58 protein-coding genes and 1 tRNA gene (1 of these 59 running past the window's edge) are annotated in these 56615 nt (G+C 67.7%); 39 read left to right on the top strand and 20 right to left on the bottom strand.

Annotated features, from left to right (window positions below; translation table 11 throughout):
- The 3 genes in view from AOM45_RS27985 to AOM45_RS27975 are tightly spaced (at most 57 nt apart) and all read left to right on the top strand, a layout consistent with a single transcriptional unit that may run on beyond the window.
- Positions 1-177 carry the final stretch of a DUF4240 domain-containing protein gene (locus AOM45_RS27985; protein ID WP_051782888.1) on the top strand. The gene continues 405 nt to the left of window position 1, outside the view, so only the last 177 of its 582 coding nucleotides appear in the window; its start codon lies off the left edge, out of view; the stop codon is at positions 175-177.
- A 57-nt stretch (positions 178-234) separates the two neighbouring features.
- Positions 235-795, top strand: coding sequence for a DUF4240 domain-containing protein (locus AOM45_RS27980; protein WP_030465954.1), 561 nt, complete (start codon positions 235-237; stop codon positions 793-795).
- A complete protein-coding gene (locus AOM45_RS27975; protein ID WP_030465953.1) occupies positions 795-1121 on the top strand; it encodes a type 1 periplasmic-binding domain-containing protein in 327 nt (108 codons plus the stop codon). The genes AOM45_RS27980 and AOM45_RS27975 overlap by 1 nt, the downstream gene beginning before the upstream one ends.
- A gap of 477 nt (positions 1122-1598) precedes the next feature.
- On the opposite strand, the gene add is transcribed toward AOM45_RS27975, so the two are convergent.
- Positions 1599-2573, bottom strand: a complete 975-nt coding sequence (gene add / locus AOM45_RS27970) for an adenosine deaminase (protein ID WP_030465952.1) — start codon at positions 2571-2573, stop codon at positions 1599-1601.
- Between the two features lie 512 nt (positions 2574-3085).
- Positions 3086-3841 carry a dienelactone hydrolase family protein gene (locus AOM45_RS27965; protein WP_030465951.1) on the bottom strand — a complete coding sequence of 252 codons (756 nt, stop codon included), beginning with the start codon at positions 3839-3841 and terminating at the stop codon, positions 3086-3088.
- Between the two features lie 796 nt (positions 3842-4637).
- On the opposite strand from AOM45_RS27965, the gene AOM45_RS27960 reads away from it, so the two are divergent.
- The 6 genes from AOM45_RS27960 (at position 4638) to AOM45_RS27940 (ending at position 9579) form a co-directional block, all read left to right on the top strand.
- Positions 4638-5009: a DUF4180 domain-containing protein gene (locus tag AOM45_RS27960; RefSeq protein WP_030465950.1), complete on the top strand. Its 372-nt coding sequence runs from the start codon at positions 4638-4640 to the stop codon at positions 5007-5009.
- Positions 5010-5069: 60 nt separating this feature from the next.
- Complete coding sequence (locus AOM45_RS53055; RefSeq protein ID WP_169792645.1) at positions 5070-5273, top strand: hypothetical protein; 204 nt, start codon at positions 5070-5072, stop codon at positions 5271-5273.
- Positions 5252-6115, top strand: coding sequence for a threonine aldolase family protein (locus AOM45_RS52455; RefSeq protein ID WP_236703856.1), 864 nt, complete (start codon positions 5252-5254; stop codon positions 6113-6115). The genes AOM45_RS53055 and AOM45_RS52455 overlap by 22 nt, the downstream gene beginning before the upstream one ends.
- Entirely contained in the window at positions 6112-7230 is a 1119-nt protein-coding gene (locus AOM45_RS27950) for a site-specific integrase (RefSeq protein ID WP_236703855.1), read from the top strand. The genes AOM45_RS52455 and AOM45_RS27950 overlap by 4 nt, the downstream gene beginning before the upstream one ends.
- Positions 7231-7594: 364 nt before the next feature.
- On the top strand, positions 7595-9112 hold the full coding sequence (locus tag AOM45_RS27945; RefSeq protein WP_030465948.1) for a M4 family metallopeptidase: 1518 nt from the start codon (positions 7595-7597) through the stop codon (positions 9110-9112).
- Positions 9113-9216: 104 nt separating this feature from the next.
- Positions 9217-9579 (top strand): hypothetical protein, encoded by a 363-nt coding sequence (locus tag AOM45_RS27940; protein WP_030465947.1) that lies wholly within the window; start codon positions 9217-9219, stop codon positions 9577-9579.
- 1 nt (position 9580) lies between these two features.
- On the opposite strand, the gene AOM45_RS27935 is transcribed toward AOM45_RS27940, so the two are convergent.
- Positions 9581-10030 (bottom strand): YybH family protein, encoded by a 450-nt coding sequence (locus AOM45_RS27935; protein WP_030465946.1) that lies wholly within the window; start codon positions 10028-10030, stop codon positions 9581-9583.
- A gap of 107 nt (positions 10031-10137) precedes the next feature.
- On the opposite strand from AOM45_RS27935, the gene AOM45_RS27930 reads away from it, so the two are divergent.
- Both AOM45_RS27930 and AOM45_RS27925 read left to right on the top strand, forming a co-directional pair.
- Complete coding sequence (locus AOM45_RS27930) at positions 10138-10512, top strand: YciI family protein (RefSeq protein ID WP_030465945.1); 375 nt, start codon at positions 10138-10140, stop codon at positions 10510-10512.
- Entirely contained in the window at positions 10509-11687 is a 1179-nt protein-coding gene (locus AOM45_RS27925) for an RNA polymerase sigma factor (protein ID WP_030465944.1), read from the top strand. Before AOM45_RS27930 ends, AOM45_RS27925 begins: the two co-directional genes overlap by 4 nt.
- Here AOM45_RS27925 and AOM45_RS27920 read toward each other — a convergent pair.
- Genes AOM45_RS27920 through AOM45_RS27910 form a run of 3 tightly spaced genes read right to left on the bottom strand, consistent with a single transcriptional unit; the run spans position 11659 to position 14235 of the window.
- Positions 11659-12351, bottom strand: a complete 693-nt coding sequence (locus tag AOM45_RS27920) for a histidine phosphatase family protein (RefSeq protein ID WP_030465943.1) — start codon at positions 12349-12351, stop codon at positions 11659-11661. The two genes, AOM45_RS27925 and AOM45_RS27920, sit on opposite strands and share 29 nt — an antisense overlap.
- A gap of 10 nt (positions 12352-12361) precedes the next feature.
- Positions 12362-13189, bottom strand: coding sequence for an undecaprenyl-diphosphate phosphatase (locus AOM45_RS27915; protein ID WP_030465942.1), 828 nt, complete (start codon positions 13187-13189; stop codon positions 12362-12364).
- A complete protein-coding gene (locus AOM45_RS27910; RefSeq protein ID WP_030465941.1) occupies positions 13186-14235 on the bottom strand; it encodes an LLM class F420-dependent oxidoreductase in 1050 nt (349 codons plus the stop codon). The genes AOM45_RS27915 and AOM45_RS27910 overlap by 4 nt, the downstream gene beginning before the upstream one ends.
- Positions 14236-14307: 72 nt before the next feature.
- Here AOM45_RS27910 and AOM45_RS27905 point away from each other — a divergent pair, with 72 nt between their 5' ends.
- The 3 genes from AOM45_RS27905 to AOM45_RS27895 all read left to right on the top strand — a co-directional run bounded on the left by AOM45_RS27905 (position 14308) and on the right by AOM45_RS27895 (position 16378).
- The gene (locus AOM45_RS27905; protein ID WP_030465940.1) at positions 14308-15273 is read left to right on the top strand and encodes an aldo/keto reductase; all 966 of its coding nucleotides are present in this window, start codon (positions 14308-14310) and stop codon (positions 15271-15273) included.
- Between the two features lie 176 nt (positions 15274-15449).
- Positions 15450-16169, top strand: coding sequence for a YncE family protein (locus AOM45_RS54035; protein WP_372497448.1), 720 nt, complete (start codon positions 15450-15452; stop codon positions 16167-16169).
- A complete protein-coding gene (locus AOM45_RS27895) occupies positions 16166-16378 on the top strand; it encodes a DUF5703 family protein (protein WP_030465938.1) in 213 nt (70 codons plus the stop codon). The genes AOM45_RS54035 and AOM45_RS27895 overlap by 4 nt, the downstream gene beginning before the upstream one ends.
- Here AOM45_RS27895 and AOM45_RS27890 read toward each other — a convergent pair.
- Positions 16371-16589 (bottom strand): hypothetical protein, encoded by a 219-nt coding sequence (locus AOM45_RS27890; protein ID WP_030465937.1) that lies wholly within the window; start codon positions 16587-16589, stop codon positions 16371-16373. The genes AOM45_RS27895 and AOM45_RS27890 overlap by 8 nt on opposite strands.
- Before the next feature lie 76 nt (positions 16590-16665).
- Here AOM45_RS27890 and AOM45_RS27885 point away from each other — a divergent pair, with 76 nt between their 5' ends.
- Positions 16666-20295 (top strand): nSTAND1 domain-containing NTPase, encoded by a 3630-nt coding sequence (locus AOM45_RS27885; RefSeq protein WP_030465936.1) that lies wholly within the window; start codon positions 16666-16668, stop codon positions 20293-20295.
- Positions 20296-20481: 186 nt separating this feature from the next.
- Positions 20482-20925, top strand: coding sequence for a hypothetical protein (locus tag AOM45_RS27880; protein ID WP_156093634.1), 444 nt, complete (start codon positions 20482-20484; stop codon positions 20923-20925).
- A gap of 41 nt (positions 20926-20966) precedes the next feature.
- Here the strand turns inward: AOM45_RS27880 and AOM45_RS27875 are convergent, their stop codons facing one another.
- The 7 genes from AOM45_RS27875 to AOM45_RS27845 form a co-directional block, all read right to left on the bottom strand.
- Positions 20967-21800, bottom strand: coding sequence for an alpha/beta fold hydrolase (locus tag AOM45_RS27875; protein WP_030465934.1), 834 nt, complete (start codon positions 21798-21800; stop codon positions 20967-20969).
- 62 nt (positions 21801-21862) lie between these two features.
- Entirely contained in the window at positions 21863-22648 is a 786-nt protein-coding gene (locus AOM45_RS27870; protein ID WP_030465933.1) for an SDR family oxidoreductase, read from the bottom strand.
- Positions 22649-22658: 10 nt separating this feature from the next.
- Positions 22659-23984, bottom strand: a complete 1326-nt coding sequence (locus tag AOM45_RS27865; RefSeq protein WP_030465932.1) for a M20/M25/M40 family metallo-hydrolase — start codon at positions 23982-23984, stop codon at positions 22659-22661.
- A gap of 19 nt (positions 23985-24003) precedes the next feature.
- Entirely contained in the window at positions 24004-24894 is an 891-nt protein-coding gene (locus tag AOM45_RS27860) for a glutaminase (RefSeq protein ID WP_030465931.1), read from the bottom strand.
- 26 nt (positions 24895-24920) lie between these two features.
- The gene (locus AOM45_RS27855) at positions 24921-25514 is read right to left on the bottom strand and encodes a DUF6801 domain-containing protein (protein ID WP_051782885.1); all 594 of its coding nucleotides are present in this window, start codon (positions 25512-25514) and stop codon (positions 24921-24923) included.
- 144 nt (positions 25515-25658) lie between these two features.
- Positions 25659-26816 (bottom strand): PucR family transcriptional regulator, encoded by a 1158-nt coding sequence (locus AOM45_RS27850; protein ID WP_035909337.1) that lies wholly within the window; start codon positions 26814-26816, stop codon positions 25659-25661.
- A 58-nt stretch (positions 26817-26874) separates the two neighbouring features.
- Positions 26875-27543 carry a GAP family protein gene (locus AOM45_RS27845; protein WP_030465928.1) on the bottom strand — a complete coding sequence of 223 codons (669 nt, stop codon included), beginning with the start codon at positions 27541-27543 and terminating at the stop codon, positions 26875-26877.
- Positions 27544-27647: 104 nt separating this feature from the next.
- Here AOM45_RS27845 and AOM45_RS27840 point away from each other — a divergent pair, with 104 nt between their 5' ends.
- The 5 genes from AOM45_RS27840 to AOM45_RS27820 all read left to right on the top strand — a co-directional run bounded on the left by AOM45_RS27840 (position 27648) and on the right by AOM45_RS27820 (position 31460).
- A complete protein-coding gene (locus AOM45_RS27840) occupies positions 27648-28049 on the top strand; it encodes a hypothetical protein (RefSeq protein ID WP_156093633.1) in 402 nt (133 codons plus the stop codon).
- Positions 28050-28130: 81 nt separating this feature from the next.
- Complete coding sequence (locus AOM45_RS27835; protein ID WP_030465926.1) at positions 28131-29015, top strand: ABC transporter ATP-binding protein; 885 nt, start codon at positions 28131-28133, stop codon at positions 29013-29015.
- Entirely contained in the window at positions 29012-29719 is a 708-nt protein-coding gene (locus AOM45_RS27830; protein WP_030465925.1) for an ABC transporter permease, read from the top strand. The genes AOM45_RS27835 and AOM45_RS27830 overlap by 4 nt, the downstream gene beginning before the upstream one ends.
- A complete protein-coding gene (locus AOM45_RS27825) occupies positions 29716-30858 on the top strand; it encodes a sensor histidine kinase (RefSeq protein ID WP_063756980.1) in 1143 nt (380 codons plus the stop codon). The genes AOM45_RS27830 and AOM45_RS27825 overlap by 4 nt, the downstream gene beginning before the upstream one ends.
- Positions 30855-31460, top strand: a complete 606-nt coding sequence (locus tag AOM45_RS27820; RefSeq protein ID WP_030465923.1) for a response regulator transcription factor — start codon at positions 30855-30857, stop codon at positions 31458-31460. The genes AOM45_RS27825 and AOM45_RS27820 overlap by 4 nt, the downstream gene beginning before the upstream one ends.
- On the opposite strand, the gene AOM45_RS27815 is transcribed toward AOM45_RS27820, so the two are convergent.
- Positions 31457-32386: a squalene cyclase gene (locus AOM45_RS27815; RefSeq protein ID WP_372497449.1), complete on the bottom strand. Its 930-nt coding sequence runs from the start codon at positions 32384-32386 to the stop codon at positions 31457-31459. The genes AOM45_RS27820 and AOM45_RS27815 overlap by 4 nt on opposite strands.
- Positions 32387-32561: 175 nt before the next feature.
- On the opposite strand from AOM45_RS27815, the gene AOM45_RS27810 reads away from it, so the two are divergent.
- The 5 genes from AOM45_RS27810 (at position 32562) to AOM45_RS27790 (ending at position 35412) form a co-directional block, all read left to right on the top strand.
- Positions 32562-32647: transfer RNA gene (locus tag AOM45_RS27810), tRNA-Leu, on the top strand.
- 113 nt (positions 32648-32760) lie between these two features.
- The gene (locus AOM45_RS27805) at positions 32761-33240 is read left to right on the top strand and encodes a hypothetical protein (RefSeq protein ID WP_030465921.1); all 480 of its coding nucleotides are present in this window, start codon (positions 32761-32763) and stop codon (positions 33238-33240) included.
- On the top strand, positions 33237-34271 hold the full coding sequence (locus AOM45_RS27800; RefSeq protein WP_030465920.1) for a tyrosine-type recombinase/integrase: 1035 nt from the start codon (positions 33237-33239) through the stop codon (positions 34269-34271). Before AOM45_RS27805 ends, AOM45_RS27800 begins: the two co-directional genes overlap by 4 nt.
- A 245-nt stretch (positions 34272-34516) precedes the next feature.
- Positions 34517-34870 carry a histone-like nucleoid-structuring protein Lsr2 gene (locus AOM45_RS27795; protein WP_030465919.1) on the top strand — a complete coding sequence of 118 codons (354 nt, stop codon included), beginning with the start codon at positions 34517-34519 and terminating at the stop codon, positions 34868-34870.
- Between the two features lie 92 nt (positions 34871-34962).
- Positions 34963-35412 (top strand): hypothetical protein, encoded by a 450-nt coding sequence (locus tag AOM45_RS27790; protein WP_030465918.1) that lies wholly within the window; start codon positions 34963-34965, stop codon positions 35410-35412.
- 122 nt (positions 35413-35534) lie between these two features.
- Here AOM45_RS27790 and AOM45_RS27785 read toward each other — a convergent pair whose 3' ends face one another.
- Positions 35535-36215, bottom strand: coding sequence for an ATP synthase subunit B family protein (locus tag AOM45_RS27785; protein WP_030465917.1), 681 nt, complete (start codon positions 36213-36215; stop codon positions 35535-35537).
- Positions 36216-36474: 259 nt separating this feature from the next.
- Here AOM45_RS27785 and AOM45_RS27780 point away from each other — a divergent pair, with 259 nt between their 5' ends.
- Positions 36475-40524, top strand: a complete 4050-nt coding sequence (locus tag AOM45_RS27780; RefSeq protein ID WP_156093632.1) for a hypothetical protein — start codon at positions 36475-36477, stop codon at positions 40522-40524.
- 82 nt (positions 40525-40606) lie between these two features.
- On the opposite strand, the gene AOM45_RS27775 is transcribed toward AOM45_RS27780, so the two are convergent.
- Positions 40607-41335: a glutaminyl-peptide cyclotransferase gene (locus AOM45_RS27775; protein WP_051782882.1), complete on the bottom strand. Its 729-nt coding sequence runs from the start codon at positions 41333-41335 to the stop codon at positions 40607-40609.
- A 648-nt stretch (positions 41336-41983) separates the two neighbouring features.
- Between AOM45_RS27775 and AOM45_RS49895 the strand changes: the two genes are divergently transcribed.
- From AOM45_RS49895 to AOM45_RS27760, 3 genes are all read left to right on the top strand, one after another.
- Positions 41984-42871, top strand: coding sequence for an inositol monophosphatase family protein (locus AOM45_RS49895; protein ID WP_162185614.1), 888 nt, complete (start codon positions 41984-41986; stop codon positions 42869-42871).
- A 19-nt stretch (positions 42872-42890) separates the two neighbouring features.
- Positions 42891-43448 carry a helix-turn-helix domain-containing protein gene (locus AOM45_RS49890; protein ID WP_081901897.1) on the top strand — a complete coding sequence of 186 codons (558 nt, stop codon included), beginning with the start codon at positions 42891-42893 and terminating at the stop codon, positions 43446-43448.
- Positions 43449-43696: 248 nt separating this feature from the next.
- Complete coding sequence (locus AOM45_RS27760; protein WP_156093631.1) at positions 43697-44047, top strand: hypothetical protein; 351 nt, start codon at positions 43697-43699, stop codon at positions 44045-44047.
- A 206-nt stretch (positions 44048-44253) separates the two neighbouring features.
- On the opposite strand, the gene AOM45_RS27755 is transcribed toward AOM45_RS27760, so the two are convergent.
- From AOM45_RS27755 to AOM45_RS51905, 3 genes are all read right to left on the bottom strand, one after another.
- Complete coding sequence (locus tag AOM45_RS27755) at positions 44254-44520, bottom strand: helix-turn-helix domain-containing protein (protein ID WP_030465911.1); 267 nt, start codon at positions 44518-44520, stop codon at positions 44254-44256.
- Positions 44521-44950: 430 nt separating this feature from the next.
- Positions 44951-45790, bottom strand: coding sequence for an SDR family NAD(P)-dependent oxidoreductase (locus AOM45_RS27750; protein WP_030465910.1), 840 nt, complete (start codon positions 45788-45790; stop codon positions 44951-44953).
- A 29-nt stretch (positions 45791-45819) separates the two neighbouring features.
- On the bottom strand, positions 45820-46851 hold the full coding sequence (locus AOM45_RS51905) for a GAF domain-containing protein (protein WP_030465909.1): 1032 nt from the start codon (positions 46849-46851) through the stop codon (positions 45820-45822).
- 414 nt (positions 46852-47265) lie between these two features.
- Here AOM45_RS51905 and AOM45_RS51135 point away from each other — a divergent pair, with 414 nt between their 5' ends.
- The 9 genes from AOM45_RS51135 to AOM45_RS27700 all read left to right on the top strand — a co-directional run.
- Entirely contained in the window at positions 47266-48156 is an 891-nt protein-coding gene (locus tag AOM45_RS51135) for a hypothetical protein (RefSeq protein WP_156093630.1), read from the top strand.
- A gap of 125 nt (positions 48157-48281) precedes the next feature.
- Positions 48282-49097: a DUF7178 family protein gene (locus AOM45_RS27735; protein WP_156093629.1), complete on the top strand. Its 816-nt coding sequence runs from the start codon at positions 48282-48284 to the stop codon at positions 49095-49097.
- A gap of 293 nt (positions 49098-49390) precedes the next feature.
- Complete coding sequence (locus AOM45_RS27730; protein WP_156093628.1) at positions 49391-50041, top strand: hypothetical protein; 651 nt, start codon at positions 49391-49393, stop codon at positions 50039-50041.
- 73 nt (positions 50042-50114) lie between these two features.
- Positions 50115-50930: a hypothetical protein gene (locus AOM45_RS27725; RefSeq protein ID WP_051782880.1), complete on the top strand. Its 816-nt coding sequence runs from the start codon at positions 50115-50117 to the stop codon at positions 50928-50930.
- Between the two features lie 667 nt (positions 50931-51597).
- Entirely contained in the window at positions 51598-52476 is an 879-nt protein-coding gene (locus AOM45_RS27720; RefSeq protein ID WP_081901894.1) for a DNA-processing protein DprA, read from the top strand.
- Positions 52473-53270 (top strand): YgjP-like metallopeptidase domain-containing protein, encoded by a 798-nt coding sequence (locus AOM45_RS27715; protein ID WP_030465903.1) that lies wholly within the window; start codon positions 52473-52475, stop codon positions 53268-53270. Before AOM45_RS27720 ends, AOM45_RS27715 begins: the two co-directional genes overlap by 4 nt.
- A gap of 57 nt (positions 53271-53327) precedes the next feature.
- Entirely contained in the window at positions 53328-54170 is an 843-nt protein-coding gene (locus AOM45_RS27710; protein WP_428829532.1) for a deazapurine DNA modification protein DpdA family protein, read from the top strand.
- A gap of 104 nt (positions 54171-54274) precedes the next feature.
- Complete coding sequence (locus AOM45_RS27705) at positions 54275-56197, top strand: ParB/RepB/Spo0J family partition protein (RefSeq protein WP_030465901.1); 1923 nt, start codon at positions 54275-54277, stop codon at positions 56195-56197.
- A gap of 86 nt (positions 56198-56283) precedes the next feature.
- Positions 56284-56615 (top strand): hypothetical protein (locus AOM45_RS27700; protein ID WP_156249743.1); only part of this gene is annotated, 332 nt, incomplete at its 3' end.

The raw sequence follows: 56615 nt of genomic DNA, 5'->3' as shown, positions 1-56615 counted from the left end.
TTCTTCACGGCGACCGGGCAGTCGCTTCGCGAGGCCCTGACGGCCCTGGGGCACGTGCCGGTGACGGACGCGGGCCCGTTCACGGGTCCGGTGTGGGAGCTGGACTCCCCGCTGGAGGCCGCGGTGCGGTTACCGAGGCTGTGGGAGCTCGCGACCGGCCTGTCAGAGGCGGCCTGACCAGCGCGGATCCGGAGGCACCAAAAATTGTCAGACCCCCTCGCTAGCGTGCTCGGCATGGACCTGAACGCGTTCTGGGCCCTGGTGGAGTCCTCCGCGGTGGAGGCTCGCGACCAGGACGATCGGCTGGAGCGGCTGACGGCCGCGCTGGCCGCGCTGCCTCGTGCCGAGGTGGTGGAGTTCGCGGTGCGGCTCGACGAGGTGCGACGTCGGGTCGACACGTGGGCGCACTGGCAGGCGGCGTACGTGATCTGCGGCGGCCTGTGCTCGGACGACGGGTTCTTCTACTTCCAGGCGTGGCTGGTCGGCCAGGGCCGGGAGGTGTTCGAGGCGGTGGCGGCCTCGCCGGACGAGCTGGCGTCGCTGCCCCGCGTGCGGCTGCTGGCCTCACGCGGCGGCGTCCACGCGTGGGCGGACGACGACTGGCCGGACTGGGAGGGCCTCGACCACGTGGCGGCCGAGGCGTTCGACGGCGACCTGGACGCGGAGCTGGCCTCACGCGGCCTGGAGTTGCTCGCGTCACCGGAGCCGCCGGGCGAGCAGTGGGACTTCGCGGATCCGGCGGAGATCTCGGCGCGGATTCCGCGGTTGGGCACGTTGTTCGGAAAGGTGGCGTGATGGACGTCGGTGTCGACGTGGTGGTGTGGCGGGCGCCCGGCCCGGCGTCGTCGGCGGAAGCGGCAGCCCGCTACGCCGAGCTGCGCGCGTCCCCGCTGGGCGCCTTCGAGCCGGCGGTGGCGGCGTTCGTGCGGGAACTGCGGCAGACCTCGCCGGACCCGTCGTCGCCGGTGTCGTGGGACGAAGCCCTGACGGTGGGGATCGACGCGGTGATCGTGCACGTGGTGTGGCCGGCCCGTCGCCAGGTGCTGGACCTGGTGGCGCTGCTGGCCGAGCGACACGGCCTCGTGTGCTACGAGCCGTCGCGGGAGGTGGCGATGTCCTGACCCGCCAGCGCCGCCGCATCGCCGGACCCCGGAACCCATGGCTGCGTTCACGCACCCGCAGCATGCCGGTAGTGGCACACACGAGCGGCAGACACCGGCCAGAAGGCCTCGCAGACGTTGTCTCACATGGCATCCGTGTTCGGGCGGTCCGTGATCGGGCGGTCCCGTGGTGAGGAGCAGGTGCGCCTCGTCGACGTCCCGCCGCAAGGCCGTCGTGGAACACGCCACGTCAGCGGCGGTCGTGTCCACCCAGGCGGTCCGGAGTCATTCGTCGATCTTCCTGGTCACGGATGCCTCCACGCGGAGCGATCAAGCCGGCACCCCGAGGCCTCGGCCCGCCCAGGTTGCGGTAGCGCCTGGATCGGCTCCCGCCACCGAGCGAGGCGGTCTGTGACTACGGGCGTACGAGACCGTGGCGCCTCAACACGGCACGGTCTTCGTGTGTGAAGACCGCGTTCGAGGCACCGCGATCCCGGCTCACGAACCGGCGCGCCAGGCAGCGATGTCCTGACGCAGCGAGGTCTTCGTGTCCACGGGCGCGAAGGAGGCGTCGACGGCGTTGGTGGCGATGCGCGCGAGAGCGTCGTCGTCGAAGCCGAGGACGTCGCGCAGGAGCCGGTACTCGCTGGTGAGCGTGGCGCCGGTCGAAGAGGGGATGTCGGTGCTGAGTGTCACGATCAGCCCGGCGTCGACGAGCAGTGGCAGCGGATGAGAGGAGACGGATTCGACCAGTCCCAGCGCGACGTTGGACGAAGGGCACACCTCGAGCGGTATGGCGCGGTCCCGCAGCAGCTTCAGGACTTCCGGATCCTCAAGCGCGCGGAACCCGTGCCCGATCCGATCAGCGAGCCCGACGGTAACGGCCTCGGCGACACTCGCCGCCCCGCAGGACTCCCCCGCGTGGTGCACGAGCCCGACCCCGGCCTCCCGCGCGGCCCGGAACACACCGGCAAAGGGAGCCAGCGAATGATCCTCAGCACCGGCCATCCCGATGGCCACGACCTGAGGGTGCGCCAGCGCAAGCCGGAGCGAGGCCTCGAACCGTTCAACCGACCGCTTCCTGGGGTGGTCCACGATCACACGGCATTCAATGCCGTGGGCGGCCTGCCCTGCGGCGAGCCCGGACAACACCGCCTCGAGCGGCATGTCCGGATCCCCGAGCCGTTCCCCGTGCGCTGCCGCGGTGAACGTGACCTCGGCATAGCGAGTCCCCTGCGCTGCTTCCTCGGCGCAGAACTCGTAAGCGATCCGGCTGAAGTCCTCGGCTCGCCGCAGGCAGTCCCGCACGGCCCCGTTGTGCGCGGCAAACGGCGCAAACCCTGCAAACCCCCCGTCGTGCACCGGCACATCAACACCATGCTCGGCAGCAAGCTCGGCAAGCGTGCCGGCCAACACAGTGCTCTCCAGGTGCACGTGCAGGTGGGCCTTGGGCAACGCAACAAGATCACGCATGGCGCCCGACGCTACCCAGCCCCAAACCCCACCGCCCGCGATTTTCCCCAGCCCCCGCCACCACCCGGATGAGTGAATCCCGTCCGAATCCACGCCTGAGCCCGTCTAGTAGATGTCCGGAATTCTTGATCAACTCACCTCCGCAAGGAAGGAGGAGCGCGGGGCTGCGGGCAAGGAGGGCCGGGCGTGGGATCCCGACGGCGTACTACCGGGCACGCCCATCAGCGATGCACGAACCCGACCAACTCCAGCCACTAACGCAGACCGGTGCCGGCAGCCAAACCGGCACCGACAGCCAGAAACGGCACCCGCACGTAGCACGGCTCCCAGGCGGGCAGCCCGGACCCGACAGGCAGACCAGACTCAGGCGGGCAGCCCAGACCAGGCATGTAAAACGGACCCGGCGTGTAAACGACACCGGCCCAGCTGCCCGCTCACAACTCGAGCAGCCCTGCCCCGAGCCGCCCGCTCACAACCCGAGCCGCCCTACCCCGAGCCGCTCTACCTCGGAGTCACTCGGTGCCAAGCCGCCCAACACCGAGTCGCTCGGCGAGAAAGGCCACCGCACTGCCGATCTCGCCTTCAGGCACATCCCCGTGCCCACCAGGGCTGGCGTGCAACGTCTTCTCCCGCGACGCGAACGCGTCGAACATCGCCAGCCCGGCCTCACGCGCGATCAGCTGGTCGTCCCACTGCAGGAGAAACCGCATCGGCACAGTCACGCCCGCCGCAGCCCGTGCCAGCTGTTCGGTCCTGCCCACCAGCCCGAACACCGCGGCCAGCACCCTGGGCTCGGCCGCGACCAGCTCGATCCCGATCGCGCTGCCCATGGACATCCCCCAGAACCCGACCCCGCCCCCGCTGCTGATCTCGGGCAGCTCCAGCACCTCGTCGAGCACGGACCGCCACTCGGGAACGGCTCGGCGCGCCAGACTCGCGTTGTACTCGGCGACCAGCTCGCCGACGTCCTGTCCCGCGGCGACCCGCGCCCTGATCTCGGCGACCGCCCGCTCGTCCTCCGCGGTCCGCGGCCGCTCGCCGTGCGCAGGCGCGTCGAGCGTCACGACAGCCATGCCCGCCGCCGCGCACCGCGCCGCGTGATCGACTGACCGGGGTGCTCGCTTGTGCTGGCCACCGCCGTGCGCGCCCAGCACGAGTGGCGAGGGGGCGTCGGTGCCTGATGGGGTCCAGAGGACGCCGGGGACGCCGTCGTGGATGAAGTCGCGTCCGGTGACGCCGTTCGTGGTCGTTTCGGAGAGAAAGCGCATGATCGATCGCCTTTCGGGTGGCTGCTGTGAGCGCTCCCGCGGCGACGCGCGACTGAAGGCGTCAGGCCGGAAGTGTGGAGGAGCGCCCATCTGGGTTGACCGCGTTGATGGGACTCACCTCCTCGGGTTGATCGCGTGGAGCGACCCTATCAAGCGGTGCCCGGTCCGGTCGCCGGAATTCGGCAGGACGACATCTGCGGCCGACAGGGCATTCGCGACAGGACAACCGCCTTGGCAGGGCAACACCCGCAGCAGGGCAACACCCGCGGCGGAACATCACCTGCGGCAGGGCGGCGGTTACGACCGTGCGACGTTATCGGCCAGGGCAACGGTTGCAGCCGAGGGATGTCCGCGGCCAGGGCACCGGCTGCGGCGGGCGATGTTCGCGGCACGGCGACGCAGAGACCAAGAGCGACCGTGACCGGAAAACGGCCTCGCCAGCAGGACCCAATGACGCGACCACGCATCGAGCCCACCGCCCAACTCCGCACCAACTCCGCCCGCCGGCATCGCCTCACCACTCCGCCTCACCACTCCGCCCACCACTATGCCCACCACTATGGCCACCGCTTCGCCACGTTCGCCTCGTCGCCACCATCTCGCGGCCGTCACCACCGCATTCCCGCCCCACCACCGCTTCACCACGACAGCTTCACCGCCACGATCTCGCCGCCACCACCACGTTCCCGCCACCACATGGCCTCACCGCGACTACCCCGGCGTTCCGCGCCCCTCCCCGCCCACCGCCCGAATTCCGAGCGACACCGCTCCCACCCCGCCACTAGGTTCCGGTGCCATGTCTGATGTTGTGCAAACGCGCCACGGCGCGACGGTCCTCATGTGCGCACCCGACGGTCCGCCCATCCACGACGAGCAGTCCGCTGTGGACTTGATCGGCACGTTGTGGGGGCAGGACGTGCAGTGGTTGGTGTTGCCGACGCAGCGGCTGACCGAGGACTTCTTCGTCTTGCGCACGCGCGTGGCGGGCGCGGTGGTGCAGAAGCTGCAGCAGTACGGGTTCCGGGTGGCGGTGGTCGGGGACATCGCCGCACACGTGCGGGCGAGCACGGCGTTGCGGGACTTCGTGTACGAGTCGAACAAGGGGCGGCAGCTGTGGTTCGTGGCGGACGAGGAGGAGTTGGACGCGCGACTGAGCGCGGCCGCCTGACCACCAACAAGGCACCCCAACCCACTATTGCACCATAGTTGCAATAGCTAGGCTCCATGTATGGAGATTCGCCGTTCTCTGACGAGCCACGCCGGCCCGCGCCGATCACCTCACGAGGTCCTGCGGCGCCTCACTGAACGCGTCGGCCCGGAAGTCGCGCCCGAGGATCCGGTGCGGGAGTTGGAACAACGGGTCGCGGACCTGCTGGGCAAGCAGAAGGCGTTGTTTTCCCGTCAGGGACGATGGCCCAGCAGGTGGCGTTGAGGGTGCATGCCGAGCGGCGCGGCAGGTTCGCGTTCGCCGGGCATCCGCAGACGCATCTGCAGGTGTGGGAGAACCAGGGGTACAGCGCCGTGCACGGCCTGAGGTTCCACGCGGTGGGCGACTACAACGCGCTGCTCACGCTCAAAGACCTCGAGGCCGTGCATGAGCCGCTCGCTGCCGTGGTGATCGAGCTGCCGCAGCGTGACATCGGCGGGCAGCTGCCGACGTTGGAGGAGCTCCAAGCGCAAACCGGATGGGTGAAGCGAGCTGGGGCGGCGGCGCATTGCGACGGTGCGCGGTTGTGGGAGGCGCAGACCGGGTACGACGCGCCACTGCACGAGATCGCGGGGCTGTTCGACACCGTGTACGTGTCGCTCTACAAAGGACTCGAAGGTGTCCGGGGCGCGGTGCTGGCCGGGGACGTGGAGACGATCGGGCACGCGGCGGTGTGGCGGCAGCGGCTGGGTGGTGCGATCGCGGACGCGTGGCCGTTGGCGGCGATCGCGTTGATGGGCATGGACGAGAACCTGCCGCGGATGGCGGAGTTCGCGGCTCACGCGCGGGCGCTGGCGGAGGCGATCAACGAGGACGGGTTCGCGCACACGACGCCTGCCGAACCGGCCACTCCCCTGTTCCACGTGCACGTTCCTCTGTCGAAGCTCGAGGCGGAACGGGCTGCGCGGAACCTGCTGGAGGAGACGGGGATCAAGTTGTTCCTGTACGCGCGGTCCAGCCCGGATCCGGGCCGGTGCCGCTTCGAGATCAGCGTGGGGATCGATGCGCTGGAGTTCGCGCCGCGCGAGGTCGCGGAGTTGATCAGAGGTCTACGATCGCGGGTGTGAGCCTGCCTGAACCCGTCGCGCACGCGCTGGTGCGGGTGTCGCACTCGGTGCTGATCGACGGTGATGCGCTCGCGCGGGTGCGGGAGCGGTTCGACGACGAGCAGGCGGCGTCGTTGAGCGGATATCTGCGCAGTGCGCAGTCGCCGAACACCGTGCGCGCGTACCGGTCGGACTGGATCGCGTGGGCGGGCTGGTGTCAGGCCGAGGGGCGGCAGGCGCTGCCGGCGGATCCGCTGGACGTGGCGGTGTACCTGGCGGCCGCGGCGGACACGGTCAAGGAGGACGGGTCGCCGGCGTTCGGGGCTTCGACGTTGGAACGCAAGTCGGCGGCGATCTCGGCGGTGCACGCGGCGAACGGGTTGCCGAGCCCGACGCGCAGTGACGTGGTGCGGCTGACGCTCAGAGGTATCCGGCGCACGCGCAAGTCGCAGCCCAGGCGCAAACGGCCGGTGTTGCTCGACACGCTCGAAGCTCTGCTCAACGAACGTCCGGCGGAAGGGCCCGCACGCGCGAGGGATGCGTTGCTGCTGCTCGTGGGTTTCGCGGGGGCGTTGCGGCGCAGTGAGCTCGCGCAGATCGAGTTCGAGGACGTGAGCGTGGACGTGGATCCGCGCACGCACGAGCCGTTGTTGTTGATTCGGCTGGGGACGACGAAGACCGATCAGACGGGCCGCCATCAGCAGTCGGTGGTGTTGCCGCGCGGGAGTCGTCGCCCGACGTGCCCGGTGTGCGCGTTCGCGGACTGGGCGGACGTGCTCGACGGCAAGGACGTCACCGAGACAGGCCTGCACCGCTGCCACTCCTATGCCCAGCCACCTCGTCAGGGCGCGGTGTTCCCGGTGATCAACCGGCACGGCGGCGTCGGGTCGAAGGCGATGTCGGGGCGTGCGGTGGCGGAGCTGGTGAAGCGGTACGCGCTCAAGGCGGGACTGGATCCGGCGTTGTTCGGCGGGCATTCGCTGCGGGCGGGGTTCGCGACGCAGGCGGCGCTGGGCGGGGCGAGCGACCGGGAGATCATGCGGCAGGGCCGGTGGACCAACCCGCGCACCGTGCACCGCTACATCCGGACGGCGAACCCTCTCGAGGACAACGCGGTCGCCCGTTTGGGCCTGTGAATTTGTGACTCAGGTCTCAGGGCGTGAGGTTAACTGTAAACAAGATCCCCTCCGGTAGGGCTGCACCAACCGGAGCAGGGGACTGCGCCGTCCGCACGGCCGAACCCGAAAGTTTCCGCCGTGTTTCCACACTGGTTGAGCTGCTCTTTTGTTCCACCATCCGGACAAAAGACGGTCTCCTGACCAGCACTGCTGCCCAATTTGTGAAGCAATCTCGCATCTTGGGAGTGGCTGGATCCATGCACTGAGCGCAATACGATCACCACGCCCGGTCATCGACGATGGTCGGGATGTTCCACGGTGATCGACCCGGCACCCCTGTAACGCCGGGCGATCACTCCCTGCACCGGAACAAGGAGCGTTCATGAAACGCACGACCCTGGGCATCACCACCGCCCTGGCGTTGGTCACCACGGGCACGCTGGGGGCCAACGCGGCACCGCAGCCGGTGAACCCGTTGCTCGCCAAGGCTGACGCTCTGCACGCGGCGGCCGAGCAGGCGGGGACGATCTCCTCCGCTCTCGGCCTGTCCGGCGGCGAGCAGCTCGTGCCACGTGACGTCGTGCGCGACGCCGACGGCACCCACCACCTCCGCTTCGACCGGACCCTCAACGGCCTCAAGGTCATCGGCGGCGACCTCGTCGTCACGCAGAAGGCAGGCCGGCTCACCGGCGTCACCAAGGCGTCCGAGGCCGCCCTCGCCGGCCTCGACACCACCGCACCCGCCACCGCGGCGGCCGCCGGAGCCACGCTCGTCGTGTTCGCGCTCGACCACGCCCCCGTGCTGGCGTGGGAAACCGTCCAGCACAGCGTCAAGGACGACCAGACGCCCAGCGAGCTGCACACCTTCACCGACGCGAAGACCGGTCAGACGCTGCTGTCCTACGACGACGTGCACAACGTCGAGGGCACCGGCCAGTCCACCTACACCGGCACCGTCGCGCTCAACACCACCCAGTCGGGCAGCACGTTCCAGCTCAAGGACCCGGCACGCGGCAACCAGGCCGTCAACAACCTCAACAACGGCTCCGGCACGGGCACCCTGTTCACCGACGCCGACAACAAGTGGGGCAACGGCACCTACACCGACAAGGCCACCGCGGGCGTCGACGCCGCCTTCGGTGCCGCGCAGACGTGGGACTACTACAAGAACGTCCACGGCCGCAGTGGCATCAAGAACAACGGCGTGGGCGCGCTGAGCAAGGTCCACTACGGCAACAACTACGTCAACGCCTTCTGGTCGGACTCCTGCTCCTGCATGACCTACGGCGACGGCGCGCAGAACCGCAACCCGCTGACCTCGATCGACGTCGCAGCGCACGAGATGTCGCACGGCGTCACCTCGGCCACCGCCGGCCTGGTGTACTCGGGTGAGTCCGGCGGCCTCAACGAGGCCACCAGCGACATCTTCGGCTCCACCACCGAGTTCTTCGCCGCGAACGCCTCCGACGCCGGCGACTACCTGATCGGTGAGAAGATCAACATCCGTGGCGACGGCAAGCCGTTGCGCTACATGGACAAGCCCTCCAAGGACGGCCGCAGCCTCGACTACTGGACCTCCAGCGCGGGCAACGTCGACGTGCACTACTCCTCCGGCATCGCCAACCACTTCTTCTACCTGCTGTCCGAAGGCAGCGGCCAGAAGACCATCAACGGCGTCGCCTACGACTCCCCCACCTACGACAACCAGCCCGTCACCGGCATCGGCCGCGCCAAGGCCGAGAAGATCTGGTACCGCGCGCTGACCACCAAGTTCACCTCCAGCACCAAGTACGCCGCCGCCCGCACCGGCACCCTCGCCGCCACGGCCGACCTCTACGGCGCGAGCAGCGCCGAGTACGCGGCGGTCGACCGGGCCTGGGCCGCGGTGAACGTCAAGTAGCAGGCCCGCCACAAAGACGCCGAGGTCCGGACCGACCCCCTGCACGGTCCGGGCCTCGGCACATCTCTGTCGCGAACACGCCGCTCACCTGGTTCCCTCTGCCCATGGGCATGTGGAGCCAGGTCACGGTGCGCGGCCTGGAGTGCCCGCGCTGCCGTCACGTCGGCGACAACCAGGTGCAGATCCACTTCGGCGGCTGCAACCTTCAGGAGTTCGAGATCGGCGACTCCCTGGAGTGGGGCGTCTACAACCGGGGCGAGCGAGGCCACCGCCTGGTCGTCACCGAAGGCTACGGCGAGGACTGCCCCGGCTGCGGCTCCTACCTCTACGACGTCTACATCGAGAACGACGTCATCACCTGCGTGACCTGGAACGACGGAACGTTCACCTACACGGACCTGCCCGGCCGCAAGGACGGCAGCCGCTTCTACGTGCTCGACGACTACCCACCCCACGTCCAGCGCTGACTCACGGCTCCAGGTCGGTCGCCGCCAGGAACGACCCGTCCATGTAGAACGGCACCGACTGGTGCTCGTGCGTCACCAGCCACCGCCCATCACGCCGTCGCAGCCCCACGGTCATGCGCGTCCACATGGAGAACCCCTCCGGATAGCCCACCGGCACCGCCGCAAGCCGCTGCAGACCGTGCACGAACGCCACGTCACCGGACACCGCGACCTCCAGGTCGCGGTGCTCGACCGTGATCGGCCCGTCGAACCCCGCCATCCACCCCGCGAGAGCCTCCGGATCCCGCGCGTCCAGGCCGGTGTTGCGCAGCGGAGGTGCCAGCGTGAACGTCACCGCGTCCTCGGCGTACCGCCCGACGACACGCGACGGCGAACGGTCCCGCATGCCCTCCACGAGCGCCGTGAACAACGCCCGGATCTCCACCTCGTCCTGCACCAGCGTGTGAGTCATCCCGAAACCTCCATCGCAACCGACTGACACACCGATGTCGAAGCACGGCCCGCGGTCTCGACATGGCGGTGAGAAGATTTTTCGACGCCCAGCAGCGGAGGCCGGAAGTGAAGTACCTGATCCTCATCTACAGCAACCCCAAGTCGCGGGCCGCGTGGGAGAAGCTGACCGACGAGCAGCAGATGCAGTTCGGCCAGGCCCACTACGACCTCAGCGACAAGCTGCGCGCGTCCGGGGAGCTGATCGCGAGCGAAGGCCTCCCCGGACCCGAGACCGGTAAAGGCGTGAGCATCCGCAACGGCGAGGTGGTGATCACCGACGGGCCGTTCGCCGAGGCCAAGGAGTACCTGGCCGGGTTCTACCTCGTCGAGGCCGACACGATCGACCAGGTCATCGCCCACGCGGCGACACTGCCCGACGCGCACAACGACGGCATCGAGGTCCGGCCGGTGTGGGACATGTCGATGCTGGACGACATGTGACGGACGCACCGCGGATCGAGGGCCTGCTGCGCGACCTGGCGCCGCAGGTCCTCGGCGTGCTCGTGCGCCGGCACGGCCAGTTCGACGTCTGCGAGGACGCCGTGCAGGAAGCCCTCCTCGGCGCCGCCCAGCAGTGGCCGGCGCAAGGAGTGCCCGACAACCCCAAGGGCTGGCTCATCACGGCAGCCAGCCGCAGGTGGATCGAGCAGTACCGGTCCGACGTGGCACGCCGTCAGCGCGAGGACAAGGTCGTCGCACTGACCCCTCCGCCCGCGGACCCGGTGCCCGCGCAGGACGACACGCTCACCATCCTCGCCCTGTGCTGCCACGAGTCGCTCACCACCGCCTCGCAGATCGCCCTCACCCTGCGCGCGGTCGGCGGCCTCACCACCGCGGAGATCGCACGCGCGTTCCTCGTGCCCGAAGCCACCGTGGCGCAACGCATCAGCCGCGCCAAGCAGAAGATCAAAGGCACGAAGTTCAGAGCACCCAAGGACCTCACGGCCGTCCTGCACGTGCTGTACCTGATCTTCACCGAGGGCTCCACCGCGAGCTCCGGCGACGACCTGGTCCGCGTCGACCTCACCGCCGAGGCCATCCGTCTCACCCGCCAGCTGCACAAACGCAGGCCCGACGACGGCGAACTGGCGGGACTGCTCGCGTTGATGCTGCTCACCGACGCCCGCCGGCCCGCCCGCACCGACCCCCACGGCGCCCTCATCCCGCTCGCCGAGCAGGACCGGGAGAAGTGGGACACCACCGCCATCGCCGAAGGCACCGAACTCGTCCAGAAAGCCCTGCAGACCGCCCAGATCGGCCCCTACCAGCTCCAAGCCGCCATCGCGGCCGTCCACGCCGACGCCAAAACCGCCGACGACACCGACTGGCACGAGATCCTCGGCCTCTACGAACTCCTCACGGCCATCGCACCCGGCCCCATGGTCTCGCTCAACCGGATCGTCGCCGTCGCCATGGTCCACGGCCCGCAGCAGGCGCTGGACGAACTGTCCACACTGGACCTCGACCACCACCGCGTCCACGCCGTCAAAGCACACCTCCTCGACCTGCGAGGAGACCACGACGCAGCCAGAGAAGAATACGAGAAGGCCGCGAAACGGACACTGAGCGTGCCCGAACAGCGCTACCTCAGGTCCCGGTCGCGCCGCCCACGGTAGCGTCCGACGACGGCTCCTCCTGCGGCGGCGCCTTCGGCACCACGCCCGTCAGATCACCACCGTTGTCGTTGACGCGCAACACGAACGGCCGCGTCTGCGTGTACTGCACCACCGAGATCGAACACGGGTCGACGACGATCCGCTGAAACCCGTCCAGGTGCACACCCAAAGCATCCGCCAGAACCGACTTGATCACATCACCGTGCGAGCACAACACCCACACCGCACCCGGCCCGTGCTCCTCCGTGATCCGCGCGTCGTGCGCCCGCACCGCCGCAACAGCACGAGCCTGCACAAAAGCCAGCCCCTCACCGTCGGGGAAGATCGCCGCCGACGGGTGCTGCTGAACGACCGCCCACAACGGCTCGTTCAGCAGATCCTTCAACGCCTTGCCGGTCCACGCCCCGTAGTCCACTTCGGACACGTCCGGCTCCGCGACCGCCTCGAGAGCACGATCCGCCAGCAACGGCGCCAACGTCTCCTCACAGCGCTGCAACGGAGACGACACCACCGCACTGATCGGGATGTCCCGCAACCGGCCGACGAGCGCCGCGGCCTGAGCCTGCCCCCGCTCGTCCAACCCCACACCCAACGACCTCCCGGCGAGCACACCGGAACCGTTGGCGGTCGAACGCGCATGTCGAAGCAGGATCACCGTGGCCACAACGTCCACCTTAGATCGGCTGCAGCAAACCCATCGACAGCAGCCCCATCAGCACCAGACCCAGCATCAGCCGGTACCACACGAAAGCCGAGTACGAGTGCTTCGAGACGTACTTCAACAACCACGCGATCGTGGCATACCCCACCACGAACGAGATCAGCGTCGCCACGATCATCTGCGGAATCGACGCCTGCACACCCTCACCCGAGCGCTCCAGCACGTCCGGAATGGAGAACAACCCCGCACCGAACACCGCCGGAATCGCCAGCAGGAACGAGTACCGCGCCGCCGCCTCACGCGTCAGCCCCAGGAACAAACCGGCCGTCAGCGTGCCACCCGACCGCGACACGCCCGGGATGAGCGCCAGCGCCTGCGCCAGTCCCATCCCGATCGCGTCCTTCATCCGCAGCTCGTCACGCTCGTGCTTCGCCAGGTGATCGGCCAGACCGAGCAGCAGACCGAACACCACCAGCATCGTCGCCGTGATCCACAGGTTCCGCGCCGACGTCCGGATCTCGTCCTTGAGCAGGTAACCCAGAACCGAGATCGGCACGGAACCGATGATCACGTACCACGCCAGCCGGTAGTCCTTCTCCTGACGCGCCGCGGCACTGAACAACCCGCGGAACCAGGCGGCCACGAACCGCCCGATGTCCTTCGCGAAGTAGATCAGCACCGCCACCTCGGTCCCCAGCTGGATGACCGCGGTGAACGACGCACCCGCATCGTTGCCGAAGAACAGCGTCGACGTGATGCGAAGATGCGCCGAGGAAGAAATGGGCAGGAATTCCGTCAGTCCTTGGACGAGTCCGAGAACCAGAGCCTGCAACCAGCTCAACTACCCACTCCTGCCAGATCCAGAGCTTCGGCCGCGGTCCGAAGACCCGCGATCCCCTGCTCCAGATCTTGCAGCATCGGCGAAACGGACAGCGTGGTGACCCCCGCGGCAGCGAGCGCCTTCATCTTGTCTGCTATGCGCTCCTTCGGCCCCAGCAGCGACGTCGCGTCCAGGAACTCCAGCGGGATCGCCGCCATCGCACCGGCGTAGTCACGCGCCAGGTACTTCTCCTGGATCTCCTCCGCCTGAGCCGGGAAACCCATGCGCACCATCAGGTTGTTGTAGAAGTTCTGCTTCCGGCTGCCCATGCCGCCCACGTACAGAGCCGTGTACGCACGCACCGGGTCCGCGCAGGCCTTCCAGTCGTCACCGACGATCAACGGCACCGTCGGAACGACGTCGAACCCGTCCATCGTCTTGCCGGCCTTCTCCCGACCGGCCTTCACGCTGGCAAGGGACTCCTCCGAGTACTCCGGCGAGAAGAAGATCGCCAGCCACCCGTCCGCGATCTCACCCGTGAGCTCGAGGTTCTTCGGACCGACCGACGCCAGGTAGATCGGAATCCGCTCCCGCACCGGGTGCACCGTCAGCTGCAACGCCTTGCCCGGACCATCCGGCAACGGCAGCGTGTAGTGCTCACCCTCGTACCGCAGCTTCTCCCGCGACAACGCCTTCCGCACGACCTCCACGTACTCACGCGTGCGTCCCAGCGGCTTGTCGAACCGCACACCGTGCCAGCCCTCCGACACCTGCGGACCCGACACACCCAGACCCATGCGGAACCGCCCGCCGGACAGGGTGTCGAGCGTCGCCGCCGTCATCGCGGCCATCGCCGGCGTCCGCGCCGGAATCTGGAAGATCGCGCTGCCGACGTCGATGCGTTCGGTCTGCGCGGCCACCCACGCGAGCACCGTCGGCGCGTCGGAACCGTAGGCCTCCGCGGCCCACACCACCGAAAAGCCGAGCCGGTCGGCCTCTTTGGCCAGCTCAAGGTTCGCGGCGTCGTTGCCGGCGCCCCAGTATCCGAGGTTCAATCCGAGCTTCACGAGCCGAGACCCTACCGGTCAGTAACACCGATTGCCAGGCTCAGCCGATGATCACCCCTTAGCATCGCGCACGTGGAACAGCGATACCTCGGCCGCAGCGGCCTCCGCGTCTCCAGGACCGCACTGGGCACGATGACGTGGGGCCGCGACACCGACGCGGACGAGGCCGCCACCCAACTCATGGCCTTCGCCGACGCCGGCGGCACCCTCATCGACACCGCCGACGTCTACACCGACGGCGAAGCCGAACGCATCCTCGGCGGCCTCCTCGGCGAAATCGTCCCCCGCGAAGAACTCGTCATCGCCACCAAAGCCGTCGCCCGCCGCACCGAAGGCCCCTTCGGCGGCGGCGCCTCCCGAGGCGCACTCCTGCACGCCCTCGACGGATCACTGCGCCGCATCGGCGTCGACCACATCGACCTCTGGCAACTCCACGCCTGGGACGCCGCGGTCCCCGTCGAGGAAACCCTCTCCGCCCTCGACCACGCCATCTCCTCCGGCAAGGTCCGCTACGCCGGCGTCTCCAACTACAGCGGCTGGCAGCTCGCCACCGCCGCCCTGACGCCCTCCGCGTTCCCCCTCATCTCCACCCAGGTCGAATACTCACTGCTCGAACGCGGCATCGAACGCGAAGTCGCCCCCGCCGCCCTGCACCACGGCCTCGGCCTGCTGCCCTGGGCACCACTCGGCCGCGGCGTCCTCACCGGCAAGTACCGCAACGGCACCCCACCCGACTCCCGCGGCGCATCGCCGCACTTCGCGGGCTACGTCGAACAGCACCGCAACGAACGCGCCGCCCGGATCGTCCAGGCCGTCGCGACCGCGGCCGACGGGCTCGGGACCTCACCGTTGTGCGTGGCGCTGGCGTGGGTGCGGGACCGGCCCGGAGTCGTCGCACCCGTCGTCGGTGCGCGGGACACGAACCAGCTCATCGCGTCGCTGGAAGCCGAACAGCTCACGTTGCCGCCCGCGATCAGGGCGGCGTTGGACGACGTCAGCGCCATCGAGCTCGGCTATCCCGAACGCCCCATGCCGTAGGCCACCCCGCAAGCCCGCTGTCATCTGCACTGCGGGAGCCTCTGGTGTCGTTGCCAGTTTTTGTGACTTGGGGTTTGGCAGTGTCGTGTGTCCAGGTGGGGATTGTTTTTAGTCTACACTGAAGCGATAGAGATAACTGCACAGGACCGCCGAACGGGTTTCACCCCACCCCTTGCGTGACCTCCGGGCGAACGTCGTGGATGCTGGAAGACCACGACGTGTCTCAGGAGGACCCGATCTTGCGCCGGCTCGCTGCTCTGATCTTGACCACCGCCACGCTGACGGCGTGCGGCCAGAGCGAGGGGTCGAACGACCCGCTGCAGATCGCGGAAACCCTCGAAGCCGCCACACCGGCCCACTCCCCCGCCCAGAACGGCACCGTGCCCGGCGAAGTCACGCCCGGCGGCGAATTCAAGCAGGGCGACACCACGCTGAAGTTCCAGGTCAACGGCCGCAACGTCGAGCTCGACCGGCTGCGCAGCGCGGTGTTCGAGATGACCACCGACGACAAGGGCGCCGAAACCCGCGGCGCCGGCCTCAGGGCCGGTGACGGCGCCACCAACGCCGTGCCCGACCGCTTCGGCCGGCTGCTCGTCGTCGACACCCGCGGCGGCGAGTTCATCGCGTTCTCGGTCAACCCGCTGATCATGCGCCAGCGCTACCCCGTGCCGGGCTCCCCCTACGGCATCGCCTACGACGCCAAGCGCGACATCGCGTGGATCACGCTGACCGAGCGCAACGAGGTCGTCGGACTCAACGTCGCCGGTGGCGAACCGGCCGAGAAGTTCCGGTTCGCCACCGTGCGTCAACCCAACACCGTCAGCGTCGACCAGGAGACCGGACGTGTCACGGTCACGTCCGGCGACAACGGAGGGATACAGGTGATCTCGCCATGAACGAAGGGGTGATCGACGGGGACTGGGAGTACCGGCCGCTGCGTCTGCCGCCGGGCATCTCCCGCCGCACCGCGACCACGCAGCTGGCCATCCACGCCGAGTTCGCGGGCTGGGAACTGTCCCGCACGCTGCTCTACGGCGACGGCTCCCGGAAGGTCTGGCTCCGCCGCAAGCGCCAGCCAGCGCTGTTGCCAGGCCTCATCACCTGACCACAGCCTCACCGAAGTCCGCCGGAAAGCCCCGCTCGGGGCCGCCGCAGTACAGGCGCGCGACCGCTTCCGGCGGCAGTACCACCTCGCCCAGGCAGTCCACGGCCTGCTCCAGAGGCACGGCGTCGCACGTTCCTCCCGTCCCGTCGGCCGGCTCATCTTTCACCTCGTGGCATTGCAGACGTTTCCTTCGCTTGTAGAACGTCGCCACCGCATGAGGATTCACTTCATTCAACACTGAAGCTATAGAGCATGACGAACCAAGAGCCGATGAAAGAATCACTGTCATGCCTCGCCCGGAGAAGCCGCTCGACCCGTTCGCCGGGCCCGTGGAACAGTTCGCCTTCGACCTGCGCAAGCTCCGCGAGAAGGCCGGCTCCCCCGGCTACCGCGAGCTCGGCAGGCTCAGCCACTACTCCGCCAGCACCCTCGCCGACGCCGCCCGCGGCCAGCGGCTGCCGAGCCTCGCGGTCACCCTCGCGTTCGTCCGGGCCTGCGGCGGCGACGAGGAGCTGTGGGAACGGCGCTGGCGCGAGATCGGCGAGACCGCGCCCGACCAGCGGATCGACTCCCCCTACGTCGGCCTCAAAGCCTTCACCGAGCACGACGCCGACCGCTTCTTCGGCCGCGAGCGGCTCGTCGGCAAGCTCCTGGCCAAGCTCGAGCAGCACGACACCGTGCTGGTCGTCGGCGCGTCGGGGTCGGGCAAGTCCTCGCTGCTGCGCGCGGGTCTGCTGGCCCGCAGCAGCGGCGAGCTGATCACCCCGAGCACGCACCCCGCGCTCCCCCGCACCGAGGGCCTGCTCGTCGTCGACCAGTTCGAGGAGATCTTCGCCCTCCCCCACCGCGACGAGTTCATCGCCGCGCTGACCGGCCGCGGCCACAAGACCGTCATCGGCATCCGCGCCGACTTCTACGGTCACTGCGCCCGCTACCCCGGTCTGGCCACGGCCGTCGAGGACGCGCAGGTGCTCGTCGGTCCGATGACCACCGACGAGCTGCGCAAGGCCATCACCCAGCCCGCCGTCGAGGTCGGCTGCGCGCTCGAGACCGGACTCGTCGCCAGGCTCATCGCCGACGCGACAGGCGAACCCGGAGTGCTCCCACACGTCAGCCACGCGCTGCTCGAGACGTGGCAACGCAAGCGCGGCAACACCCTCACGCTCACCAGCTACCACGAGAGCGGCGGCATCGCCCGTGCCATCGCCAACACCGCCGAGAACGCCTACAGCAGCCTCGACGAGCGCCAGCGGACCCAGGCGCGTCAGGTGTTCCTGCGCCTGGTCAACCCCGGCGAGGGCACCGAGGACACCAAACGCCGCGTCAAACGTTCCGAGCTCGCGGCCGACGAGGTAGTTGAACACCTCGCCAACGCGCGCATCCTCACCGTCGACGACGACAGCGTCGAGATCAGCCACGAAGCCGTCATCCGGGGCTGGCCGCGGCTCAAGGACTGGCTCGCCGAGGCACGCGACGACCTCCGCGTGCACCGCAGGCTCACCGCCGCAGCCGCCGACTGGGAGGCCCACGGCCGCGACCCCGGCTCGCTCTACCGGGGCGTGCCGCTCACCCAGGCGACGGACTGGGCCCTGCGCGACCCCGCCGCCCTCAACGCCGAGGAGAAGGCGTTCCTCGACGCCAGCAGGGCCGCCGCCGAACACGAACTGGCCACCGAGAAACGCCGCACCACCAACCTGCGCCGCGTCGTCGCGTTGCTCGCCGCCCTCCTGCTCGTGGCCACCACAGCGACCGTGTTCGCCGTACGCGCGCAACAACAGACCACCGAGCAACGCACCATCGCGCTCGCCCAGAAGGCCATCGCCGAAGCCAACGGACTGCAGGACCGCGATCCCGGCCTCGCGAGCCAGCTGCGCCTGGCCGCCTACCGGCTCACCGGTCTTCCCGCCGCGCGCGACAGCCTGCTGAGCACGTTCGCCGCACCCCAGGTCACCCTCGTCAAAGGCCACCAGGACGCGACCTCGTACGCGTTGTTCAGCCCCGACAACAGGCTCATGGCCACCGCGGCCGACGACAAGGCGCTGATCATCTGGGACTTCGCCGACCCCCACCACCCCACCGAGCTCGGCCGCGTCCACGCCGGCGAGAACGCCACCCACAACATGGCCTTCAGCCCGGACAGCAGGACGCTCGCCACCGCGAACTGGGACGGTCACATCCGCCTGTTCGACCTCACCGACCCGCGCAAGCCCGCCGAGAAGGCGCGCATCAGCGGCCACGACGGCCAGGTGCAGGCCGTGCAGTTCACGCCGAACGGCCGCACGCTCGTCAGCAGCGGCAAGGACAAGACGATCCGCGTCTGGGACGTCTCAGGAGCCCTCGTGCGGACGATCCAGGCGCACGACCAGCTCGTGCACGGCCTCTCGCTCAACCGCGAGGGCACCACGATCGCGTCGGCGTCCTGGGACGGCACGGTCAAGCTCTGGGACCTCGCGACCGGCACGCAGCTCTCCACGATCGACCCGGCTCCCGGCAACTTCGCCTCCGACGCCGCCGTCTTCTCCTCCGCCGGCCTGCTCGCCACGGGCGCCGACAACGGCGACGTGCGGCTCTGGGACGTCACCGACCCGCGCAACCCCGTGCAGCTCAGCCTCCTCACCGGGCACATGTTCTCGATCCACACCCTGGCGTTCTCCCCCGACGGGAAGTTCCTCGCCAGCGGCGGCGGCGACAAGACCACCCGCGTGTGGGACGTGACCGATCCGCGCAAGGTCCGGCTCGCGACCGCGCTGGCCGGCCACACCGACACGCTCTGGTCGGTCAACTTCAGCCCCGACTCGCGCCGGATGGTCACCGCCACGACCGACGCCGAGGCCCGCGTGCTCGACCTCGCCAACCTCAACTACGCGCACCACACGTGGACCATCTGGAAGCTCGACTACGACCAGCGCGGCCGGTACCTCGCCACCGTCTCCTCCGACGGCACCATCAAGCTGTGGCGCCCCGACGACCGGCACGCGGAGGAGATCGCCACCCTGCCGAAGCTCGCCCCGGACGACGAGGCGTACACCGTCGACGTCCACCCCGGCGGGAACGTCCTGTTCGAGGCGACTGCGGCCGGCAACGCCCTGTGGGACGTCACCGATCCCGCGAAGCCCCGCGAGCTCAACCGCGCGATCACCAGGAACGTCCCGATCGTCGCCGCCGACTTCAGCCACGACGGCAGGACGCTCGCCGTCGGCGAGGAGGACGGCGTGATCAGCCTCTGGAACGTCACCGACCCCGCCCACCCGGTGAAGTCGGGCAGCTTCAAGATCCCCGAGACCGACACCGTGTGGCAGCTCGAGTTCTCCCAGGACGACCGCACGCTCGTCATCGCGAACGGCAGCAGGGAGCTCCAACTCTGGGACGTCGGCAACCCCGCCTCTCCCCGCGCCCACCCCTCCCTGCGCACCGACGACAACCCCGACCCCATCCGCCGCGGCGGGCAGGCGGGCCGCGAGGAGGTCATGACCGTCGTCGTCCACGGCAACCTCATGGCGTTCGCGAACATGGGCAGCAGCGGCGCCCTGTACGACATCAGCGACCCGGCTCAGCCGCGCAAGGTCAGTTCCCTGCCCAACGACGGCGGACCGCTGCAACGCCTCGCCTTCTCCCCCGACGGCACCCTCCTCGCCGCCGGGACGACCGACGACGTGATCCGCGTGTGGGACGTGCGCGATCCCCGCAACCCCCAGGTGCGGGCAGTGCTGCACGGACACACGGAACGGGTGTGGGGCGTGGCCTTCGCTCCGGACAACCGCACTCTGGTGACGACCGGCGCGGACCGCACCGTCCGCGTGTGGGACATCGACGTCGAAGCGACCGCGGCCCGCGTCTGCGCCACTACGACGCCGCACCTGTCCACTCGTCATTGGGAGCAGTACTTCCCCGGAGTCGAGCCGAGGCCTCTCTGCTGAGCAACACCCTCACCTTTCCTCTCGACCGCCTTTGTAGTGCGAAAACGTTGTGCGGTGTCGATGTCCGGGTGTTGTACAACAACGTTCGTCCAACGCGGCGGGCGACCGGCGGAAGGTGACTCTTCAGTCAACACTGAAGCAATAAAATTCGCCGGAGTAGTTGCAGATGTGATCAGATTCGGTGTCATGGAGCTCGTGCCGCAAGAAGTCGGGGTCGCGCACAGCGCACTGCCGCACGACGAAACGTCCGCCCGAGCCCTGCTCGCCGAAGCCGCGTCGCAGGGCCTGCACACAGTCGTCGTCACCGCCGAGGAAGGTGACGAACGCGCCATCGCCGTACTGCGTGAACTGCGCGCGGAATGGCACACGGAGGGCGGCAAGATCACCGCCCAGCTCGACACGGACGCCCAGGGCCAGCTGGCTCACCTGTGGGGCCTGTCAGCGGAGGAACGGGCCGCGTGGCTCGCGGCGTTCCCCCGCCACGACGACCCGAACTGGTGGATGCACCGGCTGCTGGTGCTCAACCACCACCCGGAGTGGGCACCGCTCAAGGACTGGCTGGTCGACGAGCACGTGCGGCTCTTCGGCCGGCCGCCGGGAAGGCGCCGGTCCAGCGCGGCCGGCCGCTGAGTGGACTGAACCCAGCCGGACCGGGCCCTCCCCGGTCCGGCTCAAGCCTTGGCGGCCACCTCGCGGATGAGGTTCGCGAGCTCGACCGGCCGTTCCAGCGGCAGCATGTGCCCGGCGTCGGCCAGCACGACGGACGTTCCACCGAACTTCACCGCGTCGGCCTCGGGCACCAGCCGGTCCTCGTCCCCCACGACGGCGACCACGGCCTTCTCCTTCACCACGGTCAGCCCCGCCTCCCGGTCGTAGCGGTCCACCGCGGGCCGGAAGAGCGCGACGGTCTCGGGCCACTGCCCCCACACCATGTCCGCGGTGAGCTCGACGTCGGCCTCCTCGGGCTCGTCACCGAACAGCCACCACCGCAGCCCGGCGGTCTTGGTCGGCTCGATCTTCTCCCGCACCGCCCGCACGATCGGCCCGAACGCCCGTTCCAGCTCTCGCACGAGCTTCCCGACCGCCTTCGGCCACGCGAGCGACGTCTCGGACAGCCCGCTCGCCGCCATGGACACGAACACGTTGCCCAGCACCCGCTGCCGGAACAGCCGCGGCCTGCGCTCGGCCATCGCCAGCGCCGCCATGCCGCCCATCGAGTGCCCGGCGATCACCACCTGGCCCTGCGGCACGGCCCGTTCGATCAGCTCCCCCAGGTCGTCACCGAGCTGCTCGATCGTCGCGGTCTCCTTGGTGGCGCCCGCCGACTTGCCGTGGCCGCGGTGGTCGTAGGCGATGACCTGGAAGTCCCCGCTCAGCTGCTCGACGACCTTGTGCCAGCTGCGGTGGTCGAGCGCGTAGCCGTGCGCCAGCACGACCGTCACCGGTGCCTCGGGGTCGCCCGTGCGCACCACGTTGAGCTCGGTCCCGTCTTCCAGCCGCACCATGCGGATTCCTTTCGCCGTGTCGTCTGTTCGTCCTAACGAGACAACACGGCGAAAGGACACGGTCAGACGCGACCAAGAACCACATCCGGCGGCAGCTGGCCGCCACCGACGCCGGGCACGCCGCAGAACCGGTAGGCCGAGGCCTGCCCGCCGGGCTGGATGATCCAGGCCTCCCCCGGCTCGCCCTGCGCGAGCACGGCCTGCAACGCGTCGGCGATGTCCGACGGCGTCAGCAACGGGAACTCGACGGCGTCGAACTCCTCCTTGGCGGCGCCCAGCAGCAACGTGTCGACGAATCCAGGGCACAGCGCGGCGACCACGATCCCGTCCGCCGCCAGGGCCTTCCCCGCCGCACGCACGTAGCCGACCACCGCGTGCTTGGTCAGCGTGTACAGCGGATCCGCCGGCATCGCCGCCAGCCCGGCCAGCGACGACGTGATCACGATCTTCCCGCCGCCCTGCCGCCGCAGCGCCGGAACCGCCGCGCACAGCCCGTAGACGACGTGGTCGACGTTGACCCCGACCAGCTTGCGGTACCGCTGCACGTCCAGCGCGTCGACCCCGGCCTGGCCGCCGCCGATCCCGGCGTTGAGGTGCACGATGTCGAGCCGCCCGAGCTCGCGTTCGACCTGCTCCACCGCGGCGGGCATGGTCTCGGGATCGGTGACGTCACCGGCGATCGCGATCCCGCCCGTCGCGGAGGCGATCCGCTGCGCCCCCGCGGCGTTCAGGTCGAGCACGGCGACCTGGGCACCGAGCTTCGCGAGCCGGCGCACCACGGCGGTGCCGATCCCGCCCGCGCCGCCCGTCACGAGCGCGACCTGACCCGTCAAGTCCACAGTGGACACGGCACTCTCCTCAGCTGTTGCGCAGGAACCGGTCGAGCACGCGCACACCGAACTTGAGGGCGTCGACGGGCACGCGCTCGTCCACGCCGTGGAAGAGCCCGGAGAAGTCGAGGTCCGCCGGCAGCTTCAGCGGCGCGAAGCCGAAGTTGCGGATGCCGAGCTGCTGGAACGACTTGGCGTCCGTGCCACCGGAGAGCATGTACGGCAGCACGCGGGCGCCGGGGTCCTCGGCGGTGATCGACGCCGTCATCGCGTCCACCAGGGCGCCGTCGAACGTCGTCTCCACCGGCGGCAGGCCGATCCACTCGCGTTCCACGTCCGGGCCGAGGATCTCCGCGAGCTCGCGGTCGAACGCCTCCTCGCGACCCGGCAGGATGCGGCAGTCCACAGTGGCCTCCGCCGTCGACGGGATCACGTTCGCCTTGTAGCCCGCGGACAGCATGGTCGGGTTCGCGGTGTCGCGCAGCGTCGCGCCGATCATCCGCGACAACGCGCCGAGCTTGCCGATCGAGCCCTCGACGTCGTCGTCGGGGAAGTCGATGCCGGTGATCTCGGTGACGCCGTCGAGGAACTCGCGCACGGACGGCCGGATGATCAGCGGCCACTGGTGCTGGTCCAGCCGCGTCACGGCGGCGGCGAGCTTCGCGACGGCGTTGTCGCGGTGGATCATGCTGCCGTGGCCCGCGGTGCCCTTGACCCGCAGCTTGAGCCAGCGGATGCCCTTCTCCGCGGTCTCGACGAGGTAGGCGCGCACGTCGTCCTTGAGCGTGATCGAGAACCCTCCGACCTCGCTGATCGCCTCGGTGACGCCCTCGAACAGCTCGGGACGGTTCTCCACCAGCCACTTCGCGCCGAACAGGCCGCCCGCCTCCTCGTCGGCGAGGAACGCGAACACGATGTCGCGCGGCGGCACGATCCCCTCACGCTTGAAATGGCGGGCCAGCGCGAGCGTCATGCCGACCATGTCCTTCATGTCGACCGCGCCGCGACCCCACACGTACCCGTCCTGCACCGCGCCCGAGAACGGGTGCACCGACCACTCGGAGGCGTCGGCGGGCACGACGTCGAGGTGGCCGTGCACCAGCAGCGCGCCCCGGCTGGGATCCGCGCCCGCCAGCCTCGCGATCACGTTGCCACGGCCTTTGGCGCCCGACTCGACGTAGGTCGTCTCGTAGCCGACCTCGGACAGCTTCTCCGCCACCCACTCGGCGGCGGCGCGCTCCCCCACCACCGTCGCGGGGTCACCCGTGTTGGTGGTGTCGATCCTGATCAGCTCGCTGACCAGCGTGACGGCCTCGTCCTCGGCCAGTGCCAGTGCGTTCCCCGTTGTGCTCACACAGTCTTCCTACCACCAGTCAGAACACGGACCAGCCCGTGAGAGTGGTGAAACGGTCCAGCGCGTCGACACCCGCGACGGAGTTGCCCCGCGCGTCCAGCGCCGGGCTCCAGACGCAGATCGCGCACTTGCCGGGGACGACCGCGATGATGCCGCCGCCGACGCCGCTCTTGCAGGGCAGGCCGACGCGGTAGGCGAACTGGCCGGCGGCGTCGTAGGTGCCGCAGGTGAGCATGACGGCGTTGACCCGCTTGGCACCGCTGACGCCGAGGAGCCGCGTGCCGTCGTTGCGGACGCCGTGGCGTGCCAGGAAGAGCGTCGACCGGGCGAGGTCCGCGCAGCTCATCGCGATCGAGCACTGCCGGACGTACTCGTGCAGCACGACGTCGACGGAGTTGCGCATGTTGCCGTAGGAGGCCATGAAGTGCGCCAGGGCGCGGTTGCGGTCGGCGTGGTCGAGCTCGGACTTGGCGACCTCGGCGTCCACGTCCAGCGCGGGGTTGCCGCTCTCCTGCCGCAGGAACTCCAGGAGCCGGTCCGAGGCGCCGAAGCCGAGGTGGTCGGTGACGACGAGCGCGCCGGCGTTGATGAACGGGTTGCGCGGGATGCCCTGCTCGGTCTCCAGCTGGACCAGCGAGTTGAACGGCGACCCGGACGGCTCGCGGCCGACGCGCGTCCAGACGTCGTCGTTGTCGGCGAGCGCCAGAGCGAGGGTGAACGCTTTGGAGATGCTCTGGATGGAGAACGGTGTGCGGTGGTTCCCCGCGCCGAAGACCTCGCCGTCCAGTGTGGCGACGGCGAGGCCGAAGGCGTGCGGGTCGATCCTGGCCAGCGCCGGGATGTAGTCGGCGACCGACCCTCCCGGCGTGACCTCGGCGGCGATGCGGTCCACCAGTTGCTGGAGCTGCATGCCGCCAATCCCATCACGGGACGGCGTTACGCCACCGGGAAGGTGTAGAACGAGGTGTTCTGACCGGCCTTGACGGTGCACGGAACGGTGATCGTGCCGAGCCAGGTCGGGTCACCGTTCGCGTAGCGCGGCGTGAGCTTGAGCTCCGCGTTGCCGAGCGAGATCGTCGCCGTGCCGGCGTTGGCGAGCGTCATGGCCGGGAACGTGCCCGTGGCCGTCACGTCGAACGTGCCGCTCGGCGGCACCGCCGTGTTCGGGATGGTCGACACCGACGTCAGCGTCTGGGTGGCGCCGCCGTTGGTGACGGGCACCTTGCTGGTCATCGTGCCGTCCACCGACTTCGCGCCCAGCCAGTTCAGGGTGCCGGTGGCGCTCTCCGAGACAGTGCTCTTCACCGTGGTGTCGGACGCCGCCGTCGGCACACCGACCGCCGCCGAGTCCGGCAGGTTCGCGGAGCTGACCGTGGTCGGCATGTCCTGCGCGCCGATGAGGGTGAAGTTGCAGGAGTAGGTGATGTTCAGCTCGGCGGTCGCGGCCGAGCTGACGCCGGCCGTCGCCACGCTCAGCGCTCCGGCAGCCAGAACGCAGGCAGCGGCGCGTGCGAAAAGTCCGGTCTTCATCTGCAGGGACCTCCATCAGTACGACATTGAACTGCAAGAAGGCGGTGTTGCTTTACTCGCCAGTAAAGTAGTCACCCGGGATTCCGCAATGCAAGAGAAAACCCACTTTTGTCACTTGCGTACGAATTGCTGGAGAGCGATTTATCAGTCGCGATCCAACAAATAGTGCGCCCGCAGCGCCAGTTCGAGGGTGAACCTCTCCCCGGCATCGTGCATTCGGTCGCCGAACAGTTCCTCCAACTGGTTCACGCGGTAGCGCACGGTCTGCGGATGCACCTGCAACCGGGCGGCGACCTCGGGTGCGCCACCGCGTGCGGCCAGCCAGACGAGCAACGTCTCGGCGAGCTTCGTGCGCTGCCGGTCGGTCAGCGGGGCCAGCGGCGCCAGCGCCCGTTCGGCCAGCTGCCGGGCGAGGAACTCGTCCGCGAGCACGGTCAGTTCGACGAGGTGGTCGGCAGCGTCGAGGACCGGGCCGTCCGGCAGCACCTTGTCGCGTGCCAGCGCGAGCACCCGGCGCGCGCAGGCCAGCGACCTGCGCGCGTCCGCGGGGACCACCGGCAGCCCGACCGCGGCCCGCCAGCCGGGCAGAGCTCTGCGCAGCCAGCGCGACACGGCGGCCGGGTTCGGCACGAGCAGGTACGGCGTGGCGTCCTCGAAGTTCACCAGCACGTCCGGCGGCAGGTCGTCGGCCGGTGCGGCGGACGGCTCAAGGGCGACGGCGCACAGCCGGTCCGGCATCGGCCACGCCGCCGCCTCCGCCGCCTGCACGACGCTCTGCCAGTTGCTCGGCGGATCACCGACCAGCAGCTCCATCAGCTTGCGCCGCTTGCGTTCCAGCGTTCCCGCCGCACTCGCCTGCGCGGCCGCGTAGCCCTCGACCGACAGGCTCACGAGCTCGTCGACGTGGGCCATCATCGCCTCACCCAGCGCGGACATCAGGTGCAGCGACAGCTCCCGCTGCTCGGCGAACGCGCACACGTGCCGCCAGGCCACCCGCGCGCCGATCCGGTAGGCCGCCTGCAGGCTGTCGAGGCTCCGGCCGGACTTGAACTCCCACGCGCCGAGCTTGCGGTGGATGTCGTCGTGCGGGTCGGGCTGGGAATCCGGCTGGGCGATCCTGCCGACGAACTTCACCAGCGCCTGTCGAATACCGTCTACTACGTTCTCCCTGAACTGACTGTATTCCGGAATCGATTTCTCGATCGCTTCGAAAATCCGCACCGAGAGTGGAGCCACTTCCGTTCGGAGCAATGGTGCCAGCTCCCGCGGGACAGATCTGCGCGGATCGTCCAGCTGAGTCACGCTCGGGAGTGTAGGAGCAAAACGAAACCGGGTCGTTCAGCCAACTGGACCAAATGGTTCACATGAAGAACAGCCGTGCGACGGCATCCCGTGCGACCAGGAACCCGGCGATGCCGAGAATCCAGCCCGTGGTGCTCGCGCCGTTCTTCGCGAACCACGTGCTGAGCCGGGTGAGCAGCGGCTCGATCCGGCCGCGCAACGCGAGCCGCCCACCGAGCAGCAGGACCGCCGGCACGATCATGACCAGGCAGTATCCGGCCAGCAGCAGCCCGATCTGCGCGGGCCGGAGGTCCGCGGCGCTCATCATCCCGATCGCGCCGAGGTACGGCAGCATCGTCGCGAGCTCCACGACGCCCGCCAGCAACGCGATTCCCGCCAGCGCCGGAACCGACCCGTTGGCGTTGATCCGGTCCTGCCACTTCCCCGTGTCCGACTTCTTCTTGCCGTCGAACCGGAAGCTGACGGCGAACAGGAACACACCGATCACCAGCTGGATCCAGAGCGCGACGTCGTTGTCGAGGTGGTCGATCACCTGCGAAGCGCCGAGCACGATCAGAACGCCGACCACGAAGTAGAAGACCGTGATCGTGCCCAGGTAAACGCCGAACCGCGAGAGCCTCACGCGTCCCGGCGTGAGCATCAGCCAGATCGGGATGAACAGCGTCCCGATGCTCGTCGAGTCGAGCAGCGCCAGTCCGGCCAGCGCAGCGACAAGTCCCAGTGTCATTCGTTCCCCCCACGTTTTAACACAGTCGTGAGATTACCAGCTCCCGCAACCTCTGTTGCGGCCACACGTCGAACACGGTGATCACGAACCGATGGGGGCAGCGGATGAAGCGTTGGATGTGGACGGTCGCGGCGGTGCCGGTGGCCGCGGCCGCGGTGTGGCTGCTCGTGCCGTCACAGGCGGACATCACGGTGATCACCGCGATCCATCCCGACGGCACCGTGGAGTGGGTCGACGCCGAGCTCGTGCCGGCCGAGGAGAACCACTCCTACGTCAAGGAACTGCCGGGTCCACCGCACGTCTCGAAGCTCGCCGCGAACGTGGAGATCCGGACCGCCTTCGGGTGCGCGGGCTCCCACGGCCTCGACCTGACGTGGTACGGGATGGGCGCGGCCGAGTGCAGCCGGGAGGAGTTCCTGGCGCTCGAGCACCCGCCGTACGCCCCGGAGCTCACGTTCAACTGGAGCGGGGAGATCAGCGAGATCCAGGGGCGCTACCACCCCTGATCAGCCGACATGACATCTGTCATGGCTTTCTGGTGTGTCGCGGCACTGCCCAACGGGGGTGTTCGCCGAGATCGTGGGCCTATGACAGTGATCGAGGTGCGCGGGCTGACTCGCCGGTACAGCGGGGGTTTCGAAGCCGTGCGGGGCGTCTCGTTCGACGTGGAGCGGGGCGAGATGTTCGCGTTGCTCGGCACGAACGGCGCGGGGAAGACGTCGACCGTCGAAGTGGTGGAAGGGCTCTCACGTCCTGCGGCCGGCACGGTGTCGGTGCTGGGGCACGACCCGTTCCGGGAGAGGTCCGCCGTCCGGCCTCGCGTGGGCGTGATGCTGCAGGAAGGTGGTTTTCCGCCCGACCTGACCGTCACCGAGGCCACGAAGATGTGGGCGGGGACCCTCACCTCGCCACGTCCGGTTGACGAGGCGTTGTCCCTCGTTGACCTGACACACAGGGCTTCCGTGCGAGTGAAGCAGCTGTCCGGTGGTGAGCGGCGGCGGTTGGACCTCGCGCTGGCGTTACTGGGCAGGCCGGAGGTGTTGTTCCTCGACGAGCCGACGACCGGGCTCGATCCGGAGAGCCGGCGCAACACGTGGGAGCTGATCCGATCCCTACTGCGCGAGGGCGTGACCGTGCTGCTGACGACGCACTACCTGGAGGAAGCGCAGACGTTGGCCGATCGGCTGGCGATCATGCACCGCGGCCGGATCGTGGCGCAGGGAACGGTGTCCGAGGTGGTGGACGCGTACCCGTCTCGCATCTCGTTCGTGCCGCCCGCGGGGGTCGCGCTGCCCGTCGTGGCGTCCGAGGACGGGGACGGGCGGATGACCGTGCGGACGAACAACCTGCAGGAGACGTTGCACGAGCTCCTCGCCTGGGCTCATGCCAACTCGGTGGAACTGTCCGGTTTGGACGCCCGGTCGGCGTCGCTGGAGGAGGCGTTCCTGGCGATCGCGGAGGAGGCGGCATGAGGGCCGTGGCCGTGGGGCAGGCGGAGCTGAAGTTGTTCTGGCGCAACCGGACCGCGTTGTTCAACTCGTTCCTGGGGCCGTTGCTGGTCGTGCCGGTGCTGATCTCGGTGGACGCCGGCGGCGTGCCGCTCGTGATCGGGTTGATGGGGTTCGTGCTGGCGATGGCGGTGTACTACAACCTCGTCACCACGTTCGTCGCGCGGCGCGAGGAACTGGTGTTGAAGCGGCTGCGCGTCGGCGAGCTGACGGACCCGGAGATCCTGGTCGGCGCCGCCCTGCCGTCCGTCGTGGTGGCGTTGGGGCAGATGGTGTTGTTCGCGCTGATCGTCGGCGTGGTGACGGGGGTGGCCGTGCCGGCGCGGCCGTGGTTCCTGGTGCTGGGGGTCGCCGGCGGTGTCGTGGTGTTCACACTGCTGGCGGCCGTGTCGTCCGTGTTCACCCGCACCGTCGAGATGGCGCAGGTGACGGCCCTGCCGGTGCTGATGGCGTGCCTGCTCGGGTCCGGGATGATCATCCCGCTGTCGGACCTGCCGGAGGACGTCGCGTCGGTGCTGCGCCTGCTGCCGCTGACACCGGTGCTCGAGCTTCTGCGCGCGGGCTGGGACGGCGGGCCCGTGCTGCGACCGTTGATCGTCCTGGCGGTGTGGATCTTCCTCGGGACCTACGCTGTACGACGTTGGTTCCGCTGGGATCCTCGGAGGTGAGCTTGCTCGGCTGGTGGCGGTCCCGTGGCAACGCGGCGCGGTTCGACCTGTCCGTGCGAGCGACGTTCTACCTGAACTTCGTGGTCATCCCGCCCCTGCTGATCACGGGCATGGCGAACGAGGTCAGCACCGCCGCCATGATCGCGGTCTCGGTGGCGGCGCTGCTCCACACCGCGTTGAGCGTCCGCCTCGTCCACCTCGGCATCGAGCACTACCTGGACAGAGTGCCGTACCCGCGCCGGCTCGTGGCGATCCTCCTGGCGTTCACCCTCGCCGTGGTCGTGACCGGCGAGCTCACGCTGCCCAGCACCTCGCCCGGTAAACCCGACGGCCCGGCAGACGGCCTCACGTTCCTCTTCCTCGCCCTGACGCTCATGGCGATGTCGACCGTCCTGAAGCCGCGCGCCCTCACCGTGGCAGTGGTGGTCTGCGGCGTGTGCGCGTTCGCGGTCCTCCCACCGGACTCGGCGCTGGCCGCCACCGCGCTGATGGCCATCGTCGGCGCCACGTTCCGCGTGACCTTGTGGATGCTGGGCCTGGTCTGGGAGCTCGACCGCTCCCGCGAGGTCCGCGCCAACCTGGCCGTCGCGGAAGAACGCCTGCGCTTCGCCCGCGACCTGCACGACGTCGTGGGCCGCAACCTCTCCGTAGTGGCACTGAAAGCCGACCTGGCGGCCCAGCTGGCCCGCCGCGACCGCGGGGCGGCCGCGGTCGACGAAATGCTCGAAGTCCGCCGCATCGCCCAGGAGTCGCTGGACGAACTGCGCGCGGTCGTGAGCGGCTACCGCACCGCCGACCTGTCCGTGGAACTGGCAGGCGCCCGCTCCCTGCTGGCCTCTGCGGGCATCGACTGCCGCGTGATCGGCGACCCGACCGTGGACGGCGAACCGGCAGGCGCACTCGGCTGGGCAGTCCGCGAGGGCGTGACGAACATCCTGCGCCACAGCCACGCCCGCACGTGCACGATCACGTTGCGCGGCAAGGTCCTCACCATGTCCAACGACGGCGCCCCGACGTCCGGCTTCCGCTTCGGCAGCGGCCTGACGGGCCTGCGCGAACGAGTGGCAGCCCTCGGCGGCACCGTGACCGCGACCCCAGAAGCTCCCAACCGTTTCGTCCTCACCGTGGAGCTCCCGTGATCCGCATCCTCCTGGCCGACGACGAACACCTGATCCGCGGCGCCATGGCAGCCCTGCTCTCCCTGGAAGAGGACCTGGAAGTAGTCGCCCACGCCGCCACCGGCGCGGAAGCCCTGGCCATGGCCAGATCGTTCCGCCCCGACGTGGCCGTGATCGACCTGCAGATGCCAGACCTCGACGGCGTCTCGGTGGCCCAAACCCTGGCTCTTGAACTCCCGTCGTGCAGCACCATGATCGTCACCAGCCACGGCCGCCCAGGCCACCTGAAACGAGCCCTGGCAGCCGGAGTACGAGGCTTCCTGCCCAAAACAGTCTCATCAGACGTCCTGGCCACAGTCGTCCGCACCGTCCACAAAGGCGGCCGCTACGTGGACCCGGCCCTGGCCGCCGAAGCGATCAGCGCCGGCGACAGCCCACTGACCCCACGCGAGGCAGACGTCCTGGAACTGGCCCTGGAAGGCGCCCCGGTCGACGAAATAGCCCGCCGCGCCTCCCTCTCCCCTGGCACGGTCCGCAACTACCTGTCCTCAGCCGTGGGCAAAACCGGCACGTCGAACCGCCACGAGGCAGCCCGCTGGGCAAGAGCCAAGGGCTGGATCTAACCCCACCACCGAAGCACCCGAGCCCCAACCAACGTCAGCCACTTCGACGGCTCCCCCGGCTCAACGTCGATCTCGAACCACACCCGCCCAGGATGCCGCCCACCCTGCAACCAGGTCCCGTCCGCCTGCCGAGCCCTTCTGATCAACTCGACAGCCTCAGCCATCCGAGGATCCCGGACCCCGGCCTGCCAGAAGTAGTCAGCGGCGTTGAGCACGCTGTACTCCCACCGAAACGGCGACCGAAACCGCGTGGCCCACTCCCCCACAGGCTCCCCAGTGGACAACCGCCGGAACAACCGCCGCTCAAGCAGATACTCCTCCCCCTTCCGCCGAGCGGCCCGCGTCTCCGGCGTACCCCCAGTAGCCAACTCGTGAGCCAACAACCCCTTCAACGAGTTGAGCGTCGAGTGAAACGACGACCTGGCAGCCCCCGCACCCCACTCGCAGTTCCACCCACCGTCCTCGAGCTGATGCGAGACGAACCACTCAGCAATCCCCTCAACAGGCGCCCCGAGCCAAACCCCGTTGGCCAACGTCCACCCGTTGATGCAGCAGTCGACCTCACCACCCCAGTAAGGCAGCCCCTCGTACTCCCACCGACACCCCTCGGCAAGCAACTCGACAGTCCGCCGCGCCTGCAACACCGAGGCATCCAGCCCCCACTCCCGCAACGAGTTCAACGACCAGGTAGTAGCCGTCCAAGGCTGCCCGTCCTCCTTCCCGTCGTACCCGAGCGGAAAGAAGGCCCCACCACCCCACATCCCGTCGACGCCTTGCAGCCCAAGCAACCGAGCCCCAAACCCCTCAACGGCCACCAGGCCCCGCGTAGCCCGCCACACCTCCTCAGGCGCACACAGGAGGTCCCGCTGAACCTGCCACCGCAGCGCCGGGTCGGAGTCGAGCAACCACTCAGTCAGCCCACCCACGCCGCGACCCTAACCCTCACACCGCCACCCACGTACCGACATCCCGATCCCACTTCAACGCCCCGCACCGCCCCTACCAGCACAGATGGCTGCACAGGGACCCGATTTTGGCGTGCAGCGACGATCATGTAATCTATGCACACACCACGGCGCGAGCCGCGGGAGAACTGAATACGTCCGGGTGGCGGAATGGCAGACGCGCTAGCTTGAGGTGCTAGTCCCCGAAAGGGGGTGGGGGTTCAAGTCCCCCCTCGGACACCAGCAGTGGGGAAGTTTCCCCGGTCTCAGCAAGACAGTCGAACCAGGGTTCCAGGCAAACGGAACCCTGGTTTTCGCGCGCTCGCACAGCTCCCCCGCAGGGCGGGGTGAGGCCCGTGTCTGAGCCAATCATCCGCACGCTCGACCTCACCGCGATCGCGGTGCCAGCCCGGCCTGACAACAGCGGTTCCGCGACTGCGGAGATCCAGCCCGTATTCGTCCGGGATCTCGCGCGGACCGCCTCGCCGAGATCTCCGCTCTCCCTCGACTTCGCCACGATCGACGACCATGGCCGTTTCAGCGGCCGGGCCGTCCTGCGCGAGTTGAGGTGGACCGCGGACACCGAGCTCGACTTCGTTCTGCGTGAATCCACCGTCGTCATCCGAGAACGCGCCGGAACCGCGGTGCGGGTCACATCGCGAGGGTTGATTCACGTTCCGCTGGCGATGCGTCGATGGCTGTCGTGGGAAGCAGGACATCGCATCCTGCTCGCTTTCTCTTCTCGAACCAAGGTTCTTGTCCTTGCCGACGCATCCGTTCTTGACGACTTCGCGCACGCCAACTTCGCCGCGCTATTCGAGGTGACTACTCCATGACGATCACCGAACCCGCAGCCGCACCTCCCGCGGACCGACTGGCCGCAGCGCGACTGATGTTGTCGAGCCTCGGCATCAGCGTCGAAGACCTCACCTCGACGCCGACTGAGACCAAAGAGGTGCCGACGTTCAACGTCTACATTCCGATGGTCGAGGCTGCGGTCTCGCCTGGAACTCTCCGGGTCTACGGCTCGTACTGGAAGCGCATCAACGAGAGGTGGGGTGAACGCCGCCTCGACGAGCCCACCGCGACTGAAATCGCCGGCCTCGTCGAGCACACCAAACAGAACCGCGTCCAACGCAAGAACGGCCGCGGCGGCAACTGCGCGGGCGAGCACATGGTCGCGGCCTTCCGTTGCCTCTACAAGTTCGCGGTCATCGACGACTACATCACCGCCGCGAGCAACCCCGCCGCCAAGGTCCCCAAGCCCCGACGACTGCCCTCCAACCGCCGAGGCTTGCCGGCCAATCAGGTCGACGAACTCGTGGACGTGGCCTCCTCGACCGGAAACGATCCCGCCCTCGACGCGCTGATCGTGCGGTTCCACCTCGAAACCGCCGCCCGGCGAGCCGCCGCGCTGAAGCTCCGGCTCCGCGACATCGACGAACAGCAATGCCTGCTGCTTCTCCACGAAAAGGGCGGCGCGGTCCGGTGGCAACCTGCCTCGCCGACACTGATCGCCCATCTGCTGGACCACGCTCGGAGGCGGGGCTGCGTGGATCCGGAAAGTCGCCTGCTGCGCAACCTCAACGGCAATCCCATCACCACAAGGCGATACGACGGGCTTTGGGAACGGTGCCGCAAGCAGATTCCGTGGGCTGACCGGCAGCAGGTCGCCACGCACTGGCTGCGATACACGACGCTTACGTTCGTCGAGCGCAGGTTCGGTCTCGCCGTTGCGCAGGCCTATGCAGGACACGAGACCAAGAACGACGCCGTCACCACCACGACGTACGTACGCGCCGGCATCAACGAGGTCGCCACTGCGCTCGCAGCTCTCACCGGAGAGCCGCATCCACTGGCGATCTGATGACGACCACGTAGCAACGTCAACCCACCGCTCCATCCCTATCCCTATCGACCTGGCACGAGGCCCCCGGGCTTCGGTTCGGGGGCCTCCCCCGTCGTGTCCGCAAACCCGGCGGCGCATGGTCGCCGCATCAATCCGGTGCAAGGCCGATCTTTGGTCGCCAACCGAGTGGCGACACCTGGCGACCTCGGTTGATCTTGCTACTGTTCTCGCGAATCCAGCCCCGCGAGGAAACGGACAAGGTCATGGCGCAGAAGGTGCTCATCCAGCTCATCGACGACCTCGATGGCACCACCGCCGAGGACGTTGAACCCGTGAGCTTCGGCCTGGACGGCGTCACCTACGACATCGACCTCAAGCCGGACAACGCCACCAAACTCCGCGACGCCCTCGCCGACTTCGTCGCCAGCGCGCGCAGCACCCGAGGCCGCGCCAAGAAGTCCCCGAATACCACCCGCACCGTCGTGGCCGAGTCCCGCACGAAGGAACAGACCAAAGCCATCCGCGACTGGGCCAAGACCAACGGCCACGAACTCTCCGACCGCGGCCGCATCCCCACACACGTCATCGAAGAATTCGAGAAGGCGCACCGCGCATAGGGGCTGACCACCCACAACTGCCAGCGTGTTGGGCGGCGGCGCGACTCGCCGTAGTCACACTCGGCTCGGTCTTCACCAATACGATCGGCCCCATGATGTCCGAGAGCACGGACGACCCTGTTGGCAAAGGCGACGCCTCCATCAACGACCCGCTGCTCTCGACCCCGGCAGCCAGGCTGATGGCACTCGCGATGGGCACCGGCACCAGAGTGTTCGACATTCCCACGGCACGCAGTGTCGGACTCGCGGGCCTCGTCGGCGTCAGCTCCGACAAGAACGGCGAGCCGCAGGGCTCGATCGGGCTCACCGACGACCTGGACGACGACCTGCGCGCCGATGTACTGGCGTTCGGCCTGGCGGTGCTCGTCGGCACGCCCGAGGTCCTAGCCGAAAGCCCGGACGGAATCCTCGGAATCAGCAGGCAGCGACTCCCCCAAGCCGACAACGGCCCCGGCAACCTGGCCTGGCACATGCTGCAAACCTGCGGACGCGAGTCACCATCCACGACGTTCCGCCTCATGATCATCCAACCCGACGAGTAGATCCGCTCCTCGAACAGCAAACGCCCCGACAAGCCGCTCAGACCGCAGAAGTGCAACGACGGATCGCTCAGCTGCGCCACGACACCGCCCAGTCTCACCACAGAGATCACACTGACTGACCGTTATTGGAAGCCGTTCAGGCGGTTCGCTGCCGCGTCCAGCCGACTCACGAGACCTTCGAGACCCAGCAGCTTCCCGGCGACTTCGTCGAGCATCCCGGCGCTGTCAGGCAGGCTCTGCAACTGGTGAGCGGCGCCGCTGAGCATCGCGGCGGTGTCGGGGTCGATGACCGCCCCGTTTCGGCGGATCTCCTGCAACTCTTCTCGCAGCTCGCGCATCAGCCGAGCTGCTTCAAGATCGGTTTGCTCGAGTCGCGCCAAGGTCTCGTTGATCTGCTCGTCGCGGCGCTCCATCGCATCCGCGATCACCGTTTCGAAGAGTTCGACTGTGACCGGCGACTGCGCCTGCAAGCGCTGCTGGCCGGTGGTCTCTCGATCTGCTTTCCAGTCGAGCAACAGCTCCACCGGATATGCCTCGCCGCCGTCTTCGTCTACCACTCGATGATGGAGGCGGCACAGGTAGATCAGGTTCGGGAAGTCGTTGCGCTGCTTGTCTGTCATCTCCGGGTCGTAGCGGGGGCCATCAGGGTTCAGCGCGCGGATGTGCGCGATGTCGAGCGCCATCCGGTACCTGCCGTTCACCAGACGGAGCAGCTGTTCACCGCAGCCCGGCCAGTAGCACTTTCCGGAGCTGAACGCCGTCAGCGCTGCCCTTACTGCGGGCGGATAGTCACGGGTGGCCACACCGGACCTCCTTTCACGGTCGCCGCGAGACATGCGATTGTTCTGAGCCTCCAGCAGCCTGCCAGGCGCCCGTGGACGATCAAGGCCAACAACAGCGCGTCACTCGACTGGACGTGATCCAACAGATCTGCGCATCACCGTCCCGTCCACGACGCCAACTCAGCACTACAACGGCCACTGGTGCTGCTCGACTCGACGCCGAGAACAAAGCAGAACTCGTGCGACCGGACGGCATCTCGCGTGACGCCATACTGTGCAGGTGGCCGACCACGTCCATAACGTATCCACCGGCACGAACTACGGGACCGTGGTTCAGACCGGTGAGCTAACCATCACGGGCCCTGCCGTTCCGGCGATTCCGGTGGACATGGCGGCGCGCGACCCGAGTTCCGTGGTCGCCAGTGTGCTCACCGATGGCTTCACCGGCCGCGCCTGGCTCATCGCCAGGATCGACGCCTTTGTCGACGAACACCCGTGCGGCTACGTGTGGGTCGAGGCCGGCGCCGGGATGGGCAAGACCGCACTTGCGGCGCACCTGGCGCAGGAACGTGGCTGGATCTGCCACTTCTCCCGGTACGCGGCGGGGTGGTCGATCCACGTCGGCCTCCAGAACCTCGCCTCCCAGCTGATCATCCGGTACGACCTGTGGCGGCTGGTGCCGGATCGGACGTTGCCCGACTGGATGTGCACCCCCGGTGGGTTCGAGCAGCTGCTCTCGGAAGCCACTGCGGCCGCTGAGGGCGAGAAGGTCGTGCTGCTCGTCGACGGTGCCGACGAGGCGGAGGCCGGGCCGCAACCCTGGGGACTGCCGAGTCAACTGCCGGCCGGGGTCTACGTCGTCGGCACCTATCGCACCGGTGGTGCACCGGCCCGCTGCGAGTCGCCACACGCGGTGCTCCGGCTGTCCGCGCTGGACGACGAGAATCTCGAAGACCTGCGCGCACATCTGCTCCAGCACGCTCCGGCCGAGGTGCCGGTGGACGAGTTGGCGGCGCGATGCGGCGGCGTGTGGATCTACCTCAGGTACGTGCTGGAGGAGATCCGGCTCGGCCTGCGACGCCCGGAGGACCTCGCGGATCTCCCCGGTGACCTGATGTCCTACTACCTGGCGCAGTTGACCCGCTGGCGCGAGGACGAGCATTGGCACGACACGGTGCTCCCGCTCGTCTCGACGTTCGCGGTGGCGGGTGAGGCATTGCCGCTGGACGCCCTGGCGCGTCTGAGCGGCGCCGACCAGAACTTGGTGGAACGGTGGTGTCTCGGCAAGCTCCGGCCATTTCTCACCGCTGTCCCGGGTCCGCCGCGGCTGTTCGAGATCTACCACGCGAGCCTGTTCGAACTGCTCACCGCTTCCGCGCCGCCGCAGAGCGAGGAGGAGCTGGCCTGGGCTGATCTGCTCGGTCCCGCGGCGCTGGCCGCTCACAGCCGGATCGCGGACCAGTGCCTTGCGAGCACGGACTCGTACGCGTTGCGCCACCTGACAAGCCATCTGCTGTTCGGTGGACGTCCCGACGACCTGGACGCGCTGTTGTCCGAAGAGGTCGACGGCAGGCTCAGGTGGTTCACCGCGCACGACAGCGCCGACAGCCTCGACAGGTACGTGGGCGATCTGAACCTGGCGCTGTGGCACCACGCCACAACTGCCGATGCCGAGCTGGCCGCAGACGGCGTGGCGCCGAGCCTGCCATCGGAACTGCGCTACCTCCTGATGATCACGTCGATCGGCGACCTCACCGAGAGGATCTCGCTCGGACTCCTGCGCGCGCTAGCGGCGACGAAGGTGTGGAGTCCACAGAGGACGATCAGCTACGCCCGTCGCACGCCGTCGCCGTATGACCACGTGCTGACGCTGGCAACGCTGCTCCCAATTCTGCCGGCGGCGCGACACCCGGACGTCCTGGACGAGGCGTTGGCCGTCGCCGACTGGATTCCCGATCCGGGCGACCGTACGGTCGCGGTGGCTCACCTCGCAGCACACCTGCCGCAGGAGCTGCGCGACCGAACGTTCGCCGAGGCGCTGGCGCTCACCGAGCCCGATCCCGCGCTAGCCGCGTTCAAGGCGATAGCGCCTCACCTCACGACCGGGCAACTGGAACAGGTGATCTCGGCCGTCACGGCGCTGGAGAGCGCGAACCTCCGTCGCACCACGCTGATCGCCTTAGCCCCGTACCTGTCCGAGGACCAGCGCCGCCGGACGCTCCCGGCGGCGGCGCTGATCACCGACCAGGAGGCCAAGAACGTCCTCGCCAACTTCCCCCTGATCAGCCTGGACTACCTCCCCGCCAAGTTCGCCCAGGGCTTGGTTCTCTCGGCCAAGGTCAGCGCAGCCGCCGACGTGGTCGACCTCTTGCCGGAGCCGGAACGATCAGAGTTGCGGCGAACCGCGCTCGCGGAGCTCGACACCGAGGGGCAGTCCCTCACGGACAGGCTGCAGCTCGCGGCGCTGATGACCGAGGAGCAGATCGCCGGCGTACACCGTGCGATCAAAGCCGTTGACGACTCGGAAACGCGAATCTCGTCCCTCGCTCACCTCGTGCCTTTCCTGCCGGCAGGACAACGCGCCGATGTCGCGCGCACGATCGCGGCCGCGATCGCCGGTCCGGACCAGTGGGGCACACGGGCCCGCCTGCTCCCCGCTCTCGCCGAACACCTGCCGGTCGAAGGGCTTGCCGCGCTGTTCGAAGACGCGATCCGGCTCCTCGTGAAGCCGTCGGCGGACGGGTTCACCGACACCACGCTGTTGCTGCGACTCGCCCCTCACCTGCCCGCGGCTCTGCTCCCTCGAACGCTGGAGGCTGCGCGGAACCTGCCTGCGGTGACCAGGGCAAATCTCCTCACGGAGCTGGCCCCGCTGCTGCCCGCGGACCTGCTCCCGGTCGCGGTAGAGCTGGCCGAGTCGGCCGAACCCCATGCGGTGGCCGTGAACGCGCTGATCGACCTGAGCCGGTACCTGCCGACGCCCCGGCAACAGCAGAGCGCCGTCGCGTCGGCGTTGGCGGCCTCCAGCGAGATCCACGATCGCAACAGCCGGATCGCGCTGTCCGTCTCGCTGATCCCGCACCTCCCGGACGACGAGCGCCGCACGATGGTCTCGCGGGTGACCGGGACGTGGCTCAAGGTCCCCGAGGACAGGCACGCCGTGCTGCGGAGGCTGGGCGACTCGTTGGCGTTCCTTCCCGCGGACGAACTGGAGCCGTTCCTGGACGAGCCGGATCTGGTGCTCGCCCTGGCCGGACATCCGGGGCTGGACTTGCTGTCGCGCCTGCCGGAGCTGCTCAGGCGCATGTCGTACTCCAACCGGCAAGGAGAGCTGCTCAGTCGGCTGGCACCGCGCCTGTCGCTGCCGGACCGCTATCGCGCGCTTGCCGCCGCCTACGGTCTGGGAGAACGTTCGAGGGCCACGGCGCTGATTGCACTTCTGCCCCATCTACCCGATCACCAGCGCGGCACGGTAGTGACGGACGTGCTGAGCGAGGTCGTTGCGCGCCAACGGGATCTACCGCCCATCGCGCTGGACGGCCTCGCGCCCCACCTCACCGCCGACCACGTCCCGCTCTTCTTCTCCCTGGTCGAGCGGGTGAATCCGGAGGAGGACAACCCGCGGAGCTTCCTGGTGCAGGAAGCTATCTCCGTCCTTCCCGCCGAGGCCCTGCCGCGCGCCGAAGCACTCGTCTCGACGTTCTCCAGCCCAGGGACGCGGGCGAGGGTGCGCGCGGCCCTAGCTCTGCGCTCGACCGAAGCGGCCGTTGCCCTCGCGGTCAAAACGATCACGGACCACTTGGGCTCCTGGTACGACACCGACTTCACCCACGGCGTGGACGCCCTGGCCTCCCTCATCCCGCGCCTGTCCCCGGAACGGCGGCAAGAAGCCCTCGCAGCCGCGATGGCGATCTCCGACGACTCCCGCCGCACCGCAGTGCTCACCGCCCTCGTCGGGCAGTTCCCCGCAGACGAACGCACCCAGGTGATCGACGCGACGCTGGAGACCTTGTACGCCAAGTTCCCGTCGAACGACCATGCGCCGGCCGAACTCGCCCCATTCCTGTCCGCGGACCAGCTTCCCGTCCTGCTCGCCCTGACCATGGTCGGCGACCTTCACACGTCCTGCGCGTTGCTGGCTCGCGCGGCCGAACTGTCCGATGATCAGCTCTACCTGGGCGTCCTACGCAGCCTGCTGAGCGCGAACAGCCGCCGGAACTGCATGGAGATCCTCGCCGCGAGCCTTCCGAGCCTCTGTGCGATCGGCGGACCGGACACGGCGGTGCGGCTCCTGCGGGCCCTGGAGGACGTTCAGCGCTGGTGGCCGTGAGCGATCTTGTCAGGTGTTCACAACACGACTCGCTTCCCGCAGCCGCACCCGCACCCGCTTCGCGGTTACTGGCGGCGCGGTACTACGGCCTCGCCGCCAAGCGGACCTTCACTGGCCGAGGCCAACCGCTTCCCGACAGCCAGAATTCGTTGCGCGCACCAGGAATCCAAGCGATACCGCTGATCACATCTCCTTCCGCCGCTACTGATCCCGCCATTGCCGGAGCGAGGTCAGCGACCGCGGTCACTGCACGCGCGTCAAGGTCGACACGAAGCATCCAGCTGGTTCCCGCGAGGTTCGCCCACACCTGACTTCTTTCACCGTCGCGCACGCACTCCAGTTCGCCAAGGCGTCTGCTCGACCACCACCCGCCGGCCACCTCGATCACCCCCTTCTCGGCGAAGGTGTCTGCGTCTCGCAACACGAGCCGCATCGTCCCTTCGCTTTGCACCAACTGGGTTCCGTCGTCGCACAACCCCCAGCCTTCACCGCGGTACGCCACCCGACGCTGTTCGGCCAAAGTGGACTGGTCTCTGGCGATCGCGACGTTGTCCTTCAGGGTCAGCTGCCACACAATCCCCGGCCGGCCTGGGCGCAGGCTGACAGCGACCCCCGACATCGTGCGGCGAGGCTGGTCTGTCAGCTGGATTCGCTCGACACCGCTCGTCGCGTCGATCCCACGGATCCCTCCGCCCTGAGGTCGGTTGATGCTCTCGAGGAGCACATCTTCGCCGTTGACGAGGCCTGTGCCCTTGCTGTCGCCGCCTGCCATCTGCCCGACGACCGCGGCAGCGAAGGTCTCTACCTTCATGACTCGGGTTGAAGCGGTGGTGGCCAACGCTGTTCGAGCAGGAGGAGACAGTCCTCGCCCTGGACGGGCCCTCTCCACGCACGTGCACGCAGTCAGAAAGACCCCAGCCGCGACAGTCAGAGCCAGGATGCGCGCAAGGTCCCATTTGCGACCACCAAAGAGATCAGGGGTAATCCTGCGTCGGTGCAACATTCAAACTCCCATGCCCAAACGAATCCAAAATTCCACACAGCAGAACTTCAGACCGCTGCCGCCTAACTGCCTCGAAAACTCGCCTACCGAGGCGGCCTAGCGCGATGTGGCACAGGTCCTACTTTCCATCTGCTGCACCTATCGATGTTCACACGAACGCATGGAGATGTCGTCGATCCGGTAGCCAGGACGTGCAAAAACAGGCAGCTCCCACTCCAGAAGCACAAGCCTGCCCGACCTACGACGTGGCCAGCCAGCAGCCGTTCTTCCGCCGCCCGGAAACTCGATTTCCAGTCGACGGTAAGCCAATTTCCATTGACTGAAAGAATGACAATTCCGCAGCGCTATTGGTGTAGCCTGAGGTCACCTCTCCTCCCCCACGTGCATGACGACACCTGCGCGAGTCCATGCCTTGGCGCATTCACTCGCCGGTCCGCACCAAAGGGGGACTTAATCGTGTTCACACACGTCGAGCGGCTCTCCGCATTCGCTGGACACCTTGCCGCACATGCAGCCCGAGAGATCTGGGCCGACCGCCTGCGCACTGCCGGCGGGCCGTACCGAGGCGCCCGCCACACCTCGAGCGGCCTGCTCGTGCCGGCCGCCATGTCTTCGGAACACCTCACTCGCGACCTGATAGCGCTGCATCGCCCCGGAGACGCAGTACTGGACGAGAAGCCAGCCGCGTCCGGCCAAATCACGTGGATCATCGACCCGCTCAGCGGTGTCGACAACTACGTCAGCGGACTGCCCAGCTACGCGGTCTCCGTCGCAGCCGCGCTCGACGACGTCGTCCTGGCGGGCGCGGTTGCCGAACCGCACAGCCGTCGGCTCTGGTTGGCAGGCCTGGGACAGGGCGCTCAACTGCGCGACCCTGCTATCTCCACCGACTGGCTCGAGATCCGCGTTGGATCGACGCAGCTCTTGGAAGATGCGCTGATCAGCACCGGATTCTCCGCGGCTGCGGCGATCCGCGCGGATCAAGCCGAACTGGTGGCGAGGCTTCTGCCTCAGGTGGCCGACCTGCGATGTGGCGGCGCTCCCGCGCTGGAGCTCTGCCGTGTCGCCGCAGGATGGCTGACGGCCTACGTCGAGCACGACGTAGGCCTGAGGGCCTCCGCGGCCGGCCTTCTCATCGCGCACGAAGCAGGCGCCACCGTCCACTGGCCAGGCCACAAAGGACCAGGCGCACAACTGGGCGACCCAGTCTTCGCCACTGCGCCAGGTATCTCCGACGCACTGCTGGAAGCACTAGCGCACGCCAGCGCCGCCTCCGTGCGTCGATCCAGCCAGCCCCCGCCTCCCAGGTCCCCGCTCACCTCCTCACCAAGCCGCACGGCCTGAAACCGAAGGGGCGCAAGCAATGCCTAGGAGAGCAATCGACGAATGCCCCCGGTTCAACCCCGAGGCGTTCCACGCCGTGCGCAAGGCCCGAATGAGCCGCCAGAGCCTCGGCCGTCAGACCAACCTGTCGCAGCAAACCGTTGTGCGGTGGGAAACCGGCGTGAGCACACCGTCTGCACGGAACCTGCGCGCCGCCGCACAGGTTCTGCAGGTCCGACCTTCAGACCTGCTCTACCCACCCAGCGGCGATCCCTCGCTTGCCGATCTGCGTATGAACCACGCACTCACCACCGCCGAGTTGGCCGTGCGCAGCGCTACCAACCTCGGTCGTCTGCAGTTCTGGGAGCGCACCGGCAGCCTTGGCACCGCCGACGAAAGCCCGCCACTGCTGTCCGCGTTCCTGGGCCTCGCCACCGACACCATCGACCGGTATCTCCTCACGGGCCAGGTACCCAGGACGATCACCCGCCGCCTCGCGCGAGCATTGCACGTCGAGCCGCTGGAGATTCAGTCCGCCTTCGACCGCACCGCCGCCCTGTACGAGGCCGTGCACCACGAACTCAGGAGTGCTGCATGATCTACTGTTCCTCGCGCTGACATAGCCAATCACAGACCGCACAGATTGCCGGCAAGGGTTTCCGAACCGGCAATCTGTCGTGCAAAGAATCCGCCGGGATCAGCATTAACCAATATTCGCACCATTCGTTGACGCCAACCCGCAAGCGAGCTTCTCTTAGTTCACAGAGCGAAGGCGCAATCCGGCCATAAAGCCTAGGCGCGCACGCTTCCACTGATTGAAATCAGGAGAGGCCAACTATGATTCGCATGTCCATCAGCCGATTCACGAGCGTGCTTGCCATTGTGGCAACCATGGTCGGCATCGGCGTCGTCAACGCCCAAGCCGCAACCAACGAGCCCATGCCACAGCCCACCGCCTCCACAAAGGACTGCACGGGCTACCCGTTCTCGACGGGCGACTGGGTCAACATCCGAGCGACGCCGGGCGGCCTGCCAATCCTTGGTCAGTCCATGCGCTTCGACCACTACAGCTGGCCGAAATGGCCAGACGACTACAAGGACGACGCCTGGATGCTGACCACGAACCTCCGCACTGGCGTCCGAGGCTGGGTCTCCCTGCAATTCGTCGACTGGTACCAGCCCACCTGCATCGCATAGTCGATATGTTGATGCGCACCTAGCGTCCGGTCGGTGCGCATCAACCGATCCCAGGAAGGCTCGCGCTCACCATGAGCGCGAGCCTTCCGTCGAGCGTGGCACGAAGAGTCTGGCGACGGCGAAGCGCACGGCCGGCGAGATCCGCATACGACCGTGCGCCTCCAGTGCGTCGACGAGCTGATGGTTCGCCGACGAGGTCTGTGCCGTCAGCTCGCCACATCCGCGTGTTCGAGCTGATCGGCGATCGCGCGCATCAGCGGTCCCACCTGATAACGCCCGTCCTCGTCACGCACCAGCACCTTGTTGTCGACCAACCCCTTCAGCAACCGGTGCGTGGTGCTGATCGGCAACCCGGCGCCGGCGCTCAGGTCGGACAGCCTCTTCGATGGCTGCCCCTCGGTGAACTGCCTCAGAATGCACGCGAACCGCTCAGGAGCGCTGACCTGCGGCGACTTCTCCAGCTCTGCGTTCATTTCTGTCCTCCCCTTTGGCATGACTTCATCGCGACACGTCGGTTCAACCGTCCGCCGTGCCTTGAGCTAACTGACGTTGACGTGATCGAGAAGCAGAAGAGCTCCACGGGCGGGCCTGTGACCACGCCGAGGTACCAGTACGACAGCAACATGGCCATCACGGGCCCGTGAGCAGATGAGCCTCCGGCAGGCGGGATCCAGGCCGAAGAGCGCAAGAGTGCGCTGTGAGGTACCAGACGGTGGTTGCTGGAAGCTGAAGTTCGCCGAGACATGTCGATCCCCGATCGCGTTCGAGGCCAGCACAAAGCTGCCTCACCACTGCGTTTCAGGGATCAGCCCGATAGCGACAAAGCCAACCCAATCGGAATAGTCCGATTGGTCCAGCGTAAGCAGTGGTCCCGATCACGTCAAACGATGTCACCGATGTGGGTCATGGCCGGCGGAGCTGACGCCGCACTCGCCCGAGGAACCGTCCTACCGCAGGCAGCGCATCCTGGTAGTGACCGCCGGCAAGGCGGGCGAGGATCGCCACCAGCCGGGCGTCGTTCCCCACGAACACCCGCGCCCGACGGCGTTCCGCTCCACTTAGGATGATCGCCGCAGCTTCCTCGGGATCGGTGCGTGCGACGCGCTTCTCGAAGCCCCGGATCACCGCGTCACGGTGCTCGCCTGCCGCGAAGAGGCCGTTGCGGACGATCGAGGTCCGCACTCCCCCAGGGAAGACACACGTCACCGACACCTGGGTGGACGTGAGCTCTTGGCGCAGCGACTCGCTGAAGCCGCGGACGGCGAACTTCGACGAGTTGTACGCGCTGTACCTCGGCATCGCCAACAGGCCGAAGGCGCTTGAGAACGTCACGATCCGGCCGGCTGGGGAGCTGACAACGGCTGGAAGATGTGCCTTGACCGTGTACATCAGCCCCCGCCAGTTCACCGACATGACGCGCTCGATATCCGCGACGTCGGAGTCGAGCAGACTGCCGCGGTGAATGATCCCGGCGGCCGCGAACACCGAGTCGACACCACCCAGCGCTGAGGTCGTCGCGGCCGCAGCTGCCTGCACATCGATCCAGTCCGTCACGTCGACTACCTGGGCCAGCACCTGTGCGCCGATCGCTTCACAGCGGTGAGCGACTTCCGCAAGGCCAAGAGCGTCGTGATCAAGCAGCGAGAGCCGAGCCCCACGTCGCGCGAGCTCAACGGCCAGAGCTCGGCCAATCCCTGCCGCAGCGCCGGTGATCACCGCGACCTTGCCCTCGAAGCAGCTCACGATCCAGCACCTTCCCCGCGGCGAACAACTCAGTCGACCTTCCCATGATCGGAGAGAGTCAGGGTGACGAGCGCAGCGGTGGTGTGTTGATCCAGAGCGATGAGCGCAGCGGATACCGCTACTTTCATCCACTCTCCGTCCTCCCTGCGGAACCGCAGAACGCCGTCCGCCCGCCCGCTCGACGCCAGTTCCTTCGACAAGCCGACCGCGCTGCGCAGGTCCTCGCGGTGAATCGCGGGGTGGTGTGGTGAGTCGAGCGTCCACGCGAGTCCGGGCATGGGGTTGTCGAGCCACTTCAACAGCCTCATGGTGCGCAGGTCGGCGATCGCCCGCCATCGTCCGGGCGTTGCCTCCGCCGCAACGATCTGCTGAGCGAGCAGAACCGGCGTGGGAGGCGGCGCGGTCGGCACGCTTTCCGCAGGTCCGATGTCGTGGGTGATTCCCCGGACGATCAGCTCAACCCTGCCGCCAGGAGTTTTCACCTCAATGCACCGGCACGCGAAGTGCACTGCACGCCGAACACCGTCGTCCCGGTTCACGGTCCACGTGGCCAGGTGCTCCGCACCCGCAGTCGCCCTGACGATGAGCGCCAGCGCCTTGGCCTCGTCGGCGTTCGTCGTGAGCCGCTGGTAGGCGAACAGCTCGGCCAGGTCGTGCTCGTTTCGCCACCTGTCCGGTCTAGTCCCGTACAACCGCAGCAGATCGTCAGACCTGCTGCTGACGTGCAACGTGAGGTTGATGTGCCAGGCACCAGCAGGATCGCGGGGCGGCGGATCCTCGTCCAACGGCCCCACCCACAGGTACACCCCGTGGACCAGCCCGCCGTAGGCGAGCAACGGGTGCCCGATCACGCGGCGTTTGCCCGTGGTCGTCCGGGCCTCAACTGACTGGCGCCCTTCAACTATGCGAGCAGTGACGCCGAGTGCGTCGGCGAGGAACGGCCCGCGGCCGAGCACGGAACGAAGCGGAACCATGTTTTTCGGGTTGCTTCCAACAGCGAGCACCGTCGGCTCGCACCGAGAACCCCCGAAGGTCTCGACCAACAACCAGTCGGCCGCCATCGCTCCGTCCCCCGGTCGAAGATTGGCCTGCTCAGGCAGGCTAACTCCACTACCGGATCCGCGCTTGGAGCTTCTCCAATGCGCTCGCGGCGAGGTCTTCAAATCACGCGGTCGAGTGAGTACTTAAGTTGGCTTCAGTCCATCAGACCCGGCTTCGGGATCAGTGGCAGCGGTAGCAGGTCTATGCGGCGGTTGAGGCAGATTCCCGATGTTGTCCCGCGTGCGGCGGGCGACCCACACGATGCACCGTCCCACCGAGAAGCTCAAGCCCAAAAGAGGGGCTTGCCCTTCTCGGCGCGCCAGTGCATTTCGTGTGCGCCCGCCGCACGCGGGACAACACCGCGCTGTGTGGTGAATGAGCGCATGCGTGGCGGGTGTCGAAGCAGATCTTCCTGCGCCACAAGGAGTTTCGTCATGGCTACCGCGCCAGAACCGGCCCTCGAAGTGCGCTGGGTGCACACCGGCATCTGCGCGCCCTACTCGTTCTCGATCAGCGGATTGGCCACGGTGGAACACGACCGCGGCGTCGCCTTCAGCGCCGAACTCATACACCCGGAACTCGGCGTGGTCGGTCGCATCACCAACAGAGGTTGCGGCGACGATACCGAGTTCACCGCCCACGACGACACGCAGTTCGGAGACCGCGAGCTCAAGCAGTTTCTGCAGCAATGCCAACAAGACAACGAACCCATGTTCGCCGACGTCCTGCACGTCCTTCTCGACGAGATCATCTACGAGGCCGAGACCGCCGGCATCGTGGCCAATGCCGGCCGAGGCAACCACCTTCTCGTCCGGAGCTACCTCCCTCGCCGCGCGGCGCTCTGGGGGCCTGAACGAGGCGACCCACTCGTCTGCCGACGAATCGTCCTGCGCCAGGACGCTCGCGAACGACTGGCTGCCAAGCTGTCCAACCATCCGGCATACGGTCTCGATGACGAGTCCGCGTACTGGCAGATGTTCAACGGCGTCGAGTGGACGCCCCTGCTCGGTCGCTCGCCTCTGACCGCGCTCGAGAACGAGACCAGGATTCGCAGGGCTGAACAACTGACTCGCGAGCTGCCCGACCCGGACGTCTACTACTTCGCCGTGCCGTTCAGCGACGATCTGTTCCTGTTCGGCAAGCCTGGCAAGCGCTTCATGCTCATCGGCGATCGCAGCGACGTGATCCACTCCGACGAGTGGTGCCAGTGCACCACGAAGAGGCAGCGCACCGTCCGGTTCGAACGGTGGCGCCCGACCGGGCGGGACGAGTCCGGCGTCATCCACGCCGCCAAACATTGCCGACGCCTCGTCCGCATCGACTAGTTCGTCGCAACGGCACGTCTACAAAAGGCCGGTCGCGTTCCCGAGGGAGCGCGGCCGGCCTTTGTCGTGCGCACTCAAACCAAACCCCGTCAGTTTTCATGAATCGAACGCGAGGAACTGACAACATGACTCCCGCTTGCGACCATCCGTGGTTTCAGATGCACCCAGTTAGTCCCGAAAACATTGTGCGGCACTACGAGCTCGCAACGTCCGGCGAGATCGAACGAGGCATGCGTTGGTACCGAGACGCCAATCATGTCGCCGTAACCATCGCGGACGGTGACGCCCATCTTGGCGCAGGCATGTTGGCCATCTATTCGCCACAGCAGGGCTGGATCGAAAACATCCTCACCGCAGCACGTGTGCTCCAGGAGCGGAAGGGGATCGGCGGCCCCGGCTCTGGCGCGTTCGCGTCTGCGCTGCAGAAGCGTGCTGCCGATCGACTCCTGGCCGGCGAGCGATACGAGGACCTCCTCACCGGTCCTAAGATCCGCGACTTCGCCCACCTCATCGAGCACGGCGGCGACAAGGATCCGGCAGATCCGCACGTCGTGGTGGACCGGCACGCCATCTCCGTCGCGATCGGATACCCGGTCACCACCGAGGAGTACGGCGCGGCTCCCCTCAAGGGGGCCAAGCGCCGCGACGGTTCGATCAGCCGTCGGCACTACGACCACGTCGTCGATCAGTACCGGTCTGCTGCGGAACTGACGACCGCCAGTTCCGGCCGCCTTGTCGCGGCGCATCAGGTCCAGGCCGTTACCTGGCTCGTCCGGCAACGACTGAATCAGGAAACCGAGCAGCAGCGTGGCCTCAACCCTCTCGACAAGGCACGAAATCGAGCCCGCGCCAATTCCGAAGAGGCATGGCAAGCCTTCAGGGAACTCCACCTACCCGAGTTGGCCGTCTTCCCAGGCACTGGCTACCTGTCCGCCGCATAGCACTCGAATCTCGAACCCCTACCGGGAAATTTGAACCTCGCTGCGCCAATAGAGCGAAAGGGAGCAGCACTATGTCGCAGGACCGCCAAGCCGCCGAGTCGGCGCGTGCAGAACTCGCCAGGGAACGGGCTCGCGCCGACTCGTTCGAGATGGTCAACCGAGCGCAAGCCGCCAGCCTTCTGGAGCTGGCCGCGCTCTCCGCGGAGCTTCGGTGCCAGGTTGCCGACCTTGCTGACGACGCCTTGAGCTCGGAACCCGTTCCCCCACAACGTCTACGCAACGTCACAGGTCGCATGAACGGGTTGGCGCAGACGCTGAGCAGAGCCGCGCACGGCTACACCGGCGCCCGGACCACCGACATGCTGTACCGGACCGTCGACGACGATCTCCGCTCCCACAACTGGACGCCTCGACCTGATCAAGGCCTGCAGGGAGTGCTGCCACCGATCCCGATCTCAGAGATCGGCGACGGCGTCCGAGGCTTCACCCGAGGCTGGCACCGCGGGCCCCAATGGATCACGTTGTGGTTCACCAGTCCGACGACGATCGCCTACGCGGACAGCAGCGATCATGGCCGCCTGCCAGACGTCGACGCCGTACATGCGGTGATCACCTCTTCTCGTTCCTTGTCCGCGTCAGCGTTGGCCGAGTGGGCGGCTGCATGCCAGCAGGCCCACATCACTCCGTTCGACGCGCCCTACAGCCGAGTGTTCGAGCATCTCCGCGCCGGTCCCTGGTTCGAGATCGATGTCGACCGATGCGACGAGTACGGGGTGCGGACACCCGGCGGTCTCGGCAACACCTCCGAGTGGGCGAGCCCGAGCGATCCCGACTTCAGGCTCTACGCCTGGGGAATCGGCGATGAGCCCGCTCACGTCCGCTACTGGGCCGGCCCCGTGGTCGACATGGCCCATCTGGTCCAGGTGACCGGCGAATACCGCTGACGCTTCCCGTTCCAGGCGCCTCCAGCTCGAGCTGCCGGTTCCGCACCCCTCACGAAGGTCGAGGCAAACAACCATGCCCATCAACAACCTGGCGAAGGCTTCTCCGAACGAGATCGATGCCGAACTCGCCCGCCTGAACGTGGAACTCACCAAGGCGGAGCAGACCCTCGTGGCGCTCAGGAAGCGTCGTCGAGATCGCATCGAACGCGGCGAAGTCGATCTGGCGGACGAGTTGGTAGTCCAGATCGAGCAGGCGTGTTCTGCTGCCGACGCGTGCGAAGCCGCGGCAATGCCCTTTGAGCAGGAGTTCACACGGCGCGGTGGTTGGACGCGCGCCTGGCTCGTGCTCAACACCGGCGGGCACGTGCATCGCACCACCGCCTGTCGAACCTGCTTCCCCACCACGAAGTTCGCGTGGCTCACGCATCTGTCCGGACGCGACGAGGTGGAGATCGTCGATCTGGCCGGCAAGGCCGCCTGCACCGAGTGCTACCCGAGCGCACCGGTCGAGGTCCGAAATCAACCTAGTCGAATCAAGACCCCTGAGCAGCTCGCACGGAGCGCCGGGCGAGAGCAACGGGCGCGTGCAAAAGCTGCGAAGGCAATCTCTTCCCCGGATGGAACTCCCCTGCGCACCAAGCACTGTGGACTGATCGAGACCGAGTTCACCGCCCGACGCTCGTACGCCGACTTGCTGAGCTACGCCAGGTACTTGACGCGGCAGAACGTGGTCTTCCACCGCGCCAGCATCGCCGAGCACCAGGAAGACGCACGCCTCATCCTCGCCGCGCTGTCGGCAAAGCACGGCCGCACCGAAGACGACCTGCGTGAGGAGCTCGCGCCCAAGGTCGAAGCCAAGTGGACGCGCGAGCACAGCAAGTGGGGATGACGACCCAGCCCTGATGTCTCTCTCACGTGAAGCCCGAAGGAAGGTCCAATGTGTACACAACAGTGGGCTGCGATCCCAGTGTTTCCGTCATGCCCTGAATGCGGCGGCGACCTGCAGCTACGTCCGGAGGAAGACCTCAGGTACGTCTACTGCGTTCGCGGCACCTGCCCCTTCAATGGAGACAACGCAGGCGACGTCGTCATCCAACACCTCCAACCTGACGAAGGCTGGCCCCGTCCCGAGATGGAAGGCCGCAAGATCCCCTGGATCACACCGGTCATCGGTGACCGAGTCGCTTGGGCCGCACTCAACGGAGCACGTGTCCGTGAGGCGCTGAGGCACTGGCTTTGCCAGGTCTGCGGTGAGTCGTTGGACCGGCGATCACGAGCGTGGGTTGCGGTTTTCGAGGGTGTCGTCGCTGAGGGTGGCGCGATGCACAAGCGGTGCTTTGCCTTCTCGGCAGCCGCGTGCCCTGCGCTCCGCAAGGAGCGTGCGCGCACCGTTGTCGTCGAGGTTCGTCACGGCGACCAGCGCAACGCCTGGGAGGCGGTCATCGGACGCCTTATCGCCCACGGCATGTCACACGGTCAACTGCCGGATTCTCTTCCCCTCTAGAGACTTTCCGCCGCTTCGCCCTCGCGACCAGGCCGCTGAAAGGGAGCTGATCATGTCCTCAGATGCAGAGCTTCGCGCTCGTCTCTACTTGTTGCGCGTCTCAGAACCTCCAGCACCGGCACTGCAGCAATATGTCGCTGTTCACGGTCCGGTGGAAGCTGTCGTTCAGATCCGGGAGGGAACTGCACCAGCGGCAGTTCTCGGCGAGATCCGTCGGTCCGACATCGAGATCGACGACGACCTGGACGCCATCGAGCGCGGCGAGGCGCGTCTTCTCACACCGGAACACGACGACTGGCCGTTCGGCCGCTTCAGCGGGCTCACAGCCCGCGGAGCGCCGCTCGCGTTGTGGCTCAAGGGAAAAGGATCGTTGGCCGACATCACGAAGCGAGCCGTGACGGTGACCGGCTCACGCGCTGCGTCGGCCTACGGTCACTCCGTCGCCGAAGAGTTCGGCAACGGAATCGCACGTGAAGCCGTGACCGTCGTCAGCTGCGGTTCCTACGGAATCGGCAGCGCGGCGATCCGCGGAGCCCTTTCGGCTGGAGGCCGGGCGGTTGTCGTGCTCGCCAACGGAGTCGACCTGGCTCATCCACGCCCGCACACCAGCCTGTACCGAGCAGTGATCGACGATGGCGGGTTGCTGGTCAGCGAGTATCCGTTCGGGGCTACGCCGGCACGTCACCGATTCCACGCGCGTTGCCGTCTGCTTGCGGCGCTGACCGGCGCGACGGTTGTCGTAGAAGCGGGAAGGAGAAGCGGATCGTTCGCGGTGGTGGGCGTCGCCAACGAGCTCGGCCGACGCTCCTACGGCGTACCTGGGTCGATCTATTCCGCCAGCTCCCTAGGCGTCCACGAGCTGCTTCGAACCGGCGCGGCAACTCTCGCCACGTCTGTCGAACACATCGCCTACGAGGACGGTCTGCAATGACCGACGCCGGCCACCTTCTCGCTGCTCTGGGCTCGCTCGGACTACCCAGCGAGTGGCGCACGACAGTGGTGCTCCGTCCGCAGAGCCGCCTGATCACGATCAAGATCAGGTCAAATGGTGCTGTCGCCGTCCTGGTACCGACCGTGGCCACCACCGAGCGAGTGGTGAAGTTCGTCAGTGATCGTCGCTCCTGGATCAATCAGCAGCGCGAACGCTTCGAGCTCTGCGCTCCCAGGTATCCCGCCAAAGCACTCGTCGACGGCGAACCCTTCGACCTTCTCGGTCACCGCTACCTGCTCCGCCTCGTCACGACACCACCCGGCGACATCGGCAAGCTTCCCGCAATCGCCAAGGACGGCATCCTCTACGCGAAGCCTCAACGTCCCGACGTCGCTCGTCGTGCGATCGCGGGGCTCTATCGCGATGTCGGCCTCGCCTGGATGCAACAGCAAGGCCGTCCGTACGAAGTAGACGGTGGGATATCTGGACTCTCCTACGCCGTGCGCAACCTCGGCCGAAAGCGCTGGGGCATCTACGAAGGCCCGGACAAGCACCTCGTAACGATGCACTGGACGGCGTTCGCCCTCCCGATGCCGGTTGTCGAGTACGTGTTCGTCCACGAGCTGGCCCACGCCACTCAGCCCGCCGGGCGCGCTCACGGTCCGCAGTGGCGGCAACGACTGCGCCTCTGGATGCCCGACTGGCGCCGACGACACGCCGATCTCCTCGGGATGTGCCGCCACGCCTGGTTCGGCGATTGCAGGTCTGGCGACACTCCGAAGCCGCCGCTGTAGAACGGACGGTGCTCGGTGATCACGCGTCCGCCACGGCCTCGCGCCCAGTGGCCAGCGATGCGGGATCTCACTCCTGCGCCTTGGACGCGGTCCCGGATCGCGCGAGATCCAGCACGCCGAACGACTTTCTACCTCGGGACGCACCGTCCGTGGTGGCTGGCCCATAGCCCGGTACCTCTGTGCGTCTCCGCGCACACGCTGGCCGCCTATGTTCCTGGCGGCCGCGGGATGCCTGTCGCCGGCGTGCCTTACATCATCGACAGCGGCGCATACACCGAGATCCGGGACCACGGCACGTGGCGGTGGGACGAGGACCAGTACGGCGGCATGGTCTACCGCTTGATGGACGAGATCGGGATCCCGGACTTCGTGGCTCCGCTCGACAGACCAGCCGAACCGGAAGTTCTCGACCGCGCGGGCGCGACGACACTCGACCACCAGGAATGCACGCTGGAGTCCTATCTGTACCTGGCGCGCGAGTTCCCCGCGGTGCCCTGGCTGCCTGTGCTCCAAGGCTGGACTCTGGAGGAGTACGAGCAGCACGACGCCATGTACCGCAAAGCCGGGATCAACCTGGCCGTGCAGCGACGAGTAGGACTCGGGTCGATCTGTCGCCGCGGTTCAGTCCAGCCCATCGGCGTGATCGCCGAGCGGTTCGCCCGCCGCGGCTATCGGATGCACGGCTTCGGGTTGAAAACCACTGCACTCCGTGCCAACGCACACCACTTCGCATCCGCAGACAGCATGGCGTGGAGTGATCAGGCTCGGCGCACCCGATTGCGGCTGCCAGGCTGCCAGCACGCCGGTATCTGCAACAACTGCCCCCGCTGGGCTCTGACCTGGCGAGAAACAGTTATCACCGCTATTCGCGACTCCGAGCGGCGCATCTTCTCGCACTGAGCAAGGCCGTCGCTTCCGCTCCAGAAAACCACCTTCGCCCCGGCGCATCACACATTCGCGCCGGGGCTTTGCCATGCCGTCAACTCTGAAGAGAGGCCGTCGCCATGAGGAAGCTCCGCATCAAGAGCAACACGAGCCCCGAACCGGTCGTCACCCTGATCGCTACCGATCAGGCTCGCCGCTATCCGTACGTCATGCACGGCGTCGATCCGCGGACGCTGCGCACGAACCAGAACTCCCGTCGGACGCGGGATGTGCGCGAGGAGCGATCTGACCTGGTGTCCGCCGTCGAACAGTTCGGACTGGACACGCGAATCTCGATGATCACCGTCGCTGACGAGCCGGAAGGCCTCACCGTGCTCGTCGGCCACCACCGCCATGCCGCCGCAGTAGCAGTGAAGGAGGACAAGAAGCCTGATCTGCTCATCGACGTCCTGGTCCACGCGCCCGGCACCACTCCGCTGGACCTGACAGTCGCCCAGGCCATCGAGAACATGAACCGCCAGAGCTACACCCAGGACGAGGAGGTCGCTCTCTACCTGAAGCTCGAAGGACTCGGCATGGACGCCGGGGCGATCGCCAAGGTCCTGCCGCGGGAGCCCGATCAGGTGGAGGCCGGTCTCGCTGTGGCTGCTACTACGCGAACCCGTGCGGCCGTCGCCGAGCTGCCGGAGGTCGACCTGCTCATTCTGTCCGAGCTCGCCGAGTTCGAGGACGACGAAGCGCTGCACGCGCTGCTCGTCGAGGTCCTGCGCTCCAGGCCTGGCACCTTCGCCTGGGAACTCAAGCAGGCGCGCAACGCGAGGGAGCGCAAGGCGAACGAACAGGCCGTCCGCGACGAAGCCATCCGCGAGTTCACCGACAAGGGCTACGCGATCCTCGACGAGGACGACCAGCTCCCCGACACCATCGAGGAACTCGAGAAGCTTTGCGCTGCAGCTGACGCAGCGCCGATCGACCCCGCCCAGCACGCTGAGTGCCCTGGCCGTGCGGTCCACCTCTGGGTCACCTACCAGCTCGACGTGCGGGCGACCGAGTACTGCGTCGACTTCGCCTCCCACGGACATCGCACCATCGCATCGGTCGTGATCTCCTCCGCGGAGGAGAAGCTGCGCGACGCGGGCGTGCTACTCGTCGACCGCGAAGGTGACAACGTTGTCGAGCTGGAGCGCCTCTTCCACGACGCCGACAGCGACCACGCGTTCACCAGCGAGGAGCACGAGAACTGCCCCGGCCACGCCGCCTACGTCGACGACGAACTGGACGGAAATGAGGCCGACATCCGCTTCGTCTGCACCGACTACATCTCCCACGGCCACGTTCTGGACCGCGCTCTACCAGAGGAGCCGAGTCGCAGCGCATCGTGGAAAGCCTTGGAGGTCAAGCGTGCGAAGTGCAACAACGACCTCTGGGAGGCCGCTGAGCCAGTCCGGAGGGATTGGCTCAAGGAGTACTTCAAGCCGTGGCGGAGCGGCAAGGTCGCCACAAGCCACAACGGCAAAGCCGCATCTAAGCCAGCAGCCGCGCGGGCAGTCAAGGGCGTCGGTGTGAGGACGTCGAAGGATCAGGGCAAGCGGGCTCCCAAGTTCGATCTGGCTCCCAAGGTTCGGCATCTGCTCACGCGCGCGACCGTGCAGGCGACCCAAGTCATGAAGGAGGCTTCGCCGTCGCACCGCTACGCGTGCGAACTCCTCGGTCTCGCGGACCCGACCGGGACCAGCAACGCCGAGCATCCGATCGTGAAGGAGCTGCGCAAGCAGACCGTCGGCGAGGACCAGATCACGATCATCCAACTCGCCCAGCTCCTCGGTGCTTGCGAGGAGTACTTCAACCACGGCTACACCGTCAGGGGCGCCAACACCACCTGGCGCCAGCAGATCGAGGACGTCCGCTTCTACTTCGAAGCGCTGAAGACGCTCGGCTATCGCGGCTCCCACGTCGAGCAGTTGGTCCTCAACCCCGAGCTGGACAACGAGAAGTGGCCGCACCTCGTCGACGACACCGCCGGCCTCGACGAGGCGGCCTAGCAGTCCATGTCACCCCTGTCAGGCCCCGAGTTGCCATCCCGGCGGCTCGGGGCCTTCTCGCTACCACGCACGGAAAGGACCAACCCGTGTACACGTTGGATCCTGCGACCGTCGAACTCACCTTCACCAACGGCTTCCGCCATCTCGTCCCGTCGTTTCTCGCCGCCCGCGTGCGGGGCATCGACTCGGACGGAGATCTGCTGGTGCCGCTCTGCGACCGGCCGACGCCGATGCTCCGCGACGACCACACGGAGTACCTCGTACCTCTCACACCTTGTTGCCGAGCCACTGGCAAAGGTGCCGAGTGCAGCACCGGCGTGGTCTGCCGCAGCTGTTTCGAGGAGATCGGCGGCAAGTACGGCCTTGACGGCCAGATCATCGCTGAGGTCTCCCTGATGACACCAGTCAAGTCAGAATC

Origin of the sequence: Lentzea aerocolonigenes (assembly GCF_000974445.1) — a bacterium.
GTDB lineage: Bacteria > Actinomycetota > Actinomycetes > Mycobacteriales > Pseudonocardiaceae > Lentzea > Lentzea aerocolonigenes.
Note: the sequence above shows the minus strand (reverse complement) of the source record. Positions and strands in the feature narration are given on the sequence as shown.

Coding starts and splice junctions, on each gene's coding strand:
- AOM45_RS27830 (WP_030465925.1), top strand. CDS start 29,012: ATGAGGGCCGTGGCCGTGGGGCAGGCGGAGCTGAAGTTGTTCTGGCGC.
- AOM45_RS27855 (WP_051782885.1), bottom strand. CDS start 25,514: ATGAAGACCGGACTTTTCGCACGCGCCGCTGCCTGCGTTCTGGCTGCC.
- AOM45_RS27845 (WP_030465928.1), bottom strand. CDS start 27,543: ATGACACTGGGACTTGTCGCTGCGCTGGCCGGACTGGCGCTGCTCGAC.
- AOM45_RS27705 (WP_030465901.1), top strand. CDS start 54,275: ATGAGGAAGCTCCGCATCAAGAGCAACACGAGCCCCGAACCGGTCGTC.
- AOM45_RS27760 (WP_156093631.1), top strand. CDS start 43,697: ATGTCCATCAGCCGATTCACGAGCGTGCTTGCCATTGTGGCAACCATG.
- AOM45_RS27735 (WP_156093629.1), top strand. CDS start 48,282: ATGACTCCCGCTTGCGACCATCCGTGGTTTCAGATGCACCCAGTTAGT.
- AOM45_RS27895 (WP_030465938.1), top strand. CDS start 16,166: ATGAACGAAGGGGTGATCGACGGGGACTGGGAGTACCGGCCGCTGCGT.
- AOM45_RS27790 (WP_030465918.1), top strand. CDS start 34,963: ATGATGTCCGAGAGCACGGACGACCCTGTTGGCAAAGGCGACGCCTCC.
- AOM45_RS27775 (WP_051782882.1), bottom strand. CDS start 41,335: ATGAAGGTAGAGACCTTCGCTGCCGCGGTCGTCGGGCAGATGGCAGGC.
- AOM45_RS27720 (WP_081901894.1), top strand. CDS start 51,598: ATGTCCTCAGATGCAGAGCTTCGCGCTCGTCTCTACTTGTTGCGCGTC.
- AOM45_RS53055 (WP_169792645.1), top strand. CDS start 5,070: ATGGAGATTCGCCGTTCTCTGACGAGCCACGCCGGCCCGCGCCGATCA.
- AOM45_RS27940 (WP_030465947.1), top strand. CDS start 9,217: ATGGGCATGTGGAGCCAGGTCACGGTGCGCGGCCTGGAGTGCCCGCGC.
- AOM45_RS27885 (WP_030465936.1), top strand. CDS start 16,666: ATGCCTCGCCCGGAGAAGCCGCTCGACCCGTTCGCCGGGCCCGTGGAA.
- AOM45_RS27725 (WP_051782880.1), top strand. CDS start 50,115: ATGCCCATCAACAACCTGGCGAAGGCTTCTCCGAACGAGATCGATGCC.
- AOM45_RS51905 (WP_030465909.1), bottom strand. CDS start 46,851: ATGGCGGCCGACTGGTTGTTGGTCGAGACCTTCGGGGGTTCTCGGTGC.
- AOM45_RS27795 (WP_030465919.1), top strand. CDS start 34,517: ATGGCGCAGAAGGTGCTCATCCAGCTCATCGACGACCTCGATGGCACC.
- AOM45_RS51135 (WP_156093630.1), top strand. CDS start 47,266: ATGGCTACCGCGCCAGAACCGGCCCTCGAAGTGCGCTGGGTGCACACC.
- AOM45_RS27875 (WP_030465934.1), bottom strand. CDS start 21,800: ATGGTGCGGCTGGAAGACGGGACCGAGCTCAACGTGGTGCGCACGGGC.
- AOM45_RS27755 (WP_030465911.1), bottom strand. CDS start 44,520: ATGAACGCAGAGCTGGAGAAGTCGCCGCAGGTCAGCGCTCCTGAGCGG.
- AOM45_RS27800 (WP_030465920.1), top strand. CDS start 33,237: ATGACGATCACCGAACCCGCAGCCGCACCTCCCGCGGACCGACTGGCC.
- AOM45_RS27840 (WP_156093633.1), top strand. CDS start 27,648: ATGAAGCGTTGGATGTGGACGGTCGCGGCGGTGCCGGTGGCCGCGGCC.
- AOM45_RS27935 (WP_030465946.1), bottom strand. CDS start 10,030: ATGACTCACACGCTGGTGCAGGACGAGGTGGAGATCCGGGCGTTGTTC.
- AOM45_RS27715 (WP_030465903.1), top strand. CDS start 52,473: ATGACCGACGCCGGCCACCTTCTCGCTGCTCTGGGCTCGCTCGGACTA.
- AOM45_RS27965 (WP_030465951.1), bottom strand. CDS start 3,841: ATGCGCTTTCTCTCCGAAACGACCACGAACGGCGTCACCGGACGCGAC.
- AOM45_RS49890 (WP_081901897.1), top strand. CDS start 42,891: ATGCCTAGGAGAGCAATCGACGAATGCCCCCGGTTCAACCCCGAGGCG.
- AOM45_RS27975 (WP_030465953.1), top strand. CDS start 795: ATGGACGTCGGTGTCGACGTGGTGGTGTGGCGGGCGCCCGGCCCGGCG.
- add (WP_030465952.1), bottom strand. CDS start 2,573: ATGCGTGATCTTGTTGCGTTGCCCAAGGCCCACCTGCACGTGCACCTG.
- AOM45_RS27860 (WP_030465931.1), bottom strand. CDS start 24,894: ATGCAGCTCCAGCAACTGGTGGACCGCATCGCCGCCGAGGTCACGCCG.
- AOM45_RS27980 (WP_030465954.1), top strand. CDS start 235: ATGGACCTGAACGCGTTCTGGGCCCTGGTGGAGTCCTCCGCGGTGGAG.
- AOM45_RS27730 (WP_156093628.1), top strand. CDS start 49,391: ATGAACGGGTTGGCGCAGACGCTGAGCAGAGCCGCGCACGGCTACACC.
- AOM45_RS27960 (WP_030465950.1), top strand. CDS start 4,638: ATGTCTGATGTTGTGCAAACGCGCCACGGCGCGACGGTCCTCATGTGC.
- AOM45_RS27835 (WP_030465926.1), top strand. CDS start 28,131: ATGACAGTGATCGAGGTGCGCGGGCTGACTCGCCGGTACAGCGGGGGT.
- AOM45_RS52455 (WP_236703856.1), top strand. CDS start 5,252: ATGGCCCAGCAGGTGGCGTTGAGGGTGCATGCCGAGCGGCGCGGCAGG.
- AOM45_RS27945 (WP_030465948.1), top strand. CDS start 7,595: ATGAAACGCACGACCCTGGGCATCACCACCGCCCTGGCGTTGGTCACC.
- AOM45_RS27880 (WP_156093634.1), top strand. CDS start 20,482: ATGGAGCTCGTGCCGCAAGAAGTCGGGGTCGCGCACAGCGCACTGCCG.
- AOM45_RS27710 (WP_428829532.1), top strand. CDS start 53,328: ATGCGGGATCTCACTCCTGCGCCTTGGACGCGGTCCCGGATCGCGCGA.